35 protein-coding genes, 1 pseudogene and 2 riboswitches are annotated in these 40,606 nt (G+C 67.8%); of the genes and pseudogenes, 16 read left to right on the forward strand and 20 right to left on the reverse strand.

Annotated features, from left to right (window positions below; genetic code table 11):
* Nucleotides 1–206: 206 nt before the first annotated feature.
* Nucleotides 207–1,400 carry an MFS transporter gene (locus ABZ345_RS41955; RefSeq protein WP_359860532.1) on the reverse strand — a complete coding sequence of 398 codons (1,194 nt, stop codon included), beginning with the start codon at nucleotides 1,398–1,400 and terminating at the stop codon, nucleotides 207–209.
* Between the two features lie 92 nt (nucleotides 1,401–1,492).
* Between ABZ345_RS41955 and ABZ345_RS41960 the strand changes: the two genes are divergently transcribed.
* Nucleotides 1,493–2,425, forward strand: coding sequence for a LysR family transcriptional regulator (locus ABZ345_RS41960; RefSeq protein ID WP_359860533.1), 933 nt, complete (start codon nucleotides 1,493–1,495; stop codon nucleotides 2,423–2,425).
* 75 nt (nucleotides 2,426–2,500) lie between these two features.
* On the opposite strand, the gene groL is transcribed toward ABZ345_RS41960, so the two are convergent.
* The 4 genes from groL to ABZ345_RS41980 form a co-directional block, all read right to left on the reverse strand.
* Nucleotides 2,501–4,120, reverse strand: coding sequence for a chaperonin GroEL (gene groL, locus ABZ345_RS41965; RefSeq protein ID WP_359860534.1), 1,620 nt, complete (start codon nucleotides 4,118–4,120; stop codon nucleotides 2,501–2,503).
* Nucleotides 4,121–4,336: 216 nt separating this feature from the next.
* On the reverse strand, nucleotides 4,337–5,557 hold the full coding sequence (locus tag ABZ345_RS41970) for a serine/threonine-protein kinase (protein WP_359860535.1): 1,221 nt from the start codon (nucleotides 5,555–5,557) through the stop codon (nucleotides 4,337–4,339).
* A gap of 67 nt (nucleotides 5,558–5,624) precedes the next feature.
* Nucleotides 5,625–5,831, reverse strand: a complete 207-nt coding sequence (locus ABZ345_RS41975) for a cold-shock protein (RefSeq protein ID WP_030470913.1) — start codon at nucleotides 5,829–5,831, stop codon at nucleotides 5,625–5,627.
* Between the two features lie 76 nt (nucleotides 5,832–5,907).
* Nucleotides 5,908–6,549, reverse strand: a complete 642-nt coding sequence (locus ABZ345_RS41980) for an AIM24 family protein (RefSeq protein WP_359860594.1) — start codon at nucleotides 6,547–6,549, stop codon at nucleotides 5,908–5,910.
* A gap of 82 nt (nucleotides 6,550–6,631) precedes the next feature.
* Between ABZ345_RS41980 and glp the strand changes: the two genes are divergently transcribed.
* The 4 genes from glp to pssA all read left to right on the forward strand — a co-directional run bounded on the left by glp (nucleotide 6,632) and on the right by pssA (nucleotide 11,135).
* Nucleotides 6,632–7,828 carry a gephyrin-like molybdotransferase Glp gene (gene glp / locus ABZ345_RS41985; RefSeq protein ID WP_359860536.1) on the forward strand — a complete coding sequence of 399 codons (1,197 nt, stop codon included), beginning with the start codon at nucleotides 6,632–6,634 and terminating at the stop codon, nucleotides 7,826–7,828.
* A 17-nt stretch (nucleotides 7,829–7,845) separates the two neighbouring features.
* Nucleotides 7,846–9,270, forward strand: coding sequence for a M48 family metallopeptidase (locus ABZ345_RS41990; protein ID WP_359860537.1), 1,425 nt, complete (start codon nucleotides 7,846–7,848; stop codon nucleotides 9,268–9,270).
* A gap of 204 nt (nucleotides 9,271–9,474) precedes the next feature.
* On the forward strand, nucleotides 9,475–10,170 hold the full coding sequence (locus tag ABZ345_RS41995; RefSeq protein WP_359860538.1) for a phosphatidylserine decarboxylase: 696 nt from the start codon (nucleotides 9,475–9,477) through the stop codon (nucleotides 10,168–10,170).
* The gene (pssA, locus tag ABZ345_RS42000) at nucleotides 10,167–11,135 is read left to right on the forward strand and encodes a CDP-diacylglycerol--serine O-phosphatidyltransferase (protein WP_359860595.1); all 969 of its coding nucleotides are present in this window, start codon (nucleotides 10,167–10,169) and stop codon (nucleotides 11,133–11,135) included. Before ABZ345_RS41995 ends, pssA begins: the two co-directional genes overlap by 4 nt.
* A gap of 181 nt (nucleotides 11,136–11,316) precedes the next feature.
* On the opposite strand, the gene ABZ345_RS42005 is transcribed toward pssA, so the two are convergent.
* Genes ABZ345_RS42005 through ABZ345_RS42015 form a run of 3 tightly spaced genes read right to left on the reverse strand, consistent with a single transcriptional unit; the run spans nucleotide 11,317 to nucleotide 21,045 of the window.
* On the reverse strand, nucleotides 11,317–11,652 hold the full coding sequence (locus ABZ345_RS42005; protein ID WP_359860539.1) for a hypothetical protein: 336 nt from the start codon (nucleotides 11,650–11,652) through the stop codon (nucleotides 11,317–11,319).
* 8 nt (nucleotides 11,653–11,660) lie between these two features.
* On the reverse strand, nucleotides 11,661–17,903 hold the full coding sequence (locus ABZ345_RS42010; protein ID WP_359860540.1) for an RHS repeat-associated core domain-containing protein: 6,243 nt from the start codon (nucleotides 17,901–17,903) through the stop codon (nucleotides 11,661–11,663).
* A 31-nt stretch (nucleotides 17,904–17,934) separates the two neighbouring features.
* The gene (locus tag ABZ345_RS42015; protein WP_359860541.1) at nucleotides 17,935–21,045 is read right to left on the reverse strand and encodes a LamG domain-containing protein; all 3,111 of its coding nucleotides are present in this window, start codon (nucleotides 21,043–21,045) and stop codon (nucleotides 17,935–17,937) included.
* 337 nt (nucleotides 21,046–21,382) lie between these two features.
* Here ABZ345_RS42015 and ABZ345_RS42020 point away from each other — a divergent pair, with 337 nt between their 5' ends.
* Complete coding sequence (locus ABZ345_RS42020) at nucleotides 21,383–23,542, forward strand: AAA family ATPase (protein WP_359860542.1); 2,160 nt, start codon at nucleotides 21,383–21,385, stop codon at nucleotides 23,540–23,542.
* A 435-nt stretch (nucleotides 23,543–23,977) separates the two neighbouring features.
* On the opposite strand, the gene ABZ345_RS42025 is transcribed toward ABZ345_RS42020, so the two are convergent.
* Together ABZ345_RS42025 and ABZ345_RS42030 are read right to left on the reverse strand one after the other, a co-directional pair.
* Nucleotides 23,978–24,571 (reverse strand): LytR C-terminal domain-containing protein, encoded by a 594-nt coding sequence (locus tag ABZ345_RS42025; RefSeq protein ID WP_359860543.1) that lies wholly within the window; start codon nucleotides 24,569–24,571, stop codon nucleotides 23,978–23,980.
* Nucleotides 24,571–24,849, reverse strand: a complete 279-nt coding sequence (locus ABZ345_RS42030; RefSeq protein ID WP_359860544.1) for a DUF3263 domain-containing protein — start codon at nucleotides 24,847–24,849, stop codon at nucleotides 24,571–24,573. The genes ABZ345_RS42025 and ABZ345_RS42030 overlap by 1 nt, the downstream gene beginning before the upstream one ends.
* A 108-nt stretch (nucleotides 24,850–24,957) precedes the next feature.
* Between ABZ345_RS42030 and ABZ345_RS42035 the strand changes: the two genes are divergently transcribed.
* Nucleotides 24,958–25,539, forward strand: a complete 582-nt coding sequence (locus tag ABZ345_RS42035) for a peptide deformylase (RefSeq protein WP_359860545.1) — start codon at nucleotides 24,958–24,960, stop codon at nucleotides 25,537–25,539.
* Nucleotides 25,540–25,542: 3 nt separating this feature from the next.
* Here ABZ345_RS42035 and ABZ345_RS42040 read toward each other — a convergent pair whose 3' ends face one another.
* Entirely contained in the window at nucleotides 25,543–26,478 is a 936-nt protein-coding gene (locus ABZ345_RS42040) for an aldo/keto reductase (protein WP_359860546.1), read from the reverse strand.
* Between the two features lie 74 nt (nucleotides 26,479–26,552).
* On the opposite strand from ABZ345_RS42040, the gene ABZ345_RS42045 reads away from it, so the two are divergent.
* From ABZ345_RS42045 to thiD, 4 genes are all read left to right on the forward strand, one after another.
* Nucleotides 26,553–27,155 carry a LysE family translocator gene (locus ABZ345_RS42045; protein WP_359860547.1) on the forward strand — a complete coding sequence of 201 codons (603 nt, stop codon included), beginning with the start codon at nucleotides 26,553–26,555 and terminating at the stop codon, nucleotides 27,153–27,155.
* A 256-nt stretch (nucleotides 27,156–27,411) separates the two neighbouring features.
* A complete protein-coding gene (locus tag ABZ345_RS42050; RefSeq protein WP_359860548.1) occupies nucleotides 27,412–27,693 on the forward strand; it encodes a hypothetical protein in 282 nt (93 codons plus the stop codon).
* A 172-nt stretch (nucleotides 27,694–27,865) separates the two neighbouring features.
* Nucleotides 27,866–27,988: riboswitch (TPP riboswitch) on the forward strand.
* Entirely contained in the window at nucleotides 27,980–29,635 is a 1,656-nt protein-coding gene (thiC, locus tag ABZ345_RS42055; protein ID WP_359860549.1) for a phosphomethylpyrimidine synthase ThiC, read from the forward strand. Its footprint overlaps the riboswitch before it by 9 nt.
* Complete coding sequence (gene thiD / locus ABZ345_RS42060) at nucleotides 29,632–30,450, forward strand: bifunctional hydroxymethylpyrimidine kinase/phosphomethylpyrimidine kinase (protein ID WP_359860550.1); 819 nt, start codon at nucleotides 29,632–29,634, stop codon at nucleotides 30,448–30,450. The genes thiC and thiD overlap by 4 nt, the downstream gene beginning before the upstream one ends.
* Here the strand turns inward: thiD and ABZ345_RS42065 are convergent, their stop codons facing one another.
* The 5 genes from ABZ345_RS42065 to thiO all read right to left on the reverse strand — a co-directional run bounded on the left by ABZ345_RS42065 (nucleotide 30,451) and on the right by thiO (nucleotide 33,338).
* The gene (locus tag ABZ345_RS42065) at nucleotides 30,451–30,831 is read right to left on the reverse strand and encodes a VOC family protein (protein ID WP_359860551.1); all 381 of its coding nucleotides are present in this window, start codon (nucleotides 30,829–30,831) and stop codon (nucleotides 30,451–30,453) included.
* A 3-nt stretch (nucleotides 30,832–30,834) separates the two neighbouring features.
* Complete coding sequence (locus tag ABZ345_RS42070) at nucleotides 30,835–31,278, reverse strand: MarR family transcriptional regulator (protein WP_245733435.1); 444 nt, start codon at nucleotides 31,276–31,278, stop codon at nucleotides 30,835–30,837.
* A 74-nt stretch (nucleotides 31,279–31,352) separates the two neighbouring features.
* A complete protein-coding gene (locus ABZ345_RS42075) occupies nucleotides 31,353–32,108 on the reverse strand; it encodes a thiazole synthase (RefSeq protein ID WP_359860552.1) in 756 nt (251 codons plus the stop codon).
* A 1-nt stretch (nucleotide 32,109) separates the two neighbouring features.
* Entirely contained in the window at nucleotides 32,110–32,310 is a 201-nt protein-coding gene (thiS, locus tag ABZ345_RS42080) for a sulfur carrier protein ThiS (protein ID WP_359860553.1), read from the reverse strand.
* The gene (gene thiO / locus ABZ345_RS42085; RefSeq protein WP_359860596.1) at nucleotides 32,307–33,338 is read right to left on the reverse strand and encodes a glycine oxidase ThiO; all 1,032 of its coding nucleotides are present in this window, start codon (nucleotides 33,336–33,338) and stop codon (nucleotides 32,307–32,309) included. Before thiO ends, thiS begins: the two co-directional genes overlap by 4 nt.
* 3 nt (nucleotides 33,339–33,341) lie before the next feature.
* Nucleotides 33,342–33,453, reverse strand: a riboswitch (TPP riboswitch).
* 26 nt (nucleotides 33,454–33,479) lie between these two features.
* Here thiO and thiE point away from each other — a divergent pair.
* Both thiE and ABZ345_RS42095 read left to right on the forward strand, forming a co-directional pair.
* Nucleotides 33,480–34,121 (forward strand): thiamine phosphate synthase, encoded by a 642-nt coding sequence (gene thiE / locus ABZ345_RS42090; protein WP_359860554.1) that lies wholly within the window; start codon nucleotides 33,480–33,482, stop codon nucleotides 34,119–34,121.
* A gap of 31 nt (nucleotides 34,122–34,152) precedes the next feature.
* On the forward strand, nucleotides 34,153–34,914 hold the full coding sequence (locus tag ABZ345_RS42095) for a class III extradiol ring-cleavage dioxygenase (RefSeq protein ID WP_359860555.1): 762 nt from the start codon (nucleotides 34,153–34,155) through the stop codon (nucleotides 34,912–34,914).
* On the opposite strand, the gene ABZ345_RS42100 is transcribed toward ABZ345_RS42095, so the two are convergent.
* Nucleotides 34,907–35,464, reverse strand: coding sequence for a helix-turn-helix domain-containing protein (locus ABZ345_RS42100; RefSeq protein ID WP_359860556.1), 558 nt, complete (start codon nucleotides 35,462–35,464; stop codon nucleotides 34,907–34,909). The two genes, ABZ345_RS42095 and ABZ345_RS42100, sit on opposite strands and share 8 nt — an antisense overlap.
* A gap of 49 nt (nucleotides 35,465–35,513) precedes the next feature.
* Between ABZ345_RS42100 and ABZ345_RS42105 the strand changes: the two genes are divergently transcribed.
* On the forward strand, nucleotides 35,514–36,437 hold the full coding sequence (locus ABZ345_RS42105; RefSeq protein WP_359860557.1) for an NADP-dependent oxidoreductase: 924 nt from the start codon (nucleotides 35,514–35,516) through the stop codon (nucleotides 36,435–36,437).
* Nucleotides 36,438–36,474: 37 nt separating this feature from the next.
* Here the strand turns inward: ABZ345_RS42105 and ABZ345_RS42110 are convergent, their stop codons facing one another.
* Together ABZ345_RS42110 and ABZ345_RS42115 are read right to left on the reverse strand one after the other, a co-directional pair.
* A complete protein-coding gene (locus ABZ345_RS42110) occupies nucleotides 36,475–37,626 on the reverse strand; it encodes a S1 family peptidase (protein WP_359860558.1) in 1,152 nt (383 codons plus the stop codon).
* Nucleotides 37,627–37,986: 360 nt separating this feature from the next.
* Nucleotides 37,987–38,490, reverse strand: coding sequence for a hypothetical protein (locus ABZ345_RS42115; protein ID WP_359860559.1), 504 nt, complete (start codon nucleotides 38,488–38,490; stop codon nucleotides 37,987–37,989).
* Nucleotides 38,491–38,553: 63 nt separating this feature from the next.
* On the opposite strand from ABZ345_RS42115, the gene ABZ345_RS42120 reads away from it, so the two are divergent.
* Both ABZ345_RS42120 and ABZ345_RS42125 read left to right on the forward strand, forming a co-directional pair.
* Nucleotides 38,554–39,486, forward strand: coding sequence for a threonine/serine dehydratase (locus ABZ345_RS42120; RefSeq protein WP_359860560.1), 933 nt, complete (start codon nucleotides 38,554–38,556; stop codon nucleotides 39,484–39,486).
* Entirely contained in the window at nucleotides 39,483–40,388 is a 906-nt protein-coding gene (locus ABZ345_RS42125) for a threonine/serine dehydratase (RefSeq protein WP_359860561.1), read from the forward strand. The genes ABZ345_RS42120 and ABZ345_RS42125 overlap by 4 nt, the downstream gene beginning before the upstream one ends.
* Here ABZ345_RS42125 and ABZ345_RS42130 read toward each other — a convergent pair.
* Nucleotides 40,370–40,606, reverse strand: a pseudogene (locus ABZ345_RS42130) (hypothetical protein); the annotation flags it as partial. The gene ABZ345_RS42125 and the pseudogene ABZ345_RS42130 sit on opposite strands and share 19 nt — an antisense overlap.

Here is a 40,606-nt window from a genome sequence, read left to right on the forward strand (position 1 = left end):
GGGTGTCAACCGGACACGCTTTTCGTCCGGTTGACACCCCGATCCTGGCGCGGCTCGCTCCGGCTCGGCTCGTGACGGGACCCCACCCGGACCGCGCCACCTACGCAACAGGCAGCCGCCGAAAGCAACAGGCGTGCCATCAACCCGCAAGCGGCGCTGGCTGGTCTTTGATCAGATTGACGGGGTCCGGGGCGGAGCCCAGCGCCCTAAACAGGGACACGCCCAACGCAAAGCGACCACCTAGGCAACAGCAGCGGGGTACCGAGCAACAACAAACCAGAAACGGTGATCGCGACAAGCGGACTAGTGACCGTCGCAAGCACCCCCCAAACCACCATCAACCCAGCATGCGTGAGCTTGGTAGCAACGCTCCAAGTGCTGAGAACCTGAGTGACGTACCCCGCAGGGACCCGCCGCAGACGCTCAGTCGCATAGACCGGGCTAAAAACGCCCATACAAGTGATCAACAACCCCTCAACGACGATCACAGTGACGAGCCCAAAAACGCCAGGCTGAGTAAACGCAAGCCCAAGCGGAAACACCGACCGCAGCCAACCGAACACGGTCATGACCCGCCACCGGCCGTACCGCCCGACAAGCCGCGCAGACAGCCGGGCGCCCACCAGCCCGCCCACCGCCGGAAGCCCGAAAGCCAGTCCGTACTGCCAGGCAGGAAACCCGTACTCGCCAAGCAGCAGCACCGCCATGACCGGCGCAGTGGCCATGATCAGCCCTCCAACCGCCACGGAGTTCAGGAACAACCGCACCAGCACGCGATCACGACGGATGAACCGCCACCCGGCAAGCAGAAAAACCCTGCCGGTACCGGCCGTCGCAACGTCGCTCCCCCGGATGCGCCGAACCGCCCACGCCGACAACAGGTAGCTGACGGCGTCAACGAGAACGGTGACAACAGGGCCGAGCACCCCGATCAACGCGCCACCCACCGGCGGACCGACAGCGGTAGCGGCCCAGCTCGTGCTCTCGAACTTCCCGTTCGCCCCGAGCAGCTGTCCCTCAGGAACGAGATGCTTCAGGTACGCACCAGACGCCGCGCCGAAAGCGATGTTCGCGGCTCCGCACACGACCGAGACGCCCAGGAGCTGGCCGTACGTCAACAGTCCGGCGAAGTGCGCAACCGGCAGACTCACCAGTGCGAAGAACCTGACCAGGTCCGCCGCGACCATCACCGGACGCTTGGCCCTGCGCTCGGCCCACGGCCCGAGCGGAAACGCGACGAGTGCCGCGACCGCCAGCCCGGCCGCCTCCAGCACCGCGACCTCGAACGCCGACACGTGCAGCACCTGCACCGCGATGAGCGGAAACGCCCCGAACGCGAGCCACGTGCCGTACGTGCTGATGGCATAGGCGGACCAGAGCCAGCGAAACCCGGAAGTCACGTCTCCGATCCCACCCGCTGCCTGCAGGCAAGATCAAACAACTGTCTCCCGGCGCGCCACAACCGTCGGTTGTCCCTGCTTAGGGTGGCTCGGTGGACTCCGAGGCAGTGCGTTCGTTCGTCGTGGCGGCCGAGCTGGGCCAGGTGCAGCGCGCCGCCGACGAGCTGGGCGTGACCCAGCAGGCCGTCTCGAAGCGGATCGGTGCCCTGGAACGCGAGCTGGGAGTCCGCCTCTTCACCCGCACCGCGCGCGGCGTGGAGCTGACGCCCGACGGCAGGACGTTCCTCCCGCACGCCCGCACCGTCGTGGCAGGCGTCGACCGCGCGGTCGCCGCGCTCCGGCCGCGGACCCTGCGGATCGACGTGCTCGGCCTGCGCAGCGCCCAAGCCGTGGTGCTGCACGAGTACTGGCGATCGAATCCCGGCATCGAGCTCGACGTGGTGTCGCTCCGGTTGAACGACCCGCGCGAGGTGGCCGCCAAGGTCGCGGCGGGCAAGGTCGATGCGTCGTTCCGTTCGGTCACCGATGCGGCCGCGCTGCCGCCTGACGTGCGGATGATCCACGCGTTCGACTCACCCGCCGAGCTGCTGGTCGGGCCCCACCACCCGCTCGCCTCGGCCCGCACGGTGACCCCGGCACAGCTGCGCGAGTTCCGGATCTGGGTACCCGGCATCGCGCCGCGCAGCGAGTGGGCGGTCTTCTACGACGAGCTCGTCGCGACGTTCGACCTGCGTGTCGACGCGGCCGGTCCGCATTTCGGGGACGAGGTGCTGCTCGACACCCTGGCGGAGTCCGCGGAGGTGGCCACCCTGGTCGGCTCGCGCGACCGGTACACCTGGCCCGCCGGGCACGACCTGCGGCGCATCCCGGTCGTGGCGCCGGCGATCGCGTACCCGATCTCGTTGATGTTGCCCAGCGCGAACCCGCATCCCCGGCTGCGCGGAGTCGTCGAGCACCTCGCGGGGCTGCCGCCGCTCACCGAGCCGGTGTGGCGGCCTTCCTGGGCGGTGGTGGCGCGGGCGTGACCGCGGCCCGGAAATGCCGAAAGGCCCGGCTCGCCGAAGCGAACCGGGCCGATCAGAGCTGTTATACGGCGGGACTCAGAAGTCCATGCCACCAGCGTCAGGCGCGGCCGGAGCAGCGTTCTTCTCCGGCTTGTCCGCGACGACAGCCTCGGTCGTCAGGAACAGCGCGGCGATCGACGCGGCGTTCTGCAGCGCGGAACGCGTGACCTTGGCCGGGTCGATGATGCCAGCCGCAACCAGGTCCTTGTACTCGCCGGTCGCGGCGTCCAGACCCTCACCGGCAGGCAGGGACTTGACGCGCTCGACCACGACGCCGCCCTCGAGGCCGGCGTTGATGGCGATCTGCTTGAGCGGAGCCTCGACCGCAACCTTCACGATGTTGGCACCGGTCGCCTCGTCACCGGTCAGACGCAGACCCGCGAAGGCAGCCTCGGCGGCCTGCAGCAGCGCGACGCCACCACCGGCGACGATGCCCTCTTCGACGGCAGCCTTCGCGTTGCGAACGGCGTCCTCGATGCGGTGCTTGCGCTCCTTGAGCTCGACCTCGGTGGCCGCGCCCGCCTTGATGACGGCCACGCCGCCGGCGAGCTTGGCGAGGCGCTCCTGGAGCTTCTCGCGGTCGTAGTCGGAGTCCGACTTGTCGATCTCGGCGCGGATCTGGTTGACGCGACCCTGGATCTGGTCGGCGTCGCCCGAGCCCTCGACGATGGTCGTCTCGTCCTTGGTGACGACGACCTTGCGGGCCTTGCCCAGCAGCGAGATGTCGGCGTTCTCCAGCTTCAGGCCGACGTCCTCGGTGATGACCTGGCCACCGGTGAGGGTGGCGATGTCCTGGAGGATGGCCTTGCGGCGGTCACCGAAGCCCGGAGCCTTGACGGCGACGGACTTGAAGGTGCCGCGGATCTTGTTCACGACCAGGGTCGCCAGGGCCTCGCCCTCGACGTCCTCGGAGATGATCAGCAGCGGCTTGCCGCCCTGCATGACCTTCTCCAGGAGCGGGAGCAGGTCCTTGACCGTGGAGATCTTGGAACCGAACAGCAGGATGTACGGGTCCTCGAGGACCGCTTCCTGACGCTCGGGGTCGGTCACGAAGTAACCGGAGATGTAGCCCTTGTCGAAGCGCATGCCTTCGGTGAGCTCGAGCTCGAGGCCGAGGGTGTTGCTCTCCTCGACGGTGATGACGCCTTCCTTGCCGACCTTGTCCATCGCCTCGGCGATGAGCTCGCCGATCGTGGAGTCAGCGGCGGAGATGGACGCGGTAGCAGCGATCTGCTCCTTCGTCTCGATCTCCTTGGCGTTCTTCAGCAGCTGCTCGGCGATGGCCTCGACGGCCTGTTCGATGCCGCGCTTGAGGCCCAGCGGGTTGGCGCCGGCGGCCACGTTGCGCAGACCCTCGCGCACCAGAGCCTGGGCGAGAACGGTCGCGGTCGTGGTGCCGTCACCAGCGACGTCGTCCGTCTTCTTCGCGACTTCCTTGACGAGCTCGGCCCCGATCTTCTCCCACGGGTCCTCGAGCTCGATCTCCTTCGCGATGGAGACACCGTCGTTGGTGATCGTCGGCGCACCCCACTTCTTCTCGAGCACGACGTTGCGGCCCTTCGGGCCGAGCGTCACCTTGACGGCGTCAGCGAGGGTGTTCATACCCCGCTCGAGACCGCGGCGGGCGTCCTCGTCGAACGCAATCATCTTGGCCATTGCGGTGTGTTCCTCCGCCTTTGTGGATTCTGGGCCACTGCGGGCCGGCAGAGCCCACAGCGGAACACGATGCGAGTGGCCAGGTTGGTGCCCGCGACGGACGACTCCCGGAGGAGCCTCACCGCCCTAGCTCACTTCTTTGGCACTCGACCGAGCCGAGTGCTAGTTCGTGTTTAGCACTCGGGCACGGCGAGTGCAAGCGAACCCGGGCCGAACTCAGCGTGAGGTGCGCACCGGCACAGACGTGGGCAGCGGCTTCTTCGACGTCGACTGGTCGTCGAGGTGCAGCGTCGGCGAGGAGTTCGTCTTGGGCTGACGGGCGGGCTCGTCACCGGGCGACAGGATGATCACCACGATGATGATCACGACGATGGCCGCCGCGGCCGCGATGACCGGCGCCAACCACGCCGGGCGCTCCTTCTTCGACGACGTGAACGCGCTCGAGCCCACCTGGTTCGGCGGGCGCAGGCGGACCGGGTCGGCGAGCTGCTGCTGGTAGCCGCCCTGGTACATCCCCTGCTGCACGGGGTTCGGCCCGGTCATCGGCGACTGCACGGGAATCGAGCCGGACTGCGGCCCGGCCTGAGCGGGACCCGAGGCCTGCACGACCCCGGCGAGAGCGACGCGCGCGGCGGCGATCAGCTCGGCGCAGCTCGCGAACCGCTGCGACGGGTCCTTCGAGGTGCCCTTGCGGATCACGTCGTCGATCGCCGGCGGCAGGCCCGCGAGCTGTGCCAGCGACGGAACGATCTGGCCGAGGTGGCCCGCGATGACCTCCTGCACGCCGCCCTGGAACGGCGGACGGCCGGACAGGCAGGCGAAGAGCATGCAGGCCAGCGCGTACTGGTCGGTGCGGCCGTCGACGGGCTCGCCGCGCAGGTGCTCCGGCGCCGCGTAGGTCGGCGAGCCGAGGAAATCACCCGTTCGGGTGCGGTGGCCGGTGGCGCCGCGGCGGGTGAGGCCGAAGTCGGCGACGTAGACGTGCTCGCGCACGCCTTCCTTGGTGGTCACGAGGACGTTGGCCGGCTTCACGTCGAGGTGCACAAGACCCTTGCCGTGCAGCATGTCGAGCGCTTCGGCGACCTGGGCGAGCAGCCTCAGCGTGCGCTCGGGGGTGAGCGGCCCCTCCTTGACGTGGCCGGAGAGGTCCTGGCCGTCCACCAGCCGCATCGCGATGTAGAGCAGGCCGTCGACCTCGTCGAAGTCGTACAGCGGCACGATGTTCGCATGGTCGATGGCGGAGGTGTTGCGCGCCTCGTCGACGAACCGCTCGCGGAACTCCGCGTCGGGCGCGAGGTGCTCACCGATGACCTTGAGCGCGACCTTGCGGCCAAGTCTCACGTCGGTGGCCTTGTAGGTCACGCTCATGCCACCGCGGCCGAGCACACCGTCGATCCGGTAGTGCGCGATCCGCCGTCCGCTCAGGTCCTCAGACACGCAAGGCAGCCTAACGCCCGTGCAGATCAACCTGCCGGGGGTTGCCGAAAGCTGTGATCAGGTCGTCTCATCCAGCGCGGCGCACGTCCGAGGCCTGGCTGCGCCCGTCCCGTCCGGCCTGCACCTCGAACTCCACGCGATCGCCCTCGGAGAGGGTCCGGAAGCCTTCCATCTGGATCGCCGAGTAGTGCACGAACACGTCGGGCCCGCCGTCGGTTGCGATGAAGCCGTATCCCTTTTCGGAGTTGAACCACTTGACGGTACCGAGAGCCAAGGCGTCCTCCTTCAGATCACGCAAGCAGAACGCAACGCTAAAAGAGGAAAGGTCACTCGGATACCTCCTTACGGAGTCATGAACGAGAGCTGACTCCGTTGGCGCGCAACCAGGTGGTGAGTCCGCGAGGTCCGCGCGTCTGGGTCAGCACAGCACCGGGACCTGCGAAGTCGAACACCAGTCCCTCGCCCGTCTGAATGGATTGCACGGCATCGGGTACCGACGGTCGAAGTCGGCATTGCACTGTGTCAGCGAACGCCATCACGTGATCGCTCGCGATGGTCACCGCCTCGCCCGCCTCGAGCGTCACGAGGTCCAGCGCGCCGAAGCAGGCGAGCACCACGCCGCCCTGTCCGTGCGCGTAGTTCAGGAAGCCTTCGAGGCCCCCGAAGAGCGCCTGCAACGGCGGCGCCTCGGGGTTCATCGCCACCGTGCTGCTCGAGGCGATCCAGCCGAGCCGCGAGACGCACCAGCCGTGCGTGCCGTCGAGCTCGACGAGGTGCAGGTCGCCGGGCAGCACCGGAGCCGCGTCGACCCAACCGCCCTCCGCGCCCGCCGTGCACAGCGCCACCGCCTTGACGCCCGCGCCCTTGACCTCCACCGAGAGGCCGTAGCTGGTCGCCACCAGGGTCAGCGGGTCGACCAGCACCATCTCGCCGGGCGCGAGCACGAGCCTCGCCACGCCGAACGTCGGTGTGTGCCGGGTCCGGACCTGCACGAACAACACCTCCGGGGATGAACGGGTCCAAGCGATCGTCACGATCGCACTTCTCGGCGCCGCGTCTTGGCAGTATGCAGTCGTGTCCCCCACCACTGTCGCCGAACACCGCCAGCGCGTCGCCGAGCTCGTCGGGTTGATGCCCGTGCTGCAGCTCCCGCTCGACGAGTGCCTCGGGCTGGTGCTCGCCGCCGACGTCATCGCTCCCGTCTCCCTGCCGCCGTTCGACAACTCCGCGATGGACGGGTACGCCGTGCGCGCCGAGGACCTCGCCGGGACGGGCCCCGTCCGCCTCCCCGTGGCCGACGACATCCCCGCAGGCCGAACGGACGTCAACCCGCTCGAGCCCGGCACCGTCCAGCGGATCATGACCGGTGCGCCGGTGCCTCCCGGCGCGGACGCGGTGGTCCAGGTCGAGCTGACCGACGGCGGCACCGAGACCGTGACGATCGACGCGTCCGTCTCGCCGGGCACCAACATCCGGACCGCGGGCGACGACGTCAAGAAGGGCGATCCGGTGCTGCTCGCGGGCACGGTGCTGCGGCCGGCCCAGCTCGGTCTCGCGTCCGCGCTCGGCCTCCCGGAGCTCGTGGTGCGCCGCCGTCCGCGCGTGCTCGTCCTGTCGACTGGATCCGAGCTGGTCGAGCCCGGCCGGCCGCTGCAGCCCGGTCAGATCTACGAGTCGAACGGGATGATGCTCGCGAGCTCCGTGCGGGACGCGGGAGGCATCGCCGTGCAGCTGCGGTTCGTGCCGGACGACGTGGAGGCCTTCCACGACGCACTGGCGCCGTACCTGGGCTCGGTGGACGTGATCGTGACGTCCGGCGGGGTCAGCGCGGGCGCGTACGAGGTGGTCAAGGACGCCCTGGCGAGCCACGACGTGCGGTTCACGAAGGTCGCGATGCAGCCGGGCGGGCCGCAGGGCGCGGGCACGTACGAGGGCCTGCCGGTGCTGACGCTGCCGGGCAACCCGGTGAGCGCGCAGGTGTCGTTCGAGGTGTTCGTGCGGCCCGCGCTGCTCGCGTCGATGGGACACACGCAGGTCGAACGGCCGGCCGCGAGGGCAACCGTGTCGAGTCCTCTGACGTCTCCAGCGGGGAAGACGCAGTTCCGGCGCGGCCTGTACGACCCATCGTCGGGTCAGGTCGTGACGCCGGTCGGGGGTCCGGGGTCGCACCTGCTGTCGGCGCTCGCGCTGTCGAACTGCCTGATCGAGGTGCCGGCGGACGTGACGGAGCTGGCGGCCGGTGCCGAGGTGACCGTCAGATATCTGCAGTAGAAGGGCGAACTGGGGGAATGAGAGCGGCACTGGCGCTGGTGATGCTCGCCGGGTTCTTCGTGATCGCGGTGGGCGCGACGGTGTTCCTGGGCGGGCTCGCGTTCGTGGTCTACGAGCGCGGCGACGTCGGGAGCGCGGCGTGGCTCGGCGCGTTGACGGTCGTCGTCGGCGGTCCGTCGTTGTACGCGATGGTGCGGGCGTTGTGGGCCAGGCCGCGGCCGAGCGGTGTCCCGGTGACCCGCGAGGCCCATCCGGAGCTCTGGCGGCACGTTGACGAGCTGGCGCGGCTCGCGGGCACCCGCAGCCCCGACGACATCCGGCTCGTCGACAGCGCCAATGCGGGCGTGTGGGAGCGCTACGGCGTGCGCTACCTGGAACTCGGCCTGCCGTTCGTCGCGGGCATGACGATCGGCGAGCTGCGATCGGTGCTCGCGCACGAGCTCGGCCACTACGGCGGCGGGCACACACAGGTCTCGACGGTGACGTTCCGCGCGAAACTCGCACTCGGGCTGATGATCGAGCAGGGCGGCTACCTGTCCGCCGTCCTCTACGGCTGGGCGCGGCTGTACGCGCTGGTGGCAGCCTCGGAGAGCCGCAAGCACGAGCGGTTCGCCGACGAGGTGTCGGTGGCCGCGGCCGGGCGTGAGGCGACGACTCGGTCGTTGCTGCGCGGAGGCCCGATCGGCGAGGGCTGGAACGACTACCTGCGCTGGTACGTCTCGCTGGCCGTGATCGCCGGGCGCACGCCGCCGTTGCTGCAGGGATTCCGCGCCTACCTGGACCACCCGCGGCGCGTGCACCAGCTGCGCGAGCTGGAGCCGTTGATGGCCGCGCAGGAGCCGACGTCGGTGTTCGACAGCCATCCGCCGATCCGCGAACGGGTGGCCGCGATCGCGCGGGTCTCGCCGTTGTCCGGCGGTGTGACCGAGGCGGTCGACGAACGGCTCGCGTGGACGTTGCTCGACGGCATGGCGCCCGAGGCCGTCGCGGCGCTGGCCGGGGTCGGCGGCCCGCCGATCGAGTGGGAGCAGCTGGCCGGGCTGACCGGTCCGGTGCTGGTCCGCCGCTACGCCGACGCGCTGCGGCACGCGGGCAGGGTCAGCAAGATCGGCGAGACGCTGGCCGACGTGCTGGCGGCGCTGGAACGCGGTGAGCTGCACGAGCTGACGGGCAGGCCGGTGGACGGGTCGCTGTCGACGGCGGAGGTGCACGAGGCGGCCGTCGAGACTGTGACGGAACTGCTCGCCTGCGCGGTCGCCGACCAGCTCGTCACCGCTAACCGCGCGCTGCTCGAACTCAACTGGGGCGGAATGTTCGTGCTCCGTCTGCCGGACGGAGCTGCGGTCTATCCGGACGATCTCGTCGCACCGGCCGTCCGTGACGCTAACCGGGTCTCTGAAGTGCGACTTCGTTTGCAGTCCATCGGCGTCGACGGACTGTGACGGAACGCTCACCGACCGGCGTTGTTCACCCCATGTGACGGGGATTACACTGCCCGCAGGTGCCGGTCGGCACGTGCATTCGTCGGGGGATGCACGAGCCGACCGGCCACTTGCTTTTCCGGCAGGCCTGCTGGGCGGTTTGGCGTGTTGGCGTAGCGTGATGCCGCCCGACAAACCACGGAAGCTACGGAACCCACAGACACGATGAGCAGCGAGAAGCCCGTCTCTCACTTCCTCGAACTCGCCCGCGGCATGGTGCCCCCGATGCACCCGGCAGGACGCCCGTTCGTCGCCGGCGCGGCGATCGCGACACTCCTCGTCCGGCTGCGCTTCAAGCGGCTGGGCGTCGTCCTCGGCCTGGTCACGGCGTGGGTGGCGTGGTTCTTCCGCGAGCCGAAGCGCGTGACGCCGACCCGCCCGAACCTCGCGGTCGCCCCGGCCGACGGCACCGTCTCGCACGTGGTCGACGCCGTCCCGCCCGCCGAGCTCGGCCTCGGCACCCAGCCGATGACGCGCGTGAGCGTGTTCCTCTCGGTCTTCGACGTGCACGTGCAGCGCGTGCCCGCGGACGGCGAGATCGTCCAGGTCTCGTACCACCCCGGCAAGTTCCTCTCGGCCGACCTGGACAAGGCGTCCGAGGAGAACGAGCGCAACACCGTGTGGCTGCGCACCACGTCCGGCGTCGACCTCGTGGTCGTGCAGATCGCCGGCCTGGTCGCGCGCCGCATCGTGTGCGAGGTCGCCGAGGGCGAGAAGGTCGCCGCAGGCCAGACGTACGGCCTGATCCGCTTCGGCTCACGCGTGGACCTCTACGTCCCGCGCGGCAGCCGCGTCCTGGTCGAGGCAGGCCAGCGCACCATCGGCGGGGAGACCGTCCTCGCTGAGCTCCCGGAGGCCTGATGGCTCCCAGCGGGCCCGGCGTTCGCCTCCTGCCGAACGCCATCACGGTCCTCGCGATGTCCGCGGGCCTCTCGTCCGTGCACTTCGCGAACACCGGCATGTGGGGCGCCGCCATCGCCTCGATCGCCGCCGCCGCAGTCCTGGACGGTCTGGACGGCCGCATAGCGCGCCTGCTGGACGCGACGTCGAAGATGGGCGCGGAACTCGACTCGCTGGCCGACGCGATCTCGTTCGGCGTAGCGCCCGCTCTGGCGATCTACCTCTGGAAGTTCGAGGGCAGCCGCGCGGGCTGGGTAATCGCGCTGATCTTCGCGGTCTGCATGGTGGTCCGCCTGGCCCGCTTCAACACGTTGCTGGAGAAGGAACAACCGCCGTTCGCGAAGGAGTTCTTCGTAGGCGTCCCAGCTCCAGCCGGCGGCCTCCTGCTGCTTTTGCCTCTGATCCTGGAGGAGCAGTTCGGCAAGGACCGCTGGTACACCGAGCCCTACGTGGTCGGCGCCTGGACCGTGGTCGTCGCGATGCTCCTGGTGTCCCGCATCCCGACCTTGTCCGTGAAGACCGTGAAGGTCCCCCCGCGCGCGGTGGCCCCCCTGCTGGTCCTGATCGGCCTGCTCGCCGCCGCGATCATCACGTTCCCACTCGTGGCGCTGAGCATCGCAATGGTCGTCTACCTCGCACACCTGCCGTATGCGGTGCGCCGGTACATGTGGCTGTCCAAGCACCCTGAAGCCTGGACCGTCACGGGCGTCGAACGCCGCGCCATCAAACGCGCGCACGGCGTGGCCGCTCGCCGTCTCGGCCTGCGTCAGCCTCTGCACGGCCGCGTGGCCGGTGCTGCGATGCGTGCGGTGCGTCGCCCACGGCGTGATGTTTCTGCCGCTGTTGCCGCGGAAGGCGCGGTGTCTGCCAACGGACGCCGTCGTTCGTGGCGGCAGTTGGGACTTCGGCGGCAGCCGAAGCGCTGATTGCTCAGAACGGACTGAGGGCCGGACACGATAAAAGTGTCCGGCCCTCAATTCTGTCAGATGATTCTCAGTTGCCCAACTGGTCAGCCAGGTCCAACAGCTCACACACCTGCCCGAGCTGCGAACTGACAACACAGATCAAGGTGGCGGCATCGCGATTCTCAACTGAGCGCATAGTTTCCTACTCTCGTCGCAGCTCAGTCGTGATCCAACTGACGTCCGACTCCGCGAGTCCGAACTCGCTCAACACGGCCCTGCATGTAGTAGGCAAATCAGCTTCCGAGTTGACATAGACCGTCGTCCCCTCAGATGGCTCATCCTGATGCCTGATCAACCCGGCGATGCCAAAAAATTGACTCCGCACCACCGCAATCTTCAAGTCACCCAGACCATCGCGATCATCAGAGAAGACCAGGTTGAACCTTTTCGACAATTGATCCGGACTCATCGGGAGAATCAGCAGAGGAGAGTTTTCCCCAGTCGGCCAACCTGACTCATCGATCTGTTCGATCGTCATGACTAATCCTATTTTTGCGTGTTCTTGGTGATCCGAATGGCAATCTTGGCGAATTCGTCGTCCACTTCCACCCCTGGGCGAGGGCCACGCCACTCCGGGGCAGTGGGCTTTCCGCCTCGATCGGGTGCGACATTCGTGTAGAACTCGATACCAGACTTTCCTTCCGGGAGTGGGCCTCCCCAGGCCTGAACCACCGGCGTGTTGTACCCGTGCCTGGACACTCGTCCCCACAACTCGCCCGACTCTTCCTGCATCGCCGCGACCTCAGGTGGCTGGGTCCGAGACTGAAGTCGATAGTAAGGACCGTACTCGACATCGTCTGGCATGGAGCTGTCAACGCGAGACGACGCCGCGTCCAGCGCTTCAGTCGCGTCCAGAGCTTCAGTCGCGTCCTCGGCGGCCTCCTCGGCCTTCTCCTCGACCTTGCGCAACCTCCTGCCGAAGTCCGCGATCTTGTCAATGATCCGATTGGCCTTCATGATCACCTTGGCGATCCGCGCCCCGGCCTGCACGAGCTTGAAAGCCTTCGCCCACGGCACCAAGCTGACGCACGCGAGGATGTCGAAGCTGGTGAAGCAATCCTTGACATCGTTGATGCCCGTGAGGTCCATCAAGAGGTCAGGAAGCTCAGCGAGCACAACGTCCCACCACGACTGACTGTTGTTGGCCTCGCGCAAGTACTCCTCGTACTTGTCCTTGCCACCCGCAGCGTCATAGCGAGCCTGCTGCGCCGCGTGGTACGCAGCATGAGCCTTCTGACGCTTGCTCGTCGCTGACGGATACGCAGCCGCATAGGAAGCGTCGCCGGCGACATCGTTTCCGACGAGCATGTTGCGTTCTTTGTCGATCCCATAGCTGTGGCCGTCGGCGCCGGTGCCGCCCTCCAGGTACATACCGGTCGGGTCGGAGAACGTCGTCGGGTTGCTGTTGCTGTACGAGTAGCCGTTGACCTGCTGCGGATTCGCCGTGTTCATGACCGGGTCGTCCGACAGGAACCGGCCAGTCGCCGGGTCGTACTCGCGCGCACCCACATGCGTCAGGCCAGAGGTATCGCGGGAGCCGCCGACAAAGCCCTTGTCGTCGGGCCAGGATCCGCCGTTCGGGCCGCGTGGCTTGCCGAACGGGTCGAAGTACTGGCGCTGGTACGTCAGTTCTCCGGCCTTGACCGAGATGGTCGGCGTGCCCTGGTGGTCACTGACCTCATAGGACAGTCGGCCGCTCGAGTGACGCACCGCCACGACGCTGCCGCCGTGCGCGTAGTAACGCTTACCCGACACCTGGTTGGTCGCGTCATCTTTGACCAACTCCATGCCCTCAGGCAGGTACAACGTCGTCCGACCCGGCTCGCGCTTGATCAGACGGCCACCGTCAGCGTCGTACAGGTACGACGACTCCTTGCCGGAGGCCTCGACCACCTTGGACGTGCGGCCCTCGACGTCGTAGAAGATCTTCTGGGTGTTGCCCGCCACGTTGCGAGTGCTGGTGTTGCCGGTCTTGTCGTAGTTGAACTCGTCACGCGCGGTGCCGGAGGGGCCCGTCTCGTCGATCGAGCGGACGACGTGCGGCTGGTTCGTCGCGTCGTAGTTGTACTTGCGGTTGATTGCGCCGGATGCCGTGGTCGTACGCTCCAGCGTCCGGTTGCCGATGTTGTCGTACTGGTACTCGTGTTGGTAGGCCGCCACACCGCCGATGGCCGCGGTCGCGCAGTCACCGGAGCTCGGCGTGAACGCCTTGGTCAGCCTGCGCAGGTTGTCGTAACGGAAGCATTGCGTGTCCCACGCGGTCTTGTCGCTCGGCTCGTCCGCGATCCTGGTGACGTTGCCGCCGGTGTCGTACGAGTACTTCCGGTTGGAGATCCTGTAGTCGGTGTCGCGTGAACGGTCCACGATGGACTGTTCGAGACGGCGGTTGCCCTCCTCGAAGTAGTTCGTCAGCCACAGCTGGTCGGGGCTCTGGTCGGCACCGAGGGTCAGGCGCAGCGTCTCGCCGAACTTCGAGTAGATGTGCTCGTTGACGTAGGTGTTCAGGCCGGCGGTCTTGATCGGCGCACCCAGGTCGTTGTATCCGGTGAGCACCCTCTCCGCGGCCAGACCGCCGGCGGCCGGGGACTGTGAGGAGAGAAGCGCCCCGTAGACCGGTGTGTAGTCGCGCGCGAACTTGTAGGTCCGGCCCAATCCCCCTTCCGCGGCGGGGATCACCACCTCCGACTCGCGCACCCGGCTGAAGGCGTCGTACTTCGTGATCCGCTGGACGTACGCCTGACCGCCGGAGAACCTGGTGGCCGAGTCCAGCAAGCCCTTCTTCTTGCTGTCGTAGGCCCATTCGGCGAGCGTGGTCCCGCCGGAGAGCATCTGGGTCTTGCGGCCGAGCTGGTCGTACTTGAACGACACCGACCGGTTCTCGCTGTCGGTCGTCTTCACGACCTGGTCGAGGTTGTTGTATTCGACGGTGGTCGTGCCCCGGTCCGGGTCGGTCTCCTTCCACTTGCGGCCCAACAGGTCGTACTCGTACGACCACTTGTTACCCGCGGGGTCGGTGACCTGCTCCAACTGGCCCTTGAAGTTGAACTTCGACTTCGTGACGTCGGCGCCGAGCCCGTCGTGCTGGATGCGTTCGACCTCGCGGCCGTGCGCGTCGCTGACGACGGTCGTCGGGATCTGCCCCGGCGGCGGCGTCACGTGCACGCGGTCGCCCGCGTAGACCGTGGTCGTGTTCCACTGGGGCGTGCCGAACTTGTGGTAGGCGACGCTGACCGGACGGGACAGCTTGTCGTACTTGGTGAACTCCTGGTTGGGCACCTGGACGTCCGCCACCACGAACAACTTGCCGTCCGGGGCCTGGTTGTTGAAGAACGCGTTGTTGGTCTTGGTCACCAGGCCACGCGAGTCGTAGAACGTGTCCGTGATGACCCGTCCGAGCTCCCCAGCCTTCTGCTCGCCGTCCGGCGTCTGGGTCTGGCGGGCACGCAGCAGGCCGTCGAAGATCTTGTACGAGATGTTGTAGCCCTCGTCCCGCTCGCGCAGGCTCTTGGACACCTCGATGACGGTCGCGGTCGCCTCGTCGTAGATGTACTCGTACATCGCACTGGCGCTCAGATCCCGTTCCCGGTGTGGCAACCAGGTGTGGGTCAGTCGGCCGAGCGCGTCGTACTTCGCGTCGATCCGCTCGCCGTTCGGGTCGATCTGGGCGACCGGCAGGCCAAGCGCCGGGTCGTACTCCACTGTCGAGGTATGGCCCTTAGCGTTGGTCGTGGTCACCTTGCTCACCGGGAAGCCGAACGCAGGTTCGAGCGACGTCGTCGTCTGGCCGAGCCCCGCGTCGGTCGTCGTCTTGACGCGGCCGTAGACGTCGTACTCGGTTGTGGTGACCAACTGGTACTCGCGAGGGCTCTTGCGTTCGCCGTTCCACCGCGACGCCTTGGTCACGAGACCGTCAGTCGGCGCGTCTCCGAAGTTCTTGCCGTCGTAGGCGGAGATCGTGTCGCTGATGGTGTTGTCATCCGTCGCCGCTACGTCGCACTTCGCGGCGTAGGTGAGGATTCGGCTGGCGTAGTTCCACATCCACGCGGCCTCGTTGGGCGCGTAGGTGGTGGTCGTGCACCGCTCGTCACCAGCGACGTCGACGTCACCCTCGTCCTGGACGTTGACGGCCCGGCCGTGAACATCGTCGAACGTCGTGCTCGCTCGCTTTGTCCGCCAGCGGTCACCGCCCAGCGAAGTCTTCGTGGTCACCGTCTTGGTGTTGAGCAGCAACGCGTTGTCTTCACCGTTCACGGCGGTGGCCGGTGACATCCACGGTTCGCTGGTGGTCGCCGTGTGCACCGCGTCGCCGTTCTTGGTGAACGTCTTCCACTCGACGCCCTTGAGCCGCTCGACATCCTCGATCCGCTCACCGTCGTACACGACCCAGGCGTCACGCTTGCCACCTGGCACGGTGTCGCCGTCCATGCCGCGCAGGTAGATCTTCTCGGTGACCGGCCTGTCCGGCTCGTTGGTGTCGCCGGAGATCGTGCGGACCTTGTTGTAACCACGCCACTGCGACCATGTCCGGTACTTCGGGTCGCCGAAGTCGTTCTCGTCGTAGTGCCACAGCGGGGCGTTGTCGATGCTCTCGTACTCGTAGTAGACCTTGGTCTGCTCACTCAGCTCACGAACGCGGTCATCCGCGATCACCGCACGCACGACGTACTTGTGGAACCAGTGCAGCTGTGGTGCCAGTGCGCCTTCCGGCGTCCAGTACGAAGGGAAGCACCGCAACGTGTTCAGGTGCGCGTTGGCGATGGTGGGCATGCGCTGACCCGGTATGCAGTCCTTGTCGGTGTACTCGACCTCGGTGATGCCACCGGCCTCGTGCTGGACTCGCTTGATCCGCCCGCGCAGCAACGGGGCGTACTGGTCGTCGTCCACCCGGTTCGCCAGCGTGATGCGCTCGAACTTCGTCGGCGGCAACGACTTCGCATCGCCCACCAGGCCCGTGTGCTTGATGCTGTCCAGCCACAGTGCCGGGTCCAGACCGTCGTTCGACGGCGGGTAGGACTGTCCGAGTTCCCACTGGTCGACGTCACGCCATTCTGCGGCGACGTTCTCCTTGCGCACCTGGGTGCTGATCTTCGTCAGCCGCAGCTGCGAGAAGAACGTCGGCGAGTACTGGTTCTCACATCGCGCGCTCGCCGCACAGATCTGGTCGAACGGCACATCCGGCCACTGCTTCGCGTTGGCCTTGTTGAACTTGCTCGGATGGCAGTCGAACCCGCTCGACGGAACGCACCGCTCCGAGTAGTGGAACTCGACCCGCCCTGGAGCCGGAGCGTTGTCGTCCGAGTCGTGCAGACCGTAGTCGATGCGCTGCAACCGGCCTGCGCGCTCGTACTCCACGCCATCAGACGCCTCGAGGTTGCGGCCGTACCGGTTCTTCTCGGTCTGGTAGTAGAACCGGGTGACGTTGCCCTTTGGGTCCACGACGTAGTCGACGCTCCACCGCCACGCCTGACGGCACGACAACTCCTTGAACGGCTTGCCCTGCACCCAGCACGGCTCACCGGCATGGTTGCCGAACACCGGCACCGTCCACGTCGACTCGGCCTCCCGCGAGCCCAGGAAGTACTGGGTGCCGTCGGGAGTCGTCACCTTCCAGAACTCGCCGTCGGCGTCGCCGCCCGCTACGGGCACGCGGTTGAGGCGCTCGATCCTGGAACCGTCGTCGTTCTTGGCCCGCCACTGGTTCGTGTGGGGGATGTTCACCAGTTCCGACGAGATGCCGGCGAGCTGGATGGTGGCGTTGTCGGTCGCCCAGCAAAGATCGGCCGTCTTCTGCTGGCCGATCGCGGTGTTGAGATCCTCGCCACAGCTCTTGTAGCGGCGCTCGATGAACCCGCCCGCACTGAGGTCCCAGCCGTCACCGGCCGAGGACGCCTGGTTGTTCGTTGCGCTCGTGCGTCCATCGACACCGCCGGACGAGTAGCCCAGCGCCACCTGAGGCGCGTTCCCGCCGACCGACCCCGGCAGCTTGATCGGGTAGTTGTAGGTGAAGTCACCGCTTGAGCCACCCGCGGACCAACTGCCCGCGGGAGACAACGTGGTCGCCTGGAACGAACCACCGGCGCCACTCGCCGCAGGCTCGGCCGCGAGCACCATCACGCCTGAAGCATGAGACACATCAGTGGCCGTCAGCTTCTTCGTCTTGACGTCGTTGCGCGAAGGCAACGGTGTACGGGTCCTGCACTCCGCCCTGTCCGGTGTGGACAGAGCGCATTCCGGCAGCTGCACCAATCGCAGCCGTGATCCGTAGTCACCACCGTAAGCGTGCTCGAAGCCCGCGTAGTCGAGCTGGAACGACGCTTTGCCTGGCGACTTGCCCGCCTTGTCGGACACCTTCAGCACGACACCGACCACGCCGACCTTTGCGGAGACGTCCTGACCGAACGTCTCCACCCGCAGCGGGGTCGCATCCGCCTTGCTGACCTTGACCGGAGAGATGCCCGCCTGCCGGAAGCCACCGGTCGCGGTGACCTCCGCCTTGCTCGGTACGGGCCAGGTGACCTTCGCATCCGGCTGATTGTCGGCCGCGATCTGGTTGCCCGGTCTCAGTTTCGCGGGCTCGCCGGGGACGTTCTTCTCGGTCTGGGTATCGGGTTTGCGCACGTCTCTGCCCGTGGTCTGGGCAAGCGCCGGCGTCGGAGAAACGACGCCGGCGATCATGACCCAGCCCAGCGACAGGGCTAGAGCGCGCGACCACCTGGTGTGGGCACGCATGATTGTCCTTCGTTAGGAGTGGAGCGCGGAATCAGCTTCGAGTGGCCTGCGCGAGAATCTCTTCGTCCGAGGGGGTACCGACGTAGACGCGCACGTCGTCGAGACCGCCCTTCCAGAAAGACCCCTTGGCCGTGGCCTGCGTGAGACGTCCGAACTCCAAAGTGGACTCGGTCTGCGCCGATCCACCGACGAACGGCACCCTGGTGATGTAGATCCCGTCGAGGTACAACCGCATCTCTGAAATGGTCGTGTCTTGGACAGCCGTCAGGTGCACCCACTCACCCAGGGCCGCGCGGTTGGCGGTCGCAACTGTGGTGCCGTTCAACACGAACTCCCACTTCTTCGAGGTGCCGCCGTAGCGGAGGTCGAGCTGTGATGTGCCGTTCTGCACCAGGCTCACGATGGTCCTGGCCTTGTCCTCGTGCGCGCCAAGATCCAGCCTCGCCCGAGCAGAGACCGTGAACGTGCGGTCCGTGCGGATGCCCGGCGCCGGAGCCGAGACGTATGCCTCGGCATCCTGCGGCTGCCCGTCCGAATCAGGCCCGTTGAGAAGCACCGACGTGTAGTCGTCGTCCTTCTTCCAGGCCGTCTTGCCGCTGAGCGTGGCGTTGCGGCCGGTCGCCTCGTCCTTGGTGGAAGAGCCGGCGCCTTCGCCGAACTTGTAATGGGCGCGGATCCCGGCCTGCTTGGCCAGGACTTTGATCTCCGCCTCGTTCAGCGCGCGGTTGTACACCTTGAGCTCGTCGACCGAGCCGACAAAACCACCCGCGCCCTGGCCCACCAGCAGTTGCGACGCCTGCCAGCCTTCGAGCCCACTTGCCTCACCCTGCTTCTTGCCGTCGACGTGGAGAGCAAAGGTCTTGGTGGTGGATTCGTAGGTGCCGGTCAGGTGGGTCCACACACCGGCCGTTGCCTCGTCCCGTGCGTACACCGCCTTGAGATCAGACTTGCTGGTCGCGGGCGTCATGCCGAACGCCCAGCGCTTCTGCGCTTGGTCGTAGTAGAGGCTGGAGCTGAGCCCAGCGGCGTCAGTCGTCGAGAGAACCGACCGGTTGGAGCCGACGCTGTCGAGCTTCGCCCACGCCGACAGCGTGAAGTTCTTCGAAGTGTCGACCACCGCGCCACCGCTGAGTTGATCCTGCGCCCCGTTCAGCCACACCCCCTTGCCCGAATAGCCCGCCGTAGCGAGGTTCGGGTTGCCAGAAGGCGTCAAAGCGTTGCGCCCGTTGGTGTCGGTCAACGTGCCGTCCAACGCCCAGTGCGCGGTGGGATGCCCACCGGCCAGCACGGTGAACTCGTACCGCTTGAGATCGGAGAGGTTGCCTGCACGGTCCACCGACTTGACGAACAGTGTCTCCGTGCCCGCGGTGCCTGGCGTCCACCGGACCGTCGCCCTGCCATCCGCGCCGGCGGGCATCTCCTTGTTGAGGGACTCACCGCCGTCTGAGGTGAACGAGTAGATGAACTTCACCACGTCGTCGTTCACCGACTTCACCGAGTCCAGCTCGAACGTGCCGGTCACACCGACGCCACCACCGGGTTGCGACGGCAGGTACTCGCGCGAGTTCGCCTGCGGCACAACGGGTTTGATCGTGTCCACGACGAACTCGCAATAATCAGACCAACCAGACTCGAGCTCACCGTCGCTCGTGTAGATCGCCCAGTTGTAGACACCGTCTTCCGTGATCACGCCCGGTGCGACCTGCGCCTCGGCGTACGAGCCCGACGGTGTGTCCGAGACGCGGTAGTCGGCGATGGCGACGCTGTTGCCCCAAGGTCCCTTGTGCAACGAGAACTGCGACCTGAGCGCGCCACCGTCCGCGTCCAACAGTTGACCACGCATGCGCGGCGTCCTGGTCGGCACGTAAGGCTTCTTGTCCCCTTGCCCGCACGCGTACAGGCCACGCTCCAAGCTCAGCTCGCGCGCCTTTTCCGGGTAGGAGTTGTACTCGACCCTCAGCAGCGGGTTGAGGTCGAACCGGCGCCATGCCTTGTCATTCCTCGCCCAGGGTTCACTCATGAGTCCGAGGGTCACCTGCGGGTACCCGTGGAGGGCGTGGTCCGCGATCAGGTTCTGAATGTCGAACTCGGTCTGCCCGTCGGTCGGGCAGTAGTCGGGGTTGTTCTTCTGGTTGGTCGTTGCAAGTTTGCTGATCCACGCCGGCGCGGCCTCCCATCTTGTGTCAGGGCCGATCCCTCCGGTGTGGTAGAGCGCGGTTGGCTCGATCAGGTCGCAGTTCGCGGAGTTGATCACCTTCATGGCGAAGGTCGCGGAGTGAATCTTCTTGCCCGCCATCGGAGCCACGTTCATCTCGATGAAGGAGACCGAGAAGTCAGTGGTTCTGTGCCAGCCCGACTTGAGATCACCCAGTTCGCCATCGGTGCGGTCGTAGTTGCGCGCGTCCTTGAACTTCTCTTGCACGACCGCGTGATGGTTCTTGTACCCCGGCCAGCGGTAATTCGGGTCGATCGAGACCGGGAACTTCGTCTCCGGCGAAGCCAGGAACGCCTGGTCAGGAAGGACGGAGATGGTGTCACCCGTGAGTTCGACACCCATCTTTGCCGGGCGACCGGTCACATCCCACATCTGCGAGGCGTCACCGGTGAACCGCACGGTTCCCTTGTCGTCCTTGACCTCCAGCAAGCCGTCGCGCTGGCTCAGCTTCCCGCCCTTGACGTGCGAGCCGTAGGTGATCTTGCGGAGCTTCTCCGACTTGGCCGCCTCCGGGGTCTTCACGACCAGCAGCTGACTGAATCCGACTGCGGTCGCTTCGACCGTCAGGTCGATACCCGGCCACACGTCCTGGTAGGTGGTTCTGGCGCCGTAAACCTTCGGCTCCGGTAACGCATCCAGCCAGTTCAGGCCCACCTCGACGCCGTCCTTGGCCACCACGGCGAGCGGCTGGCCCTTGGCGGTTCCCGCGAACTGGAGGTCCACGACGGCCGCCTCCGGACGGATCAGGCCGTCCGAATGCTTGCGCAGCTTGGTGTCGACTGGCACCCACTTGTCCCCGCGCTTTGCCCGTTGCGGCTTGAGCGATTGGGTGAACGTCATCTTGCCGTTCGGGTTGGCGACTGTTTCCGACACTTCGGTCGTGAGATTGGAAACCTTCACCGGCTTGTCGAACTTCCGTGCAGCCACCAGCGCGGAAGTCTCGTCCGGCAATTCAGCCGGCGCCGCAGCCGAACTGGCGACGGGTGTGATGAAACCAGCTGAAACAGCCAGTATGAGAGTGAATGCGGGCATGCGAAAGCCGCGCGCCGATCTGTGGCGCATTAAAGGTGTCCCCCTATTTGTGTTGCCGTCGCGTCACCGCGCGACGCCCCGAGCCCCCCGCCCGGATTCGACATCACCATGCCGTTGACCCGTCTTGTCCAGAAGACTCCATTGGGGCCAACTGTGTCCGGTGTGACCGTTGTGTGACCGACCTGGTTCAGCCAGGCCGCTCGCCTGGCCGTGAGGAACTAGAGTCGTCGACGTGATCACGCTGACGGCTCGCCTGTCCCCGTCCGCACTGGACACCCGGCGCGGCGTAGTCCGCCTCCACCCGGAGGTGCTCGACGCCCTCGGCCTGCGCGCCTGGGACGCCGTGAAACTGACCGGCGCCCGCGTGAGCGCCGCCCTCGCCGCGGCCGGCGACCACCCGCCGGGCGTCGTGCTGGTCGACGACGTCACCCTCACCAACCTCGGCATCGTCGAGGGTTCCGAGATCGTCGTGGCGCCGGTCGAGGTGGTCGGCGCCCGGTCGATCACCGTCGCGGGCTCCCGCTTGGCCACCACCGCTCTGACGCCCGATCACGTCCGGATGGCGTTGACGGGCAAGGTTTTGACGGTCGGCGACAGCGTCTCGCTGCTCCCCCAGGACCTCGCGCCGCCACCCGGCGCCAACGTCTCCGAGACGCGCCGCAAGCTGTCCAACGCCATCGGCATGACGTGGACGAACGAGCTGATCACCATCACCTCCACCGACCCGGCGGGTCCGGTGGCCGTCCAGCCGTCCAGCGTGGTGGGCTGGCGCTCGGCGACTGCTCCCGCCGCCGAGGTGACTCCCGTTGTGGTGCAGGAAAAGCACGAAGCCCTGCCCGTGGCGGACCTTGTTGGTCAGCGCGAGCAGGCGCGACGCCTCACCGAGTGGCTGGAACTGATGTTCCGCCAGCCAGAACTGCTCACCAAGCTGGGCGCTTCGGCTCGGTTGGCGGCCATGGTCAGCGGCCCGGAAGGCGTGGGCAAGGCGACCCTGGTCCGCGCCGTGGCCCGCTCCGTGGACGCCACGGTCGTCGAACTGGCCGCCCCGAGCATCTCGGTCCTGGAACCGGGCGCCATGGCCAAGCAGTTGGGCGACGCCATCGCCGGTGTCCCGTCGCAGCCCACCGTCCTCCTGCTGACCGACATCGACGCCCTGCTGCCCTCGTCTCCACCGCCCGTGGCCACCGTCGTGCTGGACATCCTCCGCACTGCGATCTCCCGCCCCAACCTCGCCCTGATCGTCACCTCGGCCCGAGCCGAGTCCGTGGACGCCCGCCTGCGCGCCCCGGACCTGGTGGACCGCGAGCTGACGCTCCCCCTGCCCAACACCGCCGGACGCACCGAACTGCTCCGCGTACTGCTCCGCGACGTCCCTCTTGAGTCCGATGTGGACTTCGGCGAGGTGGCGGCCCGCACCCCGGGCTTCGTGGCGGCCGACCTCTGCGCCCTGCGTCGCGAAGCCGCCGTACGCGCCGCCCTGCGCCAACGCGACGTCGCAGAACCCCGCGTGGGCCAAGAAGATCTGCTGGGCGCCCTGAACACCGTGCGCCCGATCTCCATGTCCGCCTCCGACACCGTCCAGACCGGCGGCCTGACCCTCGCCGACGTGGGGGACATGACCGAGGTCAAGCAGGCTCTGACCGAAGCGGCCCTCTGGCCCCTGCGCTACCCGGACTCCTTCGCCCGCCTGGGCGTGGACCCACCACGCGGCGTCCTGCTCTACGGCCCACCGGGATGCGGCAAGACCTTCCTGGTCCGCGCCCTGGCAGGCACCGGCCAACTGAACGTCCTGACCGTCAAGGGCGCCGAACTGATGGACAAGTTCGTAGGCGAATCCGAGCGAGCAGTCCGCGAACTCTTCCGCCGAGCAGCCGACGCCGCCCCGGCCCTGATCTTCCTGGACGAGGTGGACGCCCTGGCCCCCCGCCGAGGCCAATCCTCCGACGCAGGCGTAGCCGACCGAGTGGTAGCGGCCCTGCTGACTGAACTGGACGGCGTAGAACCCCTGCGCGACGTAGTGGTGATCGCCGCAACCAACCGCCCAGAACTGATCGACCCCGCCCTACTACGCCCAGGCCGCCTGGAACGCCTCGTCTACGTCCCGCCACCAGACGCCAACGCCCGCACCGAGATCCTCAAGTCGGCCTCCCGCAACACCCCTCTGTCCGAAGACGTGGACCTAGCGACCCTGGCGGGTGAACTGAACATGTACTCGGCAGCAGACTGCGCCGCCCTAGTGCGAGAAGCCGCCCTGACCGCAATGCGCGAGTCCCTGGACGCAGCCGAGGTAACGCAGGCCCACCTGGCAAAGGCCCGCGAGGTGGTCCGCCCGTCCCTGGACCCGGCACAACTGGCAACTCTGGCGGCCTACGCAGCCTCACGCAACGGCTGACCACAGCGTGACAGCGTCACACCGGGCACCCCATCACGCCCGATGCCGCAGGCGAGGCGACCCGACGGCGAAGCCGAGGCATGCTTTTCCCGTGCGCTTCGGGTGGGGTCCCGTCACGAGTCGTGCCTGATCGTTTGCCGCGCTCGGAGGGATGGGTCAAGTCGACACGCTTTTCGTCGACTTGACCCATCCCTCCGAGTGTGGCTCGCTCCGGCTCGGCTTGTGACGGGACCCCACCCGGACCGCACCACCTACGCAACGCGCAGCCGCCGAACGCACCAGGCGTGCCATCAACCCGCAAGCGGCGCTGGCTGGTCTTTGATCAGATTGGCGGGGTCCGGGGCAGAGCCCCGCGCCCTAAACAGAACACGCCCAACGCAAGGCGACCACCCACCCGGTCGCGTCACGCACGAAACGCGACCAACCCACAAAGCCCTACTTGCTCTTCGAAGCACCCTGAAAGTCATTGGTGACAATCAAAATGATCCCAGGCGCCGACCCCTGAATCCCGTCGAACCGAGCCTCAACCCGAGCCCGCAGCACCGCAGCCAACTCCTTGGCGGATGCCTCTTCATCAGTCCCAGGCCGGTAGTAGACAGTCGTGGTCGGGATGGTCCCCTGCGAGTAGTTCCCAGTCCCCTCAACGGTCCACCCGTTGGCCCGAACCTCATCCGCGGCCCGAACCGCCAGCCCGGTGATAGTTGAGTTGTTGTAGACCCGAACCGGCACCTTTCCAGCCCCAGGCTGGGTGACCGGTGGCGGCTGCGCAACCGAAGTGGTGGTCGCCGCAGGCGGGTTCGTGGTCGTCGTAGCAGCCGGCGCCGAAGACGAAGTCTCACCCGCAGACTCGGATGTCGTCGTCTGCACGGGAGGCGGTGGTGTGGACGAACCGGCGACCGGCGGCGTCTCGTCACCTCCGCCGAAGAGGCTGACTACGCCGATGATCAAAGCCACCGCAGCCACCCCCAGCAGGGCGAAGCCGGCGGCCTTGGCCGGGCGGGACGGGCTTGCGGACTCGGGGGAGGTCATCAGTCCTCGGTGCTCCTGGCGCGTGCGCGAACCCTCTGACGGCCTGTCCGCACGCCGCGCAACCGCTTGACCAGCATCGGGTCGGCAGCCAGAGCGGCTTCCTTCTCAACCAAAGCGTTGAGCAGCTGGTAGTAGCGGGTGGCCGACATGTCGAACAGTTCCCTGATGGCCTGTTCTTTGGATCCCGAGTACTTCCACCACTGCTTCTCGAACGCGAGCATCGTGCGTTCGCGGCTGGTCAGCCCGTCAGCGGAGGTGAGCGTCTCGGCGTGATCCATCTGGCTCCCCACGGTCGCCACACCATCTCAGGTGCGGGCAATTCAATCACGTGATCGTTCCAACCTACCGCGCGACACCGACAGTTTTGGACCGCTTAAGGTCTGACCATGGCCGTGCATCGCATCCGCATCGCTGGTGACCCCGTGCTTCACAACCCCACGCGTGAGGTCACCGAGTTCGACACCGAGCTCAAGACGCTCGTCGACGACATGTTCGAGACGATGGCAGCCGCTCGCGGAGTCGGGCTCGCGGCCAACCAGATCGGTGTCGACCTGCGGGTTTTCGTGTACGACTGCCCGGACGACGAAGGCGTGCAGCACCGCGGCGTGATCTGCAACCCCGTCCTGGAGACGTCCGAGATCCCCGAGACCATGCCCGACCCGGACGACGACTTCGAGGGCTGTCTCTCAGTACCGGGCGAGGCGTACCCGACCGGACGCGCCCAATGGGCGAAGGTGACCGGGCAGGACGTCGACGGGCAGCCGTTCGAGGTCGAGGGCACCGGCTTCTTCGCGCGTTGTCTGCAGCACGAGACCGACCACCTCAACGGCTACCTCTACACCGACCGTCTCATCGGCCGGTACAAGAAGGAAGCCAAGCGGATGCTGCGCGACAACGAGTGGGGTGTGCCGGGCCTCTCGTGGGACCCGGCCGACCCCGCGAACTTCGACGACGAAGACGAAGACTGACGACTAAGGCCGGAGCACCGACTCCACCTGCGCCAGTTCGTCGGCCGTCAGCGCACCGAACGCCAGCGCACCCGCGTTCTCCTCGACCTGAGCCACCGTCCGGACGCCCGGAATCGGGATCAGGCGGGGAGAACGCGCCCAGAACCACGCCAGCGCCCCCTGCACCAGCGTCCGACCGCCCGAGGTCAGCACGTCGCGAACGGCCTCCCGCGCCTGGAAGTACTCCGGTGAGGGCTTCCCGTCGACGAAGAACCGCAGCCAGGACGGGTTCGTGACGCGCACGTCGTCGGCGGGCAACACGTCGAACGTCTCCCGCGCCAGCAACCCCATCGCGAGCGGACGGCGGCACAGCACCGCGTAGTCCCCCGCGTACATCTCGGGGTTGTCGAACAGCAGGTTGATGTCGGCCTGTGCCGCGATCCCGTGCTCCCCCTCGCAGAAGAACCGCGCGCGCTCGACGTCATCGGTGCTCCAGCCGTACGCGCGGATCTTGCCTGCGGCGACCAACGCCTCGCACTCGTCCCGCAGCAGCGCTGCCTCCTCCAGCGGCAGGTCACCGATGTGCAACTGGTAGAGGTCGACGTAGTCGGTGCCCAGCCGCCGCAACGACCCCTCGACGGCGCGGCGCAGGTACTCGACAGACCCCTCGTTCCCGGTCATCCGCCTCGCCCCGGCGTCGAACCCGCAACCCCATTTCGTCGCGATCGACACCTGGTCACGCATGTCCGCAAACGCTTGCCCGACGAGCGTTTCCGCGTGCCCGCACCCGTACACGTCCGCGGTGTCGAACAGCGTCACGCCCAGCTCCACCGCCCGCCGCAGCGCCTTGACCGACTGCCCGTCGTCCGCCGGACCCCAGCCGACCGGCGCCCCGTCCGGACCCGAGAACGGTCCACCCATGGCCCACGTGCCGAAACCCAACTTCCCCAGATCCGTCATGAGGACCACCGAACATCCTGGAGCGCACTCCAGGTCAAGAAAAAAGATTGCCCGGATCAGCGACCATCAGAGGCATGCCAATCGAAAACATCGTCGCCTTCGTAGCGGCCTCGTTCCTCATCGCACTGTCGCCCGGACCTGGTACGGCCATGGTCCTGCGACAGTCGGTGCACGGGCGAAAAGCCGCGCTGGCGACGGTGTTCGGCATGGAGGTCGGCGTCGCGTGCTGGGCCGTCGCCGCGGCTCTCGGCCTGTCAGTGCTGCTCACGGCGTCGGAGATCGCCTACCACGGGCTCCGCATCGCCGGCGCGATCTTCCTGATCTACCTGGGCGTCAAAGCTCTGATCAGCAAGACCAAGCCCGAGTCGGCGCCTCCGCCCGCCAGCCACGCGTTCCGCAGCGGACTGATCGTGAACCTCGCCAACCCGAAGCTCGGCGTGTTCGCGATCTCGTTCCTACCGCAGTTCGTGCCTGCCGGGGAGGCCGGCAAGGGGGTTCTGCTCTTCCTCGCCATCGGCTGGGTGCTGATCGACACCGTCTGGTACCTGATCATCGTGTCGATCCTGCACACCATCCGCGGCTGGCTGAGCCGCCCTCGGGTCCGTCCGGCTCTCGAGAAGCTGTCGGGCAGCGTGCTGCTGGCGCTCGGAGTCCGGCTGGTACTCGACCCGCGTTGAGATCGGGTTGCCCCGGCGCCAGAACAGCTCGGGCAACCCGGCCAGCTCGTCGAACGTGTGGCACGCCGCCATCGACGCGTAGCCACCGGCCAGCACGTGCGCGCGGATTCGGTCCAGACGGCCGAACTCGATCACCTCACCGGCGATGAGGAACGGCAGCACCAGCTGCCAGGCCTGCACCACCGCGGGCCTGCGCCGGTGAGGTGCGCGCAGGGCCGCGCGGGCGACTCGTAAAAGGTGCTCGTTCGCGCTCATCGTGTACGGATGCGCCGAGTGGTCCCAGTTCCACCGGCGCTCCTCCGTGACGGCGCACCGCACGCACTCGACCGGCCCGGTGCCCAGTTCGGCACCGCAGCGGGAGCACGCCAGCAGCGTCATCGCCCAGTCGACGCACGTCCAGGGGTACTGGCCGACGTCGGCGGAGGTCACCAGCTCGGCCAGCTCCCGGTCCGCCAGCTGGGACGATGTTCGCAACGCCTCCCAGTCCGCGAGCCAGAACTGGTCGAGCAGCTCGGCGCAGAAACCGCAGTCGGGATAGCCGCGACCAGCGAGTTCTCCGCAGGAAGGGCATGCGGAGACCACGGCGGGACGTTGACCGCGACGCGCGCCGGGCGGGAACGGCTGATGATCCGCCACGGGGAGAAGGTTAGGGCCAAACCGTCCCCTTGGCAGCTACGGCGCGCGCTGACTATGGTCGGGTCTCGACAACTCAACAAGAACGCGGGAGCTCGCGCCTGAGCGGGCTGAGAGGGTGACTGGCTGTAGTGCCGGTGTCACCGACCGCCTGAACCTGACCGGGTAATGCCGGCGTAGGGAGGAATGTCGTGACGGCACTTGACGACCGTTCGGTCAAGCCCAGTGTGACCACCGGCCCGATCTCGGGCTCCCGCAAGGTGTACCGCGAAGTCGCTTCTGACATCCGGGTGCCTTTCCGCAGGGTGGAACTGACCAACGGCGAACATGTCGATCTCTACGACACTTCCGGTCCGTATACCGACGACAACGCGACCATCGACGTCCACAGTGGACTGCCCGACCTGAGGTCCGGGTGGGTCGCGGCACGGGAACCGATCAACGGAGCTGTCAGCCAGCTCGCGTACGCGAAGGCCGGGATCATCACCCCGGAGATGCGCTACATCGCGGTGCGCGAGAACCTCGACGCGGAGTTCGTGCGCAACGAGGTGGCCATCGGGCGTGCGGTCATTCCGTTGAACCGCAAGCACCCCGAGGCCGAGCCGATGATCATCGGCAAGAAGTTCCTCGTGAAGATCAACGCCAACATCGGCAACTCCGCGGTGTCGTCGTCGATCGAGGACGAGGTCGACAAGATGGTGTGGGCGTCCCGCTGGGGTGCCGACACGATCATGGACCTGTCCACCGGCAAGCGGATCCACGAGACGCGCGAGTGGATCCTGCGCAACTCGCCGGTGCCGATCGGCACCGTGCCGATCTACCAGGCGCTGGAGAAGGTCAACGGCGACCCGGCCGCGCTGTCGTGGGAGATCTACCGCGACACCGTGATCGAGCAGGCCGAGCAGGGCGTCGACTACATGACCGTGCACGCGGGCGTGCTGCTGCGGTACGTGCCGATGACGGCCAAGCGCGTCACCGGCATCGTGTCGCGCGGCGGGGCGATCATGGCCGGGTGGTGCCTCGCGCACCACAAGGAGAGCTTCCTCTACACGCACTTCGAGGAGCTCTGCGACATCCTGCGCACCTACGACATCACGTTCTCGCTGGGCGACGGCCTGCGGCCGGGTTCCATCGCGGACGCCAACGACGAGGCGCAGTTCGCGGAGCTGCGGACCCTCGGCGAGCTCACGCACATCGCGCGGGCCAAGGACGTCCAGGTCATGATCGAGGGCCCCGGCCACGTGCCGATGCACAAGATCGCCGAGAACGTCCGGCTCGAGGAGGAGTGGTGCGGCGAGGCGCCGTTCTACACCCTCGGGCCGCTGGCCACGGACATCGCGCCGGCGTACGACCACATCACGTCCGCGATCGGCGCGGCGCAGATCGGCTGGCTGGGCACCGCGATGCTCTGCTACGTCACGCCGAAGGAGCACCTCGGCCTGCCGAACCGGGACGACGTGAAGACCGGCGTGATCACGTACAAGATCGCGGCGCACTCCGCGGACCTCGCCAAGGGTCACCCCGGCGTGCAGGACTGGGACGACGCGCTGTCCAAGGCGCGCTTCGAGTTCCGCTGGGAGGACCAGTTCAACCTGTCGCTCGACCCGGACACCGCGCGCTCGTTCCACGACGAGACGCTCCCCGCGGAACCGGCGAAGACGGCGCACTTCTGCTCGATGTGCGGGCCGAAGTTCTGCTCGATGAAGATCACGCAGGACGTGCGGCGCTACGCCGAGGAGCGCGGACTGTCCACAGTGGAGGCCATCGAGGCGGGCATGGCGGAGAAGTCCGGCGAGTTCGCCGACACTGGTAACAAGGTCTACCTGCCAGTGGTGGAAACGACGTGACAGCAACACCTCCGAGGGTCCTCACCATCGCCGGAAGCGATTCCGGCGGTGGTGCGGGCATCCAGGCCGACCTCCGCACGCTCTTCGCGTGCGGAGTGCACGGCTGCGTCGCACTGACCGCCGTGACGGTCCAGAACTCCTTGGGCGTCACGGGTGTCTCCGAGATTCCGGCGGACGTCGTCGCGGCGCAGATCGTCTCGGTGGCCGAGGACATCGGGCTGCAGGCCGCGAAGACCGGCATGCTGGCGTCGGCTGCGATCATCGAGGCGATCACTCCCGCGCTGGACCAGGTCGGGATCGGACGCTCCGGCAGGACCCCGTTCGTGGTCGACCCCGTGTCGGCGTCGATGCACGGCGACCAGCTGCTGGCGGACTCGGCGCTGGACGCGTTGCGGGGCTTGCTCTTCCCGCGCGCCACGCTGGTGACGCCGAACCTGGACGAGGTCCGGTTGATCACGGGGATTACCGTGAAGGACCGCGACGACCAGCGGGTCGCGGCGGAGGCGTTGCACGCCATGGGCCCGGAGTGGGTGCTCGTGAAGGGCGGCCACATGTGGGACGACCCGGAGTGCCTCGACCTGCTGCACGACGGCCGCGAGTTCATCGAACTGCCCGGGCCGCGTTACGACATCAAGCACACGCACGGCAGCGGTGACACCCTCGCGTCGTCGATCAGCTCGGCTCTCGCGAAGGGTGCTTCGGTGCCCGAAGCGGTGCGGTTCGGCAAGGACTTCATCGTGAAGTCCGTTGCCGCGGCCTACCCGCTGGGCGCTGGAGTCGGTCCGGTGTCGCCGATGTGGCGGCTCGGCGAATAGCTACTCGTCCAGGCACAGGCAGAAGGGGTGTCCAGCCGGGTCGAACAGCACCCGCACGTTCGGCTGCGGCTGCAACTCCGCCACGGAAGCGCCCAGCGACACCGCCTCGGCGACCGCCGATTCCAGGTCACCGACCTGGAAGTCGAAGTGCATCATCGGGCGCTGCCGCCCGTCGACCGGCGGCCAGACCGGAGCCTGGTAGCCCTCCGCGCGCTGAAAGACGAAGAACGGCCCGTTCGGCGAGACGGCAACGATCGAGGTGCCCGGCTCCTCGTGGCCGATGTGCCAGCCGAGGAGCTCGGCGTAGAACCTCGCGAGAGCACCGGGATCCGGTGCCTCGATCGTCGTTCCCCACCACATGCCGGCGGTCCGGGACTTCATGCGCTACTTCGGCTCTTCGCCGACGAGCGTCTCCAGCGCGTCCAACGCGTTCACCAGCGCGGCGACGTGCTGGGGTGTGAGCTGCTCGATCCGGCGCTGCAGCTCGCGCACCCGCGCGGACCGCACACCGGACACCATCGTCTCGCCCTCGGGCGTGGGGGTGGCGAGCCAGGCGCGGCCGTCCTGCGGGTCGGGCTCGCGCTTCACGTACCCGGCCTCGACCAGCGCGGCGACGATGCGGGACAACGTCGGCGGCGCCACGCCTTCCTTGTTCGCCAGGTCGCCCAGGCGCATGGGGCCGCACCTGGCCAGCGTGGCGAGCGCGGAGACAGCGCCGGGGCCGAGTCCGGGGGAACCGGTGCGTCGCAGCAACCGGGCTAGCCGGCCAATCGCCAGGTACAGACGCGCGGTCGCGTCCTCGACCTCGGCGTCAATGGGGGCCGTCACGGCTAGTCGTCCTCCTCGGCGGATCAGGTAATGGTCAATCATCCCCCAGCACGTGAGTACCCAAGGTAGCGACCTCAGAGTCCCGGCGAAGACGCTTGGGCCCAAAAGCGTTGCGGAATTCGGCCGGCCAACCGCGCCAGCCTTCCGCCCTCGACCGCACAACGCATGGCGGCGCCCATGCGTTCCGGGTCCTTCGCACGCGTGACGGCCGTCGCCAGCAACACCGCTGAGCAGCCGAGTTCCATCGCCAGCGCGGCATCGGACGCCGTGCCGATGCCCGCGTCGAGCACCACGGGAACGGTGGCGCGGGACGTGATCAGCTCGATGTTGTGCGGGTTGCGGATGCCGAGACCCGTTCCGATGGGCGAACCGAGCGGCATCACCGTGGCGCAGCCGATGTCCTGCAGCTTCAGGGCCAGCACCGGATCGTCGTTGGTGTACGGCAGGACCACGAAGCCGTCGTTCACCAGCCGCTCGGCCGCGTCGAGCAGCTCGACCGGGTCCGGCAGCAGGGTCTCCTCGTCGTGGACGACCTCGAGCTTGACCCAGTTCGTCTCCAGCGCCTCGCGCGCGAGCTGGGCGGTCAGCACGGCCTCGGCGGACGTGCGGCAGCCCGCGGTGTTGGGCAGGACCTCGATTCCCAGTCGCCGCAACAACTCCAGCACACCGGTCTGACCGGCGGCGTCGACCCGGCGCATGGCCACGGTGGTCAGCTCGGTACCGGAGGCCACCAGGGCCCGTTCCAGCACGGAGAGGTTCGCGGCACCGCCGGTGCCGGTGATGAGCCTGGACCGGAACTCCCGGCCCGCGATGATCAGCGGATCGTCCACGTCAGCCTCCCTGAACCGCGGTCAGCACCTCGACCACGCCGCCGTCCGGCACGATCGTCTTGTCCCACAACGCCCTCGGCACCACGGCGCCGTCCAGCGCCACGGCCACGCCCTTCTCCGGCGCCCCCACCAGCGACACCAGCGCGGCCACGGACGTGCCGTCGGCCAGGTCCCGAGAAGTGCCGTTGACCTGTGCTTTCACGAGCTTTCTCCCTTGAGCAGCCCGACGACCTGACGAGCGGTGTGCGGGGCGAGCAGAAGTCCGTTGCGGTGATGGCCCGTCGCGGCGATGACGCCGGGTTCGAGCCAGCGCACGACCGGGACGTTGTCCGGGCTGCCCGCGCGGAACCCCACGGCGGCCTCGGTGAGCGCGTACTCGGCGATGCCCGGCAGCACGGTTTCCGCGTCCCGCAACAGGTCCCGCACGCCCGCGACCGTCACGTCGGTGTCGAACCCCGCCTCGTACTGGGTGGCGCCGACGACCACGCCGTCCTTGCGCGGCACCAGGTACACGGACCGCCCGGACACCGAACCGCGAATCGTGCGCGTCGGCGGCGGCAACGTGCCCGGACGCCACGAGAGTCTGAGGATCTCGCCCTTCACGGGACGGATCACGTCCTTCAACGCCGGGTGCAACTGGCCGCTCCACGCGCCCGCGGCGATCACGGTCACCGCGCCCGGCCGCGTGCGAACAGCAGTGCCTCCAACGTCCACACCGGACTCGAAGATCACGCCTTCCTCGACGCACGCCTTTCGCAGTGCGGAAAGGAGCTCCCGGTTGTCCACCGCGAGATCGCCCGGCAACAGCATCCCGCCCCGCACCGACGGCCCCAGCGCGGGCTCGAGTTGCCGGATCTCCCTGCTGTTCAACAATCCCACATCCAGATTGTTGAACGATCCGGACGTAGGATTGTTGAACAATTCGACGATCCTGCGCAGGTCGGCGAGATCACCCGGCGACGTGCCCACGCTGATCGTTCCGCTGTCGAACAACTCCACGTTCAGCGCGGCGGCGAAGTCCGGCCACAACGCGAGCGCCTCGACACCTTGCGCGGTAACGGTTTCCTCACCCGGCCAGGCCTCCGCGACGGGAGCGAGCATCCCGCCGGCCACCCGCGAACCGGCGTGCGGCGAGCCGAGGTCGCACAGCGACACCGAAAACCCGGCGCGCGCCGCCCACCAGGCCACGGACAGGCCGATGACACCGCCACCCCGGACGGCCACTTCCACACTGCTCAAGGCATTCACGCTCCCTGCGCCGGCATGACCCGGATCAGGTTCGACGGTCGGAGCGAACCACGCTCCCTCTCAGCCCGGTGTTCTCCAGGCTCCCGTGCGGACCGACACCAACATAACGGTTACCGTGCGAGCGTGCCAGGACTCGACGGAAACCTGATCAGGCAACGACTCGCCGACGCGACGCTCTACCTCTGCACGCCGAACCGGCCTGATCTGGCCGAGTTCGCCGATGCCGCGCTCGCCGGCGGGGTCGACATCATCCAGTTGCGGGACAAGTCGCTGGAGGCGAAGCAGGAGATCAAAGCCCTCGAGACGCTCGCGGAAGCCTGCGCCGCCCACGGGAAGCTGCTCGCCGTCAACAACCGCGCGGACATCGCGTACGCGGTCAGGGCGGACGTGCTGCACCTCGGCCAGGACGACCTGCCCGTCTCGTGCGCGCGCCACATCGTGGGCGAGGAGGTGGTCATCGGCCGGTCCACGCACGACGTGGAGCAGATGCAGGCGGCGGCCACGCAGCACGGCGCCGACTACTTCTGCACCGGCCCGTGCTGGCCGACGCCGACCAAGCCGGGGCGTCCGGCGCCGGGCCTGGACCTCGTGCGGGCCACGAAGGGCATGCGGCGGCCGTGGTTCGCGATCGGCGGGATCGACCTCGCGAACCTCGGCGAGGTCCAGGCGGCCGGAGCCACGCGCGTGGTCGTCGTCAGGGCCATCACCGAGGCCGAAGACCCGCGCAAAGCGGCCGAGTCGTTCAAAGTTGAACTTAGTCGTTGAAATTTGAACAAACTGGCGTACGCTCGATGACGTGAGCGCACCAGTGCTGTACCTGAGCCACGGGGCACCCCCGCTGGCCGATGACGAGACGTGGACCAGAGAGCTCAAGGACTGGTCCGCCACCCTCCCGCGCCCGGAGGCCGTGCTCATGGTCTCCGCGCACTGGGAGGAGGCGCCGACGACGATCGGCGCGACCACGACCGTGCCGCTGGTCTACGACTTCTGGGGCTTCCCGCAGCGGTACTACGAGGTCACGTACGAGGCACCCGGCGCGCCCGAACTCGCCGAAGACGTTCGCAAGCTCCTCGGCGGCCACGTCCAGCAGGACGCCGGCCGCGGGCTCGACCACGGCGCCTACGTGCCGCTGAAGGAGATGTTCCCCGACGCGGACGTGCCGGTGCTGCAGATGTCGCTGCCCACGCTCGACCCGCGCGAGCTGCACGAGGTCGGCCAGAAGCTGGCTCCGTTGCGGGACAAGAACGTCCTGATCGTCGGCAGCGGGTTCATGACGCACAACCTGAGCTGCGTGAACTTCCCGGCCGGACCGGACTACGAGCCGCCGTCGTGGTCGAGGGAGTTCGACGACTGGGCGCATCAGCAGCTGGCCGCCGGCGACGTGGACGCGTTGCTGGACTTCCAGCAGAAGGCTCCCGCGGCGGGCATCGCGCACCCGCGGACCGAGCACTTCGCACCGCTGTTCGTGGCACTCGGCGCGGCGAGCGACGAGAAGGCCCGCACGAGCGTTGAGGGCTTCTGGTACGGGCTCTCGAAACGATCGGTGCAGTTCAGCTAGCCGCCCCTTCCAGGAACAGGGTGGCAAGCCGGCGGGCGACGGCGGGCGTCCCGTGGCGGACGCCCCCGGCGGCCATGAAGAGCAGCATCATGTCGTCGACCGAGAAGTCGGCCCGCAGCTCACCGGTCACCTTCGCTCGCCCGATGAGTTCGGTCAGCGAGCGGAACGCCTGCTCGCGAACCGCGGCGAAGTCGATCGCCCTCGGATAGGCGCTCGTGAACGCCGCCGCGAACCCGCGGTCCAGGACGTGGATCAGGCACACCCGCTCGACCGTCCGGCGAAACCCCTGCCAGGGGTCGGGGTGCGCGAGCCCTTCGTCGACCGCGGCCGTGCAGGCCGCCATCTGCTCCGAGAACGCCTCCACCACGAGCGCCTCCTTCGTGGGGAAGCGGCGGTAGAGGGTCGCCGGACCCACTCCGGCCCGGCGGGCGACCTCCCGCATCGGCACGTCCAGCCCCTCCGCGGCGAACGTCTCGCGCGCGACGGCCAGGATCCGGTCGCGGTTGTCCTGGGCGTCCGAGCGCAGGTTCTGAGTCAGATTCCTCGTCACCGTCTCAGTTTCGGCTAAGTGGACGCCCTGTTCCACTAATTTCGCCGGTATGCGAGCTCTTCAGTTCTCCCAATACGGTCCCGCCGGCCTGCTGCACGTGGCCGAGGTCGCCGAACCTCACGCAGGCCCGGGTCAGATCCGCGTCGCGGTGCGCGCCTCCGGTGTCACTCCCTCGGACGCCGGGTTGCGCGCCGGGCGGTTCGGCGAGCTCGTTCCGCTTCCGCACGTGCCGGGCGTGGACGCGGCCGGCGTCGTCGACGAGGTCGGCGACGGGGTGACCGATGTCCAGCCGGGCGACGAGGTGTTCGGCATGGTCGACCTGGCCCGGCTCGGCGGCGCCAACGCCGAGTACGCGGTGCTGGCCGCGTGGGCGCGCAAGCCGTCGACGCTGAGCTGGGAGCAGGCGGGTGGTGCGGCCGCGAACGTGGAAACCGCCACCAGGTCACTGGATCTGCTCGGGGTGCGCGACGGCACGACCTTGCTCGTCGCGGGAGCAGCGGGCGGTGTCGGCACGATGACGGTCCAGCTGGCCGTCGCACGAGGTGCACGGGTGATCGGCACCGCCGGTCCGGCCACTCAGGACTTCCTGGCCGGGCTGGGCGCTACCCCGATCGTCTACGGCGAAGGTCTGGTCGACCGGGCAGCGGAGTTCGGAGTGGACGTGGTCCTGCACTGCGCGGGCCCTGTCCCGGATCTGGTGACGATCGCCGGCTCACCGGACCGCGTGCTGACGATCGCCGACATGTCCGCCGCGGACGAGCACGGCGTCCGGGTGTCCCACACCTTCGGGCCGGGCGCGCACCCCAGTGCGTTTCACGGTCTCGCCGCCGCGGCAGCGCTCGCCGAAGAGGGCGTCCTCACCGTTCCGCTCGCCGGGGTCTTCCCCCTTTCCGCGGGCACGGCCGCGCACGAACTGAGCGAGACCGGCCACGCCCACGGCAAGATCGTCCTCACGAACGCGGAAGCGCTGTGACACCGGAGTGTCACAGCGCTTCACGGTCAGGAGGTTTCTAGCCGCGCGTCAGGGTCAGGCCGTAGCGCGACAGGATCGGGTTGACCGGCTGGAAATACGTGGTGCCACCGGACGAACAGTTGCCCGAACCGCCGGACGTCACGCCCTGGGCCTGGCCGAAGCCCGAGCCCGCCACCCACGAACCGCCGGAGTCGCCGGGCTCAGCGCACACGTTGGTGCGGGTGAGGCCGCGGACGGTGCCCTGCGGGTAGTTCACGGTCTGGTTGTAGGCCCCGACCGTGCCGCAGTGCCAGCCGGTGGTGGAACCGGAACGGCAGATCTGCGCGCCGATCGCGGCCACCGTGGAGCCCTTGATGATCACGTTGGCGCCGCCGTAGCGGTTGACCCACGGCCGCGGGGTCCAGTTCGCGTTGGTCTTCACCCACGCGTAGTCGTTGCCGGGGAACACCGACGCCTGGAAGGTGCCCTGGGCGACCCGGTTGAAGCCCTGGGTGGCGGTGCCGGCGCGGCCGCAGTGGCCGGCGATGACGAAACCGCCCGTCACCGAGAAGCCGAGCGAGCAGCGGCCGCCGCCCATGTAGACCGCGTCACCACCGCGCAGGTCGTACAGCGGCGTCGGGTTCTCGGTGACCTCCTCGACCGCGACAGCCGAGTTGATGGACTTCGCGGTCGCGATGAACTGCTCCGCCGCGGCGTCCCGCGTGGTGCGGTTGACCTCGATCACGACGGCGTTGGACTTCTCGTCCACGCGCCAGCTGGTGACCGACTGGGGAGCGCTCATGAGGTCGAGCACCGACTTGGTGCCGTTGAGCTGGGTGAGCGAGTTCTTGACGACCTTGGTGTCCGCGCCGCTCACGGAGAGTCCCGGCCTGGTCACCGCGACGGTCAGTCTGCCGCTCGCCTGGTCGATCCACGATCCGCCGAACGCGTCGCCGAGGGAGGCCTTCGCCTGCTCCGCGATCTCGCCGGACTTCTGGTCACTGGCCAGACGGACGCGTGCCTGGTCAGCGTTCAGGCCCAAATCACGTTGGACCGCTTGGAGCAATTCGGCCGGGTAGCTCTCCGTGTCGGAACCGGTTGGGGCGACCGGTGCAGCAGGGGCGCCAAACGCCGGTACGCTGAGAGCAGTCACGACTCCGGTGGCGAGCAGAACGGCACCGGTTATACGGGCCGCACTCGTGCGGTTCATCAGACGTCTCCCTCACTTTCGGGTGCAGGGGAACCCGAGAGATCGGTTGCAGGGACCTCTCTCGGGGGCTCTAGGGGGACGGGTGGTGGGGCGGCGGCAGGGGTCGCCCCACCCCTCCAATCCCCAGTTCACTCTCGTGTCTCGCGAAGGCGCAGCGCTCAAGTGGTCTCGCCACGAGCCTCATCGCGCCCTCCTCCCGGTCTCTTTCGGACCGAATCTTTCGCCCGATCGAGTGACGTTATGGGCATGTTATCTATGACGCCCGCCCTCGACCGTGGACGAAGTGTGTCACAGCTCACGACAGATCAACTGCGGTGCGTAGCAATTGACAGTTAACTATCGCTCAAAGTAGTGACGTGATCACCGAATGGGGTCGACAGTTGACGCCGGGCCCGAGCTGTCGGTCGGCTGTCGGGATCCTGTCGACGTGGTCGGCGGTCCGGTCGTCGTGGTGCTTTCGGCGGGCGACTGACTGGACGTGCTCGGCGCGCTGGGCGGCACAGTCACAGTCTCCGTTTCGGTCTTCGTCGTCTCGGTGTGCGTCTCGGTGTGGACGGTCGGGCTCGTCGCGGGTTTTCCGGGATCCGCGGAGGTCGGCTTGCCGGTCACCAGCTGGACGCTCGTGACGGTGAGGACGGTGATCACGAAGGCGAGCAGGCCGCCCACCGCTATCACCTGCCAACGCTTTTCGCGTTCCATCGACCGTTGATAGAGCACGGCGCCCACTGTGGTCACCACACTCGCGAGGATCGTGCCGATGATGGTGCCGACGACGTTGAGGCGAAGGCTCAGCACTGCCGCGGTGACGGCGGCGAGCACACTCGCGACGAGCTTGACGGGGGTGATCTTCTCCTTCTCAGACATGACACTTGTGGGACGTCGGGCACAGTTCACCGGTTGTGCCCCGGTGACGTGCATCATCGACATATGCGCCTGGTGACCCTCGAAGACATCCACGCGGCCGCCGCCGCGATCGCCCCGCATGTCGTGCACACCCCGCTGCTGACGTTCGACCAGGGCCTTTCGATCAAGCCCGAATGTCTGCAGCCCATCGGGGCCTTCAAGCAACGCGGCGCGGTGAATGCCTTGTCCCGCATACCTTCCGAGGACCGCGCATGTGGTGTCGTGGCGTACTCGAGCGGTAACCACGCGCAAGCGGTCGCCTACGCGGCCAAGCTTCTCGGCATGCCCGCGGCGATCGTCGTGCCTTCGAACACCCCGCAGCTGAAGATCGACGCGACGCGTGCGCACGGCGCCGAGGTGTTCGTCGTCGGCATCACCGAACGCGAGTCGCGCGCCTACGAACTGGTCGAGGAACGCGGCGCCACGTTGATCCCGCCGTTCGACCACCCGGACGTGATCGCCGGTCAGGGCACCGTCGGCCTGGAGATCTGCGCGGACCTGCCCGACGTGGCCACGATCCTGGTGCCGGTGAGCGGCGGCGGCCTGATCTCCGGCGTAGCCACGGCCGTGAAGTCCTTGCGCCCCAACGTCCGCGTGATCGGCGTCGAGCCCGAGCTGGCCGCGGACGCCTCCGCCTCGTTCGCCGCGGGATCGCTGGTTCGCTGGGACGCGCACGACCGCGCCCGCACCATCGCCGACGGCCTGCGCGCCGAACCGTCCGAGCTGACCTTCGCGCACATCCGCGAGTACGTGGACGACATCGTCACCGTGACCGAGGACGAGATCCGGGCCACTGTCGGGGAGATCGCCCGCCGCACCCGTGTCGTGGCCGAACCGAGCGGCGCTGTTCCCGTTGCGGCGTACCTGAACCGCTCTCTGCCCACCGGTCCGGCGGTAGCCGTCGTGTCGGGCGGCAACATCGAGCCCGAACTGTTCGCCTCGCTGGTCTCCGGATGATCTCGCTCGACGACGTCCGCGCGGCAGCGGCGGTCATCGCACCCCACGTGGTGCGCACGCCGCTGCTGCCGTTCGGTCCGGGCTGGCTCAAGCCGGAATCGTTGCAACCGGTCGGCGCGTTCAAGCTCCGCGGCGCACTGAACGCGTTGGCACGCCTGGAAAATCGCTCGAACGGCGTCGTCGCCTACTCCAGCGGCAACCACGCCCAGGCGGTGGCGTTCGCGGCTCGTCTGCACGGCGTTCCGGCGGCGATCGTGATGCCCTCGAACACTCCGGCGGTCAAGATCGGGGCCACGAAGGCGCTGGGAGCCGAGGTCTTCATCGTCGGCATCACCGAACGCGTGGAGCGTGCCGAAGCCCTCGTCGCCGAACGCGGCGCGGCGCTCATCCCGCCGTTCGACCACCCGGACGTGATCGCGGGCCAGGGCACGATCGGCCTGGAGATCCTGGAGGACCTGCCGGACGTCGACGCCGTGGTCGTGCCGATGTCCGGAGGCGGGTTGATCTCCGGTGTCGCGACGGCGATCAAGGCGTTGAAGCCCGGGGTGCGGGTGATCGGCGCCGAGCCCGCGCTGGCCGCCGACATCGCGGCCTCGCTGAAAGCCGGCGAGCTGGTCCGCTGGGATCCCGTGGAGCGCGCACGGACGATCGCCGACGCGCTGCGGGACGAGCCGTCGCAGTTGACGTGGGAGCACATCGGCAAGCTCGTCGACGACGTGATCACTGTGACCGAGGACGAGATCTTCGCCGCGATGGGTCAGCTGATCCGGAAGGCACGCCTGGTCGCCGAACCCAGCGGCGCTGTCGCGGTCGCGGCACAGGCCAAGCTGGGAGGCGGCGTCGCCGTCGTGTCCGGTGGCAACGTCGATCCCGCGCTACTGGCTCAGGTCTTGGCCCGATGAGCGATCACGTGTGTCAGCGCGGCCACCCGGCGATACGGGTCGGTCGCGCCGGCACGTTCCTCACAGGCCAGTAGCGCCGTCAGTTCCGGTTCGCCGGGCACCACCGCGTCGGTGGCCGCGGTGTCGGTGGCCGCGGTGTCGGTGGCCGCGGTGTCGGTGGCCGCGGTGTCGGTGGCCGCGGTGTCGGTGGCCGCGGTGTCGGTGGCCGCGGTGTCGGT

This window comes from Lentzea sp. NPDC005914 (genome assembly GCF_040629405.1).
Lineage (GTDB): Bacteria > Actinomycetota > Actinomycetes > Mycobacteriales > Pseudonocardiaceae > Lentzea.

Coding starts and splice junctions, on each gene's coding strand:
- groL (WP_359860534.1), bottom strand. CDS start 4,120: ATGGCCAAGATGATTGCGTTCGACGAGGACGCCCGCCGCGGTCTCGAG.
- ABZ345_RS42025 (WP_359860543.1), bottom strand. CDS start 24,571: ATGACCTCCCCCGAGTCCGCAAGCCCGTCCCGCCCGGCCAAGGCCGCC.
- ABZ345_RS42120 (WP_359860560.1), top strand. CDS start 38,554: ATGCGCCTGGTGACCCTCGAAGACATCCACGCGGCCGCCGCCGCGATC.
- ABZ345_RS42040 (WP_359860546.1), bottom strand. CDS start 26,478: ATGACGGATCTGGGGAAGTTGGGTTTCGGCACGTGGGCCATGGGTGGA.
- ABZ345_RS42115 (WP_359860559.1), bottom strand. CDS start 38,490: ATGTCTGAGAAGGAGAAGATCACCCCCGTCAAGCTCGTCGCGAGTGTG.
- ABZ345_RS42005 (WP_359860539.1), bottom strand. CDS start 11,652: ATGACGATCGAACAGATCGATGAGTCAGGTTGGCCGACTGGGGAAAAC.
- ABZ345_RS41990 (WP_359860537.1), top strand. CDS start 7,846: ATGAGAGCGGCACTGGCGCTGGTGATGCTCGCCGGGTTCTTCGTGATC.
- ABZ345_RS41995 (WP_359860538.1), top strand. CDS start 9,475: ATGAGCAGCGAGAAGCCCGTCTCTCACTTCCTCGAACTCGCCCGCGGC.
- ABZ345_RS42110 (WP_359860558.1), bottom strand. CDS start 37,626: ATGAACCGCACGAGTGCGGCCCGTATAACCGGTGCCGTTCTGCTCGCC.
- ABZ345_RS42045 (WP_359860547.1), top strand. CDS start 26,553: ATGCCAATCGAAAACATCGTCGCCTTCGTAGCGGCCTCGTTCCTCATC.
- ABZ345_RS42010 (WP_359860540.1), bottom strand. CDS start 17,903: ATGCGTGCCCACACCAGGTGGTCGCGCGCTCTAGCCCTGTCGCTGGGC.
- ABZ345_RS42065 (WP_359860551.1), bottom strand. CDS start 30,831: ATGAAGTCCCGGACCGCCGGCATGTGGTGGGGAACGACGATCGAGGCA.
- ABZ345_RS42030 (WP_359860544.1), bottom strand. CDS start 24,849: ATGGATCACGCCGAGACGCTCACCTCCGCTGACGGGCTGACCAGCCGC.
- ABZ345_RS42035 (WP_359860545.1), top strand. CDS start 24,958: ATGGCCGTGCATCGCATCCGCATCGCTGGTGACCCCGTGCTTCACAAC.
- ABZ345_RS42125 (WP_359860561.1), top strand. CDS start 39,483: ATGATCTCGCTCGACGACGTCCGCGCGGCAGCGGCGGTCATCGCACCC.
- ABZ345_RS42105 (WP_359860557.1), top strand. CDS start 35,514: ATGCGAGCTCTTCAGTTCTCCCAATACGGTCCCGCCGGCCTGCTGCAC.